Genomic DNA, 57,671 nt, shown 5'->3' with positions numbered 1-57,671 from the left:
AGCGATCCGTCGCACATCCCCGGATGCAATGTGGGGGTGCTGGTCGGGTGCAGCACCAACCTCGCGTCGTGGCAGGGCGGCGTGTTCGGATTCCCGAACCCGTTCATCGGACTGATGGCGTGGCCCGTGGTCATTACCATCGCCGTCGCCATCCTCGCCGGTGCGACGTTCGCACGCTGGTTCTGGGCGGCGTTCAACGTCGGTGTCGCCGGCGCGCTGGTGTTCGTCGGCTGGCTCATCTACCAGAGCATCTACGTGCTCGACGTGCTCTGCCCCTGGTGCATGCTCACCTGGGCGGTCACGATCCCCACCTTCTGGGCGCTGACGCTGTACAACCTCCGCGAGGGGCATATTCCCGCATCGGCACGTGTCCGCCGCATCGCGGGCGCCTGGTTCGGGTGGGTGCCGCTCATCACGATCGTCTGCTACGTCGTGGTCGTGCTGCTCGCACAGGCGCAGATGGACGCGATCCCGCGCGTGGTCCTCGACCTGAGGAACGCCTTCAGCTGAGACACGGATGTCGCGGCGCCCGGGTGACCCGGGCGCCGCGACATCCGTTCAGCGCTGCGAAGCGATTCGCCTCGTCGACGTGCGAAGCCTCAGAACCAGAGGGCGAGCTCGCGCTCGGCCGACTCGACCGAGTCGGAACCGTGCACGAGGTTCTGCTGCACCTTCAGGCCCCAGTCGCGGCCGAAGTCGCCGCGGATCGTGCCGGGTGCCGCCGTCGTGGGGTCGGTGGTGCCCGCGAGGACGCGGAAGCCCTCGATCACGCGGTTGCCGGCGACGCGCATGGCGACGATCGCGCCCGACTCCATGAACTCGATGAGCGGCTCGTAGAAGGGCTTGCCCTCGTGCTCGGCGTAGTGGCGGGCGAGCAGCTCGCGGTCGGGCTGCACGAGGCGGATGTCGACGAGCGAGTACCCCTTGGCCTCGATGCGGCGGAGGATCTCGCCGGTGAGGTTGCGTGCGACGCCGTCGGGCTTGACGAGCACGAGAGTCTCTTCGATGGGGGTGGTCATTGCTGTTCCTTCCATTGCGCGGCCGCGGCCGCTCGTTCTCGGTCGATTCGTGCGCCGGTCACCATGCAGTACCACCACATGCCACCGAAGAGCGCACCCACGACGAACATCGCGGGGTTGAGGAAGCCCGACGCGAGGATGAGCACCTGGATGACCCAGCCGAGCGTGTACGCCCAGCTGTATCGCAGGAGCCCGATCGTCACGATCAGGGCGAGGATGATGACACCGCCGGCCGCGAGGGCGACCCACGACGGCAGGGAGCCCTCGACGCCGCCCTGCGCGAGTCCCCAGATGACGAGGGCGGCGAGGAACACGACGATGACCTCGAAGCCGAGCACGATGGCGCCGAGGCTCTGCCGGATGGAGCGCAGGGGCGCGACGGGCGCGTCAGCCGCGGTCGCGCCGGATGCCGCGGCCGCGGTGTCGTCGGGTTCGGGCATGGACGTCGAGTCGCTCACGAGCGTCCCCATTCACGGTCTGCGGCGATGGCGATGGCCTCGCCCACGAGCACGATCGAACCCGTCACGACGACGGCGCGCTTCGGCGCCTCTGCCGCCCACTTCCGCGCGTCGTCGAGTGCGTCGAGGAGGTCGTCGTACTGGAACACCTTGTCTTCGTTGCTCCAGCCGACGGCGGCGAGGGCGAGCTCGTCGACGGGGATCGAGCGCTCCGACGACGAGGTCGTGATGTTGAACCGCTCGACGGCGCCGTCGAGCGCCGTGATGATGCCCTTCGCATCCTTGTCGCGCAGCACGCCGACGACCGCAACGACCTCGTCGAAGTCGAAGTACTCGTCGAGGGCCGCGACGAGCGCGCGCGCTCCGTGCGGGTTGTGTGCGGCGTCGACGAGCACGGGCGGCTCGGTGCCCACCATCTGCAGGCGCCCGGGCGAGGTCACCGCGCCGAGGCCATGCTGCAGCACCTCGTCGGCCATGCGCATCGTGCCGGCGCCGAGGAAGGACTCGACCGCGGCGATGGCAACGGCGGCGTTCTCGGCCTGATGCCGCCCGAAGAGCGGCAGCGCGAGATCGCGGTACTCCCCCGCGAGTCCCTTCACCGAGATGAGCTGGCCTCCGACGGCGACGCGCGAGTCGAGCACGGCGAAGGCGCCGCCCTCGACGGCGAAGGTGCCGCCCTGCTCGGTCGCGGCGTCGCGCAGCACCGTCAGCGCCTCGGGCGACTGGAACGCCGTGACGACGGCCGCCTCGGGCTTGATGATGCCGGCCTTCGTGCGCGCGATCTCTTCGATCGTGGTACCGAGGGCCGACTCGTGATCGAGGTCGATCGGCGTGAACACGGCGACCTGACCGTCGGCCACGTTCGTCGAGTCCCACTCCCCGCCCATGCCGACCTCGAGCACGACGACGTCGACCGGGGCGTCGGCGAAGCACGCGAACGCGAGCGCCGTGAGCGTCTCGAAGAAGGTCAGCCGGGGCGTGCCTGCCGCGTCGAGCTCGGCGTCGACGATGGCGATGAACGGCTCGATCTCCTCCCAGTTGCGGGCGACCGCCTCGTCGGAGACGGGCACGCCGTCGATGAGGATGCGTTCGGTGAACCGCTCGAGGTGCGGGCTCGTCATGAGGCCCGTACGCAGGCCCCCGGCGCGCAGGATCGACTCGATCATGCGGCTCGTCGAGGTCTTGCCGTTCGTGCCGGTGATGTGGATCACGGGCGCGGCGCGGTGCGGGTCGCCGAGGATCTCCACGGCGCGTCGCGTCGCGTCGAGCCGCCGTTCGGGGGCGGCTTCGCCGACCCGTTCGAGCAGGCTCCGGTACACGGCGTCGGCCGCGTCGGCGTAGTCGAGTTCGTCGGTCATGCCTTCGCCACCTCCACGGTCAGTCGCGAGGATTCGCCGACGGCCTTCGCCTCGTCGCCGGGGTCCGTCGCGATCACGGTCAGTTCGGTCGCGAGCGTCTCGCCCGCGATGAGCTCGCGATGCCGCTCGGCCGCCGCCGCTCCGGCCTCGTCGAGCGCCAGCGTCAGCCGGATGCGGTCGCCGACCTCGAGGCCGGCCGCCTTGCGCGACTCCTGCACGGCGCGCACGACGTCTCGCGCGAGGCCCTCGGCCTCGAGCTCGGGAGTCGTCGCCGTGTCGAGGATCACGAATCCGCCGTCGGCGAGCAGCGCGAGGGCGCTCGCCCCGTCGCCCGAGCCGCCGGCCTCGAGCACGAGGTCGTACTCCCCGGTCTCGAGCGCGATGCCGCCGGCGACGACCGAGTCGCCGTCGACGCTCCAGTCGCCCGAACGGGCGGCCTGGATCGCCTGCTGCACGGTCTTGCCGAGGCGGGGGCCCGCGGCCCGCGCGTTGACGGTGAGGCGCTTCGTGACCCCGAACCGCTCTGCGCTCGAGGCGTCGAGCGTCACGAGGTCGACGGCCTTGACGTTGAGCTCGTCGCGCAGGATCGCCTCGAACGGCGCGAGCGCTGCGGCATCCGTCGCGACGACCGTGAGGCGAGCGAGCGGGAGCCGCACACGCCGACCCGACTGCTTGCGCAGCGAGAGCGCGGCGGAGCTGATCTCGCGCACCGAGTCCATCGCGGCGACGAGGTCGTGGTCGACCGGGAAGGCCGCCGCATCGGGCCAGTCGGCCAGGTGCACGCTGCGACCGCCGGTGAGGCCGCGCCAGATCTGCTCGGAGACGAGCGGCAGCAGCGGAGCCGAGAGTCGCGTGAGGGTCTCGAGCACCGTGTACAGCGTGTCGAACGCCTCGCTGCCGGAGCCGTCTTCGCCGACGCCCGCCCAGAAGCGGTCGCGCGAGCGGCGCACGTACCAGTTCGTCAGCACGTCGCCGAAGTCGCGCAGCTTCGCGGCGGCGAGCGGCGAGTCGAACGCCTCGAAGTCGGCGGTCACCTCGGTGACGAGCTCGCCGAGCTTGGCGAGCAGGTAGCGGTCGAGCACGTCCGTCGAGTCGGTGCGAGCGGATGCCTCGTAGCCGCCTTCGCACGCTGAGTTGGCGTAGAGCGAGAAGAAGTACCAGGTGCTCCAGAGCGGCAGCATGAACTGCCGCACGCCCTCGCGGATGCCCTCCTCGGTGACGATCAGATTGCCGCCGCGCAGCACCGAGCTCGACATCAGGAACCAGCGCATCGCGTCGGACCCGTCGCGTTCGAACACCTCGGAGACGTCGGGGTAGTTGCGCAGCGACTTCGACATCTTCTGGCCGTCGCTGCCGAGCACGATGCCGTGGCTCACGACGTTCGAGAACGCGCGACGGTCGAACAGCGCGGTCGAGAGCACGTGCATCACGTAGAACCAGCCGCGCGTCTGGCCGATGTACTCGACGATGAAGTCGGCGGGGTTGTGGCTGTCGAACCACTCCTGGTTCTCGAACGGGTAGTGCACCTGCGCGAAGGGCATCGAGCCCGAGTCGAACCACACGTCGAAGATGTCGGGGATGCGGCGCATCGTCGAGCGGCCGGTGGGGTCGTCGGGGTTCGGCCGCACGAGGTCGTCGATGTACGGGCGGTGCAGGTCGGGCTCGCCGTCGGGGTTCACCGGCAGGCGGCCGAAGTCGCGCTGCAGCTCCTCGAGCGAGCCGTACACGTCGATGCGCGGGTACTCGGGGTCGTCGCTCTTCCACACCGGGATCGGCGAGCCCCAGTAGCGGTTGCGGCTGATCGACCAGTCACGGGCGCCCGCGACCCACTTGCCGAACTGGCCGTCCTTCACGTTGTCGGGCACCCAGTTGATGTCTTGATTGAGGTCGCCCATGCGGTCGCGGAACTCGGGCACGCGGATGAACCAGCTCGAGACTGCCTTGTAGATGAGGGGGTTCCGGCAGCGCCAGCAGTGCGGGTACGAGTGCTCGTAGCTCGCCTGGCGGAGCAGGCGCCCCTCGGCCTTCAGCAGCTGGGTGAGCGGCTTGTTCGCATCGCTCCACAGCAGCCCCGCGACATCCGTCACCGCCGGCAGGAACCGGCCGCCCTCGTCGAGCGAGATGATCACCGGGATGCCGGCGGCCTCGGAGATCTTCTGGTCCTCTTCACCGTAGGCGGGGGCCTGGTGCACGATGCCGGTGCCGTCCTCGGTCGTGACGTAGTCGGCGACGAGGATGCGCCAGGCGTTCTGCAGGCCGTACTCCTCGACGTCGGCATAGTAGTCGAACAGCCGGTCGTAGGCCACGCCCTCGAGCTCGCGGCCGCGAACGGTGCGCGAGACGGCGGCCCGCGCGTCGTCGGCCGAGTCGTAGCCGAGCTCCTTGGCGTAGTTGCCGACGAGGTCGATCGCGAGCAGGTACTCGCCGCCGAGCACCTCGGTGTCGGATGGCACGGCGCCGGTCTCGGCTGTGCCGACCTCTTCGCGCAGCACGGTCGCGTCGGGCGTGCCGTTCGGGCCGGCGGGCACGACGGCGTACTCGATGTCGGGTCCGACCGCGAGGGCGAAGTTCGTCGGGAGGGTCCACGGCGTCGTCGTCCAGGCGAGGGCGCGCACGGCCGTGAGCCCGAGCGACTCGGCCTTCGCGCCGACGAGCGGGAACGTGACCGTGACGGTCTGGTCCTGACGCATCTTGTAGACGTCGTCGTCCATGCGCAGCTCGTGGTTCGAGAGCGGCGTCTGGTCGCGCCAGCAGTACGGCAGCACGCGGTAGCCCTCGTAGGCGAGGCCCTTCTCGTGCAGCGTCTTGAACGCCCAGATGACGCTCTCCATGAAGGTCACGTCGAGCGTCTTGTAGTCGTGCTCGAAGTCGACCCAGCGCGCCTGGCGGGTGACGTACTCCTGCCACTCCTTGGTGTAGCGGAGCACGGCGTCGCGAGCGGCCTGGTTGAAGGCCGCGATGCCCATCTCCTCGATCTCGCTCTTGTCGGTGATGCCGAGCTGGCGCTCGGCCTCGAGTTCAGCAGGCAGTCCGTGGGTGTCCCAGCCGAAGCGGCGGTGCACCTGCTTGCCGCGCATGGTCTGGAACCGCGGGAACAGGTCCTTCGCGTAGCCGGTCAGGAGGTGCCCGTAGTGCGGCAGGCCGTTGGCGAACGGCGGGCCGTCGTAGAAGACCCACTCGGGAGCGCCCTCGCGCTGGTCGATCGAGGCCTGGAACGTGTCGTCGGCCTTCCAGAAGGCCAGCACGTCGCGCTCGACGGCGGGGAACTCGGGTGAGGGGGCGACACCGTGGTCGTCTGGGGTACGGGGGTACACGCTCGCTCCTTGCGGGGACGGATGCTCTCACGAGGACGCCGGTGCTCGATCGAGCGCCGCCGCGGTACCACCTCGCTTGCGAGTCGCGCCTTGCGACCGACTCGCCCCTCATTGCCGGCGGTGACGGGCCGAACCGTTCGGTTCTACTGCCGAGCGGATGCCGCGTGGCGCCCGCCCGGGTTCTTCCGAAGACTCCCCGGTGATGGCCGGATCGACGTCGAACTGCTTCACGATTGCAGCGCCGACCACCGGCCGGCTCAACATCGTTGCCGTCAAGACTACCGCGTCGGCATGGGCCGGAGCACGCCCGAGGCCCGGGGCGCCGAGCGGTACGCCTCGCTGATGAGCGCCAGCAGTGCGGCCTCGGGCAGTTCGTGGTTCTTCGCCTCGTCGACGAGGTCGTACACGGCGCCCGCGAGCGCGGCATGCCCGCCGATGCGCACGGCGACGACCGCTCCCCGGCCGCGGTGCAGCTCGATGAGGCGCTCGTCGCGCAGCCGGTGGTAGGCGCGCAGCACCGTGTGCACGTTGACGCCGAGCGATTCTGCCAGCTCGCGCGCGGCCGGCAGGCGTTCGCCGCCCGAGAGCCGCCCGTCGATGATCGAGGCGCGCAGGCCCGATGCGAGCTGCTCGAAGAGCGGTGCGTCGAGGGTCTGGTCGAGCCGGATCAGCATGCTCAAAGTCTATTGTTCTATTTGAATGCGAACAACTTGCTTGTCGGGGCCGCATGCCGATGTCAGGATGAGTTCGGGCCACGCCGATGCGAGCCCGCCCAGCTCCCCACCACAAGGACCTCGATGCGTGCTGCACCCGTGACCACCTCCCCGAACGTGCGCAGGCTCGGCATCGCCGGCATCGCCGTCGTCTCGACGATCGCACTCGCCGGCTGCCAGGCAGCCGCGCCCGAGGCATCCGGCGAACCGGTGTCGGGCGGCACGCTCAGCTACGCCAGCGGCGACGCCGAACCGACCTGCCTCGACCCGCACGTCGGCGGCAACTACCCGCAGGCCCTGCTCGCCGGCCAGTTCCTCGAATCGCTCGTCTCGCGCGACGACTCGGGCGAGATCATCCCCTGGCTCGCGGAATCGTGGACGGCCGCCGACGACGGCCTCACTTGGGAGTTCACCCTTCGCGACGACGTCGCCTTCACTGACGGGACGCCGCTCGACGCCGAAGCGGTGAAGGTCAACGTCGAGCACCTGAAGGACCCGGCGACCCAGTCGTCGACGGGCTACCTCGCGCTCGGCAAGGTCGACCGCGTCGACGTCGTCAGCGACCAGGTCGCCCGGTTCGTGATGAGCTCGCCCGACAGCGCCCTGCTCGAGTCCCTCAGCCAGCCGTGGCTCGCCATCGAATCGCCCGCAGGTCTCGCCCGCGGCATGGACGAGAACTGCCAGGCGCCCATCGGCACCGGCCCCTTCGTCGTCGACGAGTGGGTCAAGCAGGATCGCGTGTCGCTCGTACGCAACGACGACTACACCTCCCCGCCCGCCGATGCGGCGCACGAGGGGCCGGCATACCTCGACGCGATCGACTGGCGCTTCGTCCCCGACGCCGCATCGCGGTACGCGGCACTGCAGGGCGGCCAGGTCGACGTCATCGACAACCCCCAGCCCGACACCATCGCGGCCGCGAAGTCGAACGACGCACTCACCTGGCTCGACGCACCGCGCCCCGGCGCCGCGAACCGCATCGAGCTCAACTCGGGCCAGGCCCCGTTCGACGACGAGCGCGTGCGCGAGGCGTTCATCCGTGCGGTCGAGGTCGACGACGGCATCGATTCGCTCTTCTTCGGCACGGCGGAGCGGTCGTACTCGCCCCTTTCCTCGGTCGAAGCCGTCGCATACTCCGACGACGCGCTGTTCGAGCACGACCTCGATCGGGCGAATGCGCTCCTCGATGAAGCCGGATGGACGGAGCGCGACGCCGACGGCTATCGCGTGAAGGACGGCGTGCGGTTGACGCTGCGCTTCCCGGTGAGCACGAACCAGTCGATCCCTGCCGAGCAGTCGCTCTTCGAGCAGGTCCAGGCGACGGCCGGGGAAGCCGGCTTCGACGTCGTGATCGAGCTCCTCGACCTCTCGAGCTGGTACGGCGCGCTCGCGGCGCACGAGTACGAGATCGTGAGCGCCCCGTATACCAAGGTCGGCCCCGACGTCCTGCGCATCCTGTACCACTCCGACAGCATCACGCCGGCGCCGAGCGGATACTTCGCGAACCTCGCCCAGCTCGACGACCCCGAGGTCGACTCGCTCCTCACCGACGCCGCGTCGACGAGCGACGCCGACTCCCGCGCCGAGCTCTACGAGCGCGCGCAGCAGTTGATCCTCGGCGGGTACTATCTGCTGCCGCTGTACGACCAGCAGAACAGCTTCCTGCTCAGCACGTCCGTACAGGGGGCCCGCGCGATGCCGACCGTCTCGACGCCGACGTTCTATGACGCCTGGCTCGCCGACTGAGCAGCGCCGCTCCTTCGGCGGTGCGACCCTTCGCCGCGCCGGCCTGCTCGTGGCCGGCGCGGTGTTCGTGCTGTGGGCGGTGGCAACGCTGACCTTCTTCGCGATCCGGCTGATCCCCGGCGATCCGGCGCAGGCGATCCTCGGCGGCCCCGGGTCGCAGGCGTCCCAGGAGGCGCTCGATCAGGTCCGGAGCGACTACGGGCTCGACCAGCCGCTCATCGTGCAGTACTTCGCGATGCTCGGTCGTCTGCTCACGGGCGATCTCGGAGTGTCGTACGCCCTCAAGCTCCCCGTCGCCGACCTGCTCGCGGCCCAGCTCGGCGGCACACTGCTCCTCTCCGCCCTCTCCCTGGTGCTCGCATGGGTGCTGGCGCTCGGTCTCGCGATCTGGTCGACCGGACGGGGCAGGATCGCGAGCGCCGTCGGCGAGGGCATCGAGATCACGACCGCTGCGCTGCCGCACTTCTGGCTCGCCGCCGTGCTCATCGCGGTCTTCAGCGTGGCGCTGGACTGGCTGCCGCCGGTCGCCACCGGTACTCCCGCCGGGTTCGTGCTGCCCGTCGTGACGCTCGCGATCCCGCTCGCGGGATTCCTGGCCCAGGTCATGCGCGACAGTCTCCTCGACGCGATGCAGCAGCCCTTCGTCGTGTCCGCGCGTGCCCGCGGCGAGAGTGCCGTCGGCCTGCGTGTGCGCCACACGATCCGGCACGCATCCCTCCCGGCCATCAGCCTGTCGGGCTGGGCGCTCGGCTGGCTGCTCTCGGGGGCGGTCGTCGTCGAGACGATCTTCGCGATGCCCGGGCTCGGTCGCACCCTGCTGCAGGCGGTGACGCTCCGGGACATCCCGGTCGTCACGGGAGTGGTGCTGCTGGTCGCGCTCGTCTACGTGCTCATGACCGTTCTGACCGATCTCGCCGCGCGCATCGCCGACCCTCGGTTGCGTCAGGAGTCGGGCCGATGAGCGATCTCGAACTCCAGCAGGCCACAGCGGTCTCGGCTGCGGCGCATGCCCCCGCCCGGCGCAGAGGTCGGATGCCGCGGACCGGCACCCTGGTCGCGGGGGCGTTCGTGCTCTTCCTCCTCGCGGCGACCGTCGCGCCCGAACTCGTCGCGACACAGGATCCCAACGCGATCTCCCCCGTCGACGCGTTCCAGTCGCCGTCGCCCGCGCATTGGTTCGGCACCGACGAATCGGGTCGCGACATCTACAGCCGCGTCGTCGCGGGCACCGCCACCTCACTCCTCATCGGGATCTCTGCGACCGCGATCGGCCTCGCGCTCGGGCTCGTGCTCGGCGTGCTGGCGAGCTTCGGCGGGCGGATCGTCGACTTCGGCGTCAACCGGCTCGTCGAGGTGCTCTTCGCCTTCCCCGGGCTCCTCCTCGCACTGCTCGTCATCGTCGTGTACGGTCCCGGCCCCGTCACCGCAACGGTCGCGGTCGGCCTCTCCACAGCACCGGGCTACGCCCGGATCATCCGTGGCCAGCTCGTCGCGATCCGCTCATCCCAGTACGTCGAAGCGGCACGGGTGCTCGGCCGCTCCCCCGCACGCATCCTCTCTCGGCACGTGCTGCCGAACGCGCTCATCCCGATCTTCGTGCTCGCGACACTCGGCATCGGGCAGGCGATCGTCTGGGCCGCCGCCCTCAGCTATCTCGGGCTCGGCGCCCAGCCCCCGGCCGCGGAGTGGGGTGCGATGCTCGCCGCCGGCCGCACCTACCTCGCGACCGCATGGTGGATGACGGTGTTCCCCGGGCTCATGATCGTCGGCACGACCATCGCCACGACGGTGCTCGGCCGCGCACTCACCCGTCGCGGACGGGGCGAGCGATGACGAACACGCCCGCGCCCGCGCTCGAGGTCGCCCAGCTGCGCGTCGGTTTCGGCGGTACCGACGTCGTGCACGGCATCGACCTCACGATCATGCCCGGCGAGTGCGTCGCCATCGTCGGCGAATCCGGCTCGGGCAAGTCGGTGACGGCTCGCGCACTGCTCGGCATGGCGGGCGCCGATTCACGGACTTCAGCGGAGCACCTGCGCATCGACGGCCTCGATCTGGGCGCGGCGAGCGAACGCGAGTGGCGACGTGAGCGAGGGCGTCGGGCGGGACTCATCCTGCAGGATGCCCTCGGCTCGCTCGATCCGCTCCGCACTGTGGGTCGCGAGATCGAGGACCCGCTCCGGATCCATCTGCGGCTTCCCGCGTCCGAGCGTCGGGCCCGAGTACTGCGACTCCTCGCCGACGTCGGCATGCCCGACCCGGTGAGTGCCGTTCGTCGGCGTTCCGGCGAGCTCTCGGGCGGGCTTCGCCAGCGAGCGCTCATCGCCGCGGCCATCGCGCTCGATCCGCCGCTCCTCATCGCCGACGAGCCGACCACTGCGCTCGACGTCACCGTGCAGGCGCGGATCCTCGCTCTGCTCGATGAGATCCGCGAACGCGGCACGGGAGTGCTCCTCATCAGCCACGACCTGGCCGTCGTGTCGCGCATGGCCGACCGCATCCTCGTCATGCGCGAGGGACGGATCATCGAGCAGGGCTCGACCGGCGAAGTGCTGGAGGCGCCGCGGGAGGACTACACGAGATCGCTCATCGCGGCGGTGCCGGCCGAGGTCCCTCGCGGAGTGCGACTGTCCGCAACGCCGATGCGGCCGGCGACGCAGTCGGGTGCGCTGCCGACGATCTCATCGCCGCTGCGTCCATCACACGATCCCGCCATCCGCACGACCCCGCTGCTCGAACTCTCCCACCTGACGAAGACCTTCGCCGTGCCGGGCGGACGCTTCACCGCGGTCGACGACGTCTCGCTCTCGCTGCATCGAGGCGAGACGCTCGGCCTCGTCGGCGAATCCGGCTCGGGCAAGACGACGGTCGCCCGCCTCGCCCTCGCCCTCACGACGCCCGACAGCGGCTCGGTGCGCTTCGACGGCGAGGAGTGGTCGGCGCTGGACGAGCGGCAGCGGCGCCCGACGCGCCATCGGATCGGCGCGATCTACCAGGACCCGCTCGGCTCCTTCGACCCGCGATGGAACGTCGGACGCCTGCTCGCCGATGCGGTGCGCGGTGCGCGGGAAGCGGGCACGAGCGACGTGTCCGCCGGCCCCACCGCTCCCGTCGTCGCCGTACTCCTCGACCAGGTCGGGCTTGCGGCATCCGTCGCAGATAGGAAGCCCATGACGCTGTCGGGTGGCCAGCGGCAACGAGTGGCGATCGCCCGAGCCCTCGCCGGGTCGCCCGAGCTCCTGATCTGCGACGAGCCCGTCTCCGCGCTCGACGTCACGATCCAGGCGCAGATCCTCGACCTGCTCGACGACATCCAGCGTGAACGCGGACTCGCCCTCCTGTTCATCTCCCATGACCTCGGCGTCGTGCACCACATGGCCGACCATGTCGCGGTCATGCGGGCCGGCCGGATCGTCGAGTCCGGCGATGCCGGGCGGGTGTTCACGCAGCCGGGGCATCCGTACACGGCGCAGCTCGTCGCGGATTCGCCGCGCCTCGCGACCTGAAACGGCGCGCGGCGCGCGGCGGCGCCGTCCAGCAGGGCACCCGGCCCGTCCTCCGGTAGGCTGGATCGTCGCACATTCAGGCACCTCACCACCGACACGGTGCCGCCGATATCGAACCGGAGCATCATGACCGACACCGCGCGCATTCCCGACAAGCCCGCTCTCGAAGGCCTCGAATCGGTCTGGGGAGGCGCCTGGGAGCGCGAGGGCACGTACCGGTTCGACCGGAAGACGGCGACGCGCGAGTGCATCTACTCGATCGACACCCCGCCGCCGACGGCCTCGGGTTCGCTCCACATCGGCCACGTCTTCTCGTACACGCACACCGACGTCGTGGCGCGCTTCCAGCGCATGCGCGGCAAGAGCGTCTTCTACCCGATGGGCTGGGACGACAACGGCCTGCCCACCGAGCGTCGCGTGCAGAACTACTACGGCGTGCGCTGCGACCCCACCCTCGCCTACATCGAGGGTTTCGTGCCGCCGTTCGAGGGCGGCGACGGCAAGTCCACGAAGGCCGCCGACCAGGTGCCGATCAGCCGCCGCAACTTCATCGAGCTGTGCGAGCGACTGACCGTCGAAGACGAGCAGCAGTTCGAGGCGCTCTGGCGCCAGCTCGGCCTCTCGGTCGACTGGACCCAGACGTACCGCACCATCGGCGACGAGTCGCTCTTCGCCTCGCAGCTCGCCTTCGTGCGCAACGTCGAGCGCGGCGAGGCCTACCAGGCGCTCGCGCCGACCCTCTGGGACGTCACGTTCCGCACCGCGGTCGCCCAAGCCGAGCTCGAGGACCGCGAGCAGCCGGGCCACTACCACCGCGTCTCGTTCCACCGCCCCGACGGCGGCGTCATCGAGATCGAGACGAGCCGTCCCGAGCTCATCCCCGCGTGCGTCGCCCTCGTCGCCCACCCCGACGACGAGCGCTACCAGCCGCTCTTCGGCACCACGGTGACGACGCCCGTCTTCGGTGTCGAGGTGCCGGTGCTCGCGCACCACCTCGCCCAGAAGGACAAGGGCACGGGCATCGCGATGATCTGCACGTTCGGCGACATCACCGACGTCGTGTGGTGGCGCGAGCTCGACCTGCCGAACCGCGCGATCATCGGCTTCGACGGCCGTGTCATCGCCGAGGCGCCCGACGTCATCACCTCCGAGGCGGGCAAGGCGGCGTTCGCCGAGCTGGCCGGCAAGACCACCTTCTCGGCGAAGCAGGCCGTGGTGCAGCAGCTCCGCGACTCGGGCGACCTCCTCGCCGACCCGAAGTCGATCACCCACCCGGTCAAGTTCTTCGAGAAGGGCGACAAGCCGCTCGAGATCGTCTCGACTCGCCAGTGGTACATCCGCAACGGCGCTCGCGACGAGGCACTCCGCGAGCGACTGCTCTCGCACGGCCGCGAGATCGACTGGCACCCCGACTTCATGCGCGTGCGCTACGAGAACTGGGTCGGCGGCCTGTCTGGCGACTGGCTCGTGTCGCGTCAGCGCTTCTTCGGCGTGCCGATCCCCGTCTGGTATCCGCTCGACGCCGCCGGCGACCCGAAGTTCGACGAGCCGATCGTCGCGACCCGCGAGATGCTGCCGGTCGACCCGTCGTCGGCGGCTGCGCCCGGCTTCGAGGAGTCGCAGCGCGGCGAGGCCGGCGGCTTCATCGGCGAGCACGACGTCATGGACACCTGGGCGACCTCGTCGCTGACCCCGCAGCTCGCGGGCGGCTGGGAGCGCGACCCCGAGCTCTTCGACCTCGTCTTCCCGTACTCGCTGCGCCCGCAGGGTCAGGACATCATCCGCACCTGGCTGTTCTCGACGACGCTCCGCGCCGAGCTCGAGCACGGCGTGGCGCCGTGGGCGAACGCCTCCATCTCGGGCTTCATCGTCGACCCCGACCGCAAGAAGATGTCGAAGTCGAAGGGCAACGTCGTGACGCCCGCCGGGCTCCTCGACCAGCACGGCTCCGACGCGGTGCGCTACTGGGCGGCATCCTCGCGCCTCGGCACCGACGCGGCCTTCGACCCGCAGAACCCGACGCAGGTCAAGATCGGCCGTCGCCTCGCCATCAAGGTGCTGAACGCGGCGAAGTTCATCCTCGGCTTCGACGGCAGCGCGGATGCCCCGGTGACCGTGCCGGTCGACCGCAGCATGCTCGCCGAGCTCGCCGGGGTCGTCGAGCGGGCGACCCGCTCGCTCGAGGCCTACGACCACGCACGAGCCCTCGAGCTCGCCGAGACGTTCTTCTGGACGTTCTGCGACGACTACCTCGAGCTCGTGAAGGAGCGCGCCTACGGCGAGCCCAGCCCTGAGCAGGCCTCGGCTGTCGCGGCGCTGAAGACGGCACTCGACGTGCTGCTCCGTCTCTTCGCACCCGTCATCCCGTTCGCGACCGAAGAGGCGTGGCGCTGGTCGCACGAGGGCTCGGTGCACGTGGCATCGTGGCCGAACGTCGACGAGCTCGCCGCCCGTGGCGAAGCCGGTGTCGAGCTCCTCGAGCTCGCGGGCCTCGCGCTCACCGGCATCCGACGGGCCAAGACCGATGCGAAGGCGTCGCAGAAGACGCCAGTCGCGAGTGCCGTGATCGCAGCGCCCGCAGCGACGATCTCGCTGCTGGAATCGGTCGCATCAGATCTGCGTGCGGTGGGGCGCATCGCCGAGCTCGGCTTCGTCGAAGCCGAGTCGTTCGAAGTCCGCGACGTCGTCTTCGAGGCGCCGTCGGAATAGGGGGAACCATGAACTACGAGATCCGATCGGCCGGTGACGACGACTTCTTCGGATGGCTGCCGCTGTTCGAGGCGTACTGCCGCTTCTACGAGACCGAGCTCGACGACGCCAAGGCGCTCATCGTCTGGAACTGGATCCGTGACGAGTCCGAGCCGTTGCAGGCCGCACTCGCCGTCGACGAAGAGGGGCGCCCGGTCGGGCTCGCCCACTACCGGGCGGTGCCGAACTCGCTGACGGCGACCCGGGGCATGTACCTCGACGACCTGTACGTCGACGAGAGTGCACGAGGGTCCGGAATCGGACGATCGCTCATCGAGTTCGTGCACGCACGGGCGGCCGAGATCGGCCAGGGCGGGGTCAGCTGGATCACCGCAGACGACAACGCACCGGCGCAGCAGGTCTACGACCAGCTCGCCAAGCGCACCAGCTGGGTCACCTACGAGATGGACGCCTGATGCGACTCGGCACGCGGTGGGCGTTCGGCTCCGAGCCGCCGGTCAGCGTGCCGAGCGAGCTGCGCGAGCGCATCGCGGCAGCAGAGACGGCGTTCGCCGGTGACGGGGCGAACCGTCATTGGACCCTCACCTGGCTCGAGGGACGGCCGATCGCCGAGCTCGACGACGGCACGGTCGTTCGCGACACGATCGTCGACGCGCACGACGCCGACGAGGACTGGTAGGCCGGGCTCGGTCGCACAAGCGTCTGACGCTCGGTGCCCGGTGCCCGGTGCCCGGAGCTCGGCGCCGGCGCTAGACCCGCGCGATGATCTCGCCGTGCGGCATGAGCAGCCAGCCGTCGTCGTCGGCCGCCCAGGCCCGCCAGGCATCGGCGATGCCGCGGAGCTCGTCGACGTCGGCATGACCCGACTCGATCGCGTGGGCGGCGAACTGCGACTCGGTGGCGCGCTCGGCCCACGCCCCGCCCCACCATTCGCGTTCGAGTGCGGTGGAGAAGACCCAGACGGCGCCGGTGGCGGCGATGTCGGCGAACCCGGCCTCGCGCGCCCAGCTCTTCAGGTGCCGCCCGGCGTCGGGCTCGCCGCCGTTCCATTCGTGCACGGCGCGGTACAGCTCCAGCCACCGGGCGAGGCCCGGAGAGGCGGGGTTCCAGATCACGCCGCCGTAGTCGACGTCGCGGGCGGCGACGACTCCGCCGGGCTTCGTGACGCGGCGCAGCTCCCGCAGCGCGTCGACGGGCCGCGCGAGGTGCTGCAGCACCTGGTGGGCGTGCACGACGTCGAAGGTGTCGTCGTCGAAGTCGAGCGCGTAGGCGTCGCCGACGGCGAACTCGACGTTCGCCACCCCTTCGCTCTCGGCAAGTCCGGTCGCCGCGGCGACCACATCGGCCGAGGCGTCGATGCCGAGCACCGTTCCGGGGCGCACGCGCCGGGCGAGGTCGATCGTGATGGTGCCCGGGCCGCTGCCCACATCGAGGATGCGGGCTCCTTCGTGCAGATACGGCACGAGGTAGGAGGCCGAGTTCTCGACCGTGCGCCAGGAGTGCGTGCGCAGCACGCTCGCATGATGGCCGTGCGTATAGGCGTCTCGGAGACCGTGTTCGGTGCGTTCGGTGCTCATGTTCCGAGCCTAGGCTCATGCCGACTCGTGTGACAGCGAACTACGGTGGACGGATGACCGAGCATTCCAATCCGTTCCTCGAGCCGAGCCCGCTGCCCTACCGGCTTCCGCTCTTCGCCCTCATTCGTCCGGAGCACTATCGGGAGGCGATCGAGACGGGAATGCGCGAGCAGCGTCGGGCGATCGAGGCGATCGCGACGGATGCCGCGGCGCCGACGTTCGAGAACACCGTCGTCGCCCTCGAACGCTCGAGCGAGCTGCTCCGCCGAGTGCTCCCCGTGTTCGAGAACACGAGCTCGGCCGACAGCGACGCCGCGATCGATGCCCTCGAGGTGGAGTTCGCGCCGCTGCTTTCGGCCCACCACGACGCGATCCGCCTCGATCCCCGCCTCTACGCACGCCTCGCCGAACTGCAGGGCGCACTCGACGAGCTCGGGCTCGATGCCGAGTCGGCCGAGCTGCTCGACAAGTACCACCGCACGGCGACGCTCGCCGGAGCCGCCCTGGACGAGACGCAGCGCTCCGAACTGACGGCGCTCAACACCCGCCTCTCCGAGCTCACGACAGCGTTCCAGCAGCACCTGCTCGCCGACGCCAACGATCTCGCGCTCCATCTGACCGATCCCGACGACCTCTCGGGCCTCGACGAGGGCCGGCGCTCTGCGGCGCGAGAGGCCGCGATCGCGCGCGACCTCGACGGCTGGCTCATCACCCTCGTGCTGCCGACCGGACAGCCGCCGCTCGCCTCGCTCGAGCGCGACGCAGTGCGCGACCGCCTGCTCGCCGCATCACGGTCGCGCGGTTGCCGCGGCGGTGACCACGACACCCGCTCGACGCTCCTCGAGATCGTGCGGCTCCGCGCCCGGCGCGCAGCACTCCTCGGATTCGACAACCACGCCGCCGCGGTCACGGTCGACGAGACGGCCGGCACGCCCGAGGCGGTCTCCGAGCTGCTCGACCGGCTCGTGCCCGCCGCGACGGCGAACGCCCGACGCGAAGCCCTCGCCCTCGCCGACCAGGCGGTCGCCGAGGGCCGACGCCCGATCGAGGCATCCGACTGGGCGCTGCTGAGCGAGGCCGTGCGGCGCGAGCGCTACGCGGTCGACCTCGACGAGATGCGCCCGTACCTCGAGTTCGACCGGGTGCTCACCCGCGGCGTCTTCCGCGCCGCGGAGTTGCTCTACGGACTGACGATCGTCGAGCGCACCGACCTCGTCGGCTATCACCCCGAGACCCGCGTGTTCGAGGTGTCCGAGGAGGACGGCACGCCGGTCGGCCTGTACCTGCTCGACCTGTACACCCGCGATTCGAAGCGCGGCGGCGCGTGGATGAGCTCGCTCGTCGAGCAGTCCACGCTCGAGGGCACGCTCCCGGTCGTCGTGAACAACATGAACGTCGCCCGACCGGCGGCGGGCGAGCCGACCCTGCTCACGCTCGACGAGACCGAGACCCTGTTCCACGAGTTCGGCCATGCGCTGCACGGCCTGCTGTCCGACGTCGTCCACCCCTCGATGTCGGGCACGAACGTGTACCGCGACTTCGTCGAGCTGCCGAGCCAGGTCAACGAGCTCTGGGTGCTGCGACCCGAGGTGCTCGGCGAGTACGCCGTGCATCACGAGACGGGCGAGCGGATGCCGCAACAGCTCGTCGACCGCCTGCTGGCCTCGCGCACGTTCAACGAGGGCTTCTCGACCACCGAGTACCTCGCGGCTGCCGTGCTCGACCAGGCGTGGCACCGCCTCTCCCCCGCCGAGGCCGACGCCGTCACCGATGTCGCCGACTTCGAGCACCGGGCCCTCGCCGCGGCCGGACTCAACGACCCGCTCGTGCCGCCGCGGTACTCGAGCACCTACTTCGCGCACGTCTTCGCGGGCGGGTACGACGCCGGGTACTACTCGTACATCTGGAGCGAGGTGCCGGGCGCCGACCTCATGGCCTGGTTCGAGGCGAACGGCGGCGCCACTCGCGAGAACGGCGCGCGATACCGCGCGGAGATCCTCGCTCCGGGCGGCTCGCGCGATCCGCGGGAGTCGATCCGGCGCCTGCTCGGCCGCGAGCCCGACATCGCGGCGCTCCTCGAGCGCCGCGGTCTCGCCTGAGACGACGGATGCCCCGTGCAGCGTGCTGCACGGGGCATCCGTCGTTCGAGCGAGCGGCTCGGCTCGCGACGACTCAGATCGCGAAGCCCAGGGCTCGCATCATGTCGCGGCCGTCGTCGGTGATGCGCTCGGGGCCCCACGGCGGCATCCACACCCAGTTGATGCGGAACGCGTCGACCGTGCCGTCGAGTGCTTCGGCGGTCTGCTCCTCGATGACGTCGGTGAGGGGGCATCCCGCGCTCGTGAGCGTCATGTGGATGACCAAGGCATCGTTCTCGTCGTCCCAACCGAGGTCGTAGATGAGGCCGAGGTCGACGATGTTGACCCCGAGCTCGGGGTCCATGACGTCTTTCAGCGCTTCTTCGACCTGGTCGTAGCGCTCGGGTGCGAGGGAGGTGACCATGCTTCGATCCTACTCTCGGCCTATTCGGCCGGCACGGCTTCGGCCGCGGACTCCGCGACCTGGTAGCGGTCGTAGCCCTCTTCCTCGAGACGGTCGGCCAGTTCGGCGCCGCCCTGCTCGGCGATCCTGCCCGCGACGAAGACGTGCACGAAGTCGGGCTTGATGTAGCGGAGGATGCGCGTGTAGTGCGTGATGAGCAGCACGCCGAGGCCCGTGTTCGCGTGAGCGCGGTTGACGCCCTCGGAGACGATCTTCAGCGCGTCGACGTCGAGGCCGGAGTCGGTCTCGTCGAGCACGGCGAACTTCGGCTTCAGCAGCTCGAGCTGGAGGATCTCGTTGCGCTTCTTCTCGCCGCCCGAGAAGCCCTCGTTGACGTTGCGCTCGGCGAACGCCGAGTCCATCTTGAGGTTGCTCATCGACTCGCGGACGTCCTTGATCCAGCCGCGGATCGCGGGCGCCTCGCCGTCGATCGCCGTCTTGGCGGTGCGGAGGAAGTTCGTGACGGTCACGCCGGGGATCTCGACGGGGTACTGCATCGCGAGGAAGACCCCGGCGCGCGCACGCTCGTCGACCGACATCTCGAGCACGTTCTCGCCGTCGAGGAGGATCTCGCCCTCGACGACCTGGTACTTGGGGTGGCCGGCGATCGTGTACGCGAGCGTCGACTTGCCCGAGCCGTTGGGGCCCATGATCGCGTGGATCTCGCCCTCGTTGATGACGAGGTCGACGCCGCGCAGGATCTCGCGCGTGCCCTGCTCGGTCTCGACGTTGACGTGGAGGTTCTTGATCTCGAGAACGGACATGTTCGTAATGATCTCTTTCGGTTGCCGGCCGTTCCGGGCCGGAGAAGGTGTGTCAGACGGTCAGGGTGACCGCGGGATCGATGTGGACGTCGCCGTCCTTGAGCTCGACCTGGTAGACCGGGACGGGCTCGTACGCGGGCAGCGTGAGCGGCTTGCCCGTCTTGAGGGAGAACATGGAGCCGTGCGCCCAGCACTCGAGGGTGTCGTCTTCGACGAAGCCCTCGGCGAGCGAGATGTCGCCATGGGTGCAGGTGTCCCCGATGGCGAAGACATCACCCGCGGCATCCTTCACGACGGCGATCGGGACGCCCTCGAGCACGAAGCGCGAGGCTTCGTTGACCGCGAGATCGTCGATGGCGCACACACGCACGGATGTCACGTCAGCGACCTTCCAGTTCAGCCTCGATCGCCGCGGTGAGGCGGGCTTCGAGGTCGGCCGAGCCGATCTTCTGCACGATGTCGGTGAGGAAGCCGCGCACGACGAGTCGTCGTGCCTCGTCTTCGCGGATGCCGCGTGCCATGAGGTAGAACAACTGCTCGTCGTCGAAGCGGCCGGTGGCACTCGCGTGCCCGGCGCCTTCGATGTCGCCGGTCTCGATCTCGAGGTTCGGCACGGAGTCGGCACGGGTGCCCTCGGTGAGTACGAGGTTGCGGTTCTGCTCGTAGCTGTCGGTGCCGACTGCGGCGTTGCCGATGAGCACGTCGCCGATCCAGACGGTGCGCGCGCCTGCGCCCTGCAGTGCGCCCTTGTAGGTCACGCGGCTCTTGGTGTGCGGCGCGTCGTGGTGCACGTAGACCTGCTGCTCGAGGTGCTGACCTGCGTCGGCGAAGTACAGGCCGAGGGCCTCGATGTCGGCGCCCTGCTCGGCGAGGTGGGTCGAGGGGTTCACCCGCACGACCTTTCCGCCCAGCGAGACGACGATGTGCTTCAGGAACGAGTCGCGGCCGAGGCGGGCGAACTGGCTCGAGAGGTGCACGGCCTCGTCGTCCCACTCCTGCAGCGAGACGACGGTGAGGGATGCCCCGGCGCCGACGATGATCTCGACGTTCTCGCTGAGGCGGGCGGCGCCGGTGCCGGCGAGCACCACGAAGCCGCGGCTGTTCGGCGCGGCCTCGATGACGGTGTGCGCGGCGCGCGGCGTGTCGCCGAGCCCCGTGCGGGTCACGAACGCGATCTTCTCGTCTTCGCCGGTGACGGAGACGAGGAGCGCCTCGTCGAACGTCGACCACGCGTTGGCGCTCGCGCGCTCTTCGGGCGTGCCCGCCGTGCCGATGCGGGCGTCATCGCGCGGGATGTACGAGAACGAGATGCCCGAGGCATCCGTCGTCTCGATCGCGAGGCGCGAGCCGTCGAGCTCGCCGCCGGTCAGGTCGGCGAACGCCGCGACCGGAGAGAGCTTCCACTCGTGCTCGCGGCCGGTGATGGGCGCGAAGTCCTCGACGTTCACCGAGCGGAACCGCTCGGAGCGGGTCTGCACGGGCACGAAGGCGCCGTCGGAGTGCGCGACGAGGCCGTGCTGGCCGGCAGTAGGCATAGCTGTGCTGGTCATCTGATCGGTCATTCCTAGCCGACGCTGCCTTCCATGCCCATCTCGATGAGCTTGTTGAGTTCCATCGCGTATTCCATCGGGAGCTCGCGCGCGATCGGCTCGATGAAGCCGCGCACGATCATCGACATGGCCTCGGTCTCGTCGATGCCGCGGCTCATCAGGTAGAAGAGCTGCTCTTCGCTGACCTTCGAGACCGTGGCCTCGTGGCCGAGCTTCACGTCGTCGACGCGGATGTCGATCGACGGGTAGGTGTCGGAACGCGAGATCGTGTCGACGAGCAGTGCATCGCAGACGACGCTGTTCGCCGAGTGGTGGGCGTTCGCGTCGATGCGCACCTCGCCGCGGTAGCCGGCGCGGCCGCCGCCACGGGCGATCGACTTCGAGACGATCGACGACTGCGTGTACGGCGCCATGTGGATCATCTTCGCGCCGGCATCCTGGTGCTGGCCGGGGCCTGCGAACGCGACCGACAGGGTCTCGCCCTTGGCGTGCTCGCCCATGAGGAAGATCGACGGGTACTTCATCGTGACCTTCGAGCCGATGTTGCCGTCGACCCACTCCATGGTGGCGCCTTCAGCGGCCGTGGCGCGCTTGGTGACGAGGTTGTAGACGTTGTTCGACCAGTTCTGGATCGTCGTGTAGCGCACGCGTGCGTCTTTCTTGACGATGATCTCGACGACGGCCGAGTGCAGGGAGTCGCTCTTGTAGATCGGCGCCGTGCAGCCCTCGATGTAGTGCACGTAGCTGCCCTCGTCGGCGATGATCAGCGTGCGCTCGAACTGGCCCATGTTCTCGGTGTTGATGCGGAAGTAGGCCTGCAGCGGAATCTCGACGTGCACGCCCTTCGGCACGTAGACGAACGAACCGCCCGACCACACCGCCGTGTTGAGCGCCGCGAACTTGTTGTCGCCGGCGGGGATCACGGTGCCGAAGTACTCCTCGAAGAACTCGGGGTGCTCCTTCAGCGCGGTGTCGGTGTCCATGAAGATGACGCCCTGGCGCTCGAGCTCTTCATTGATCTGGTGGTAGACCACTTCGGACTCGTACTGGGCTGCGACACCTGCCACGAGGCGCTGGCGTTCGGCCTCGGGGATGCCGAGCTTCTCGTACGTGTTCTTGATGTCGTCGGGCAGGTCTTCCCAGGTCTGGGCCTGCTTCTCGGTCGAGCGCACGAAGTACTTGATGTTGTCGAAGTCGATCTCCGACAGGTCGGCGCCCCACGTGGGCATCGGCTTGCGCTCGAAGAGCTGCAGGGCGCGCTGGCGACGCTGGAGCATCCATTCCGGCTCCGATTTCAGCGCGGAGATGTCGGCGACGACCTCCGGCGAGATGCCGCGTCGGGCGGATGCCCCCGCGGCGTCGGAGTCGGCCCAGCCGAACTCATAGGTACCGAGTCCTTCGAGTTCCGGTCGGTCGATCAGTACGTCCGTCATGCTCTCCCTCTTCTCCTCCCGTGCAAACCGGCTATCAGGCCGGCTCATTCCCCTCGTGAGTCGAGGTGCTCGTTGAGTGGGTGATGATGTGCCCGGTGGCGCTAGTGCCAACCTAAGATGGTATGCGGCCCGTGGCGCGCGATCTCGCGCGGTCGGCGGGCCTACCAACCCCTCAAGTCTATAGGGTCGCGGCAGGCGCCGGGCAGGACTCCCAGTGCCGTCACAGCGCGATCCGGATCAGGAACGACCCGCGTGACCCGCACTCTCCGTATCTTCGCCTGGGCCTCGTTCGTACTCAACGTGCTGATCATCGCAACCGGTGGCGCAGTGCGCCTCACGGATTCGGGACTCGGCTGCAGCGACTGGCCCGTCTGCGTGCCGGGCTCGCTGATCCCGACGCCCGAACTCGGCGTCCACGGCATCATCGAGTTCGCGAACCGCACGATCAGCGGTCCGCTCCTGCTCGCGGCGGCCGGGGTGCTGATCCTGGTGTGGCGGCACCGTCGCGAACGGCGCGATCTCTTCGTGCTCGCCGTCCTCGTGTTCGTCCTCGTGATCGTGCAGGCGCTCGTCGGCGCCTTCGTGGTCTGGCAGGAGCTCGCCGCGGCACTCGTCGGCTTCCACTACACGGTCTCGGTCGTCATCGTCTGCATCGCAGCGGCCTTCCTGGCCCGGATGTACGAGCCCGGCGGAACGCGCGAACTCGCCGTCCCCAAGCCCTATTCGGTCCTCACCCACATCACGAGCGCCGTCCTCGCGGCGACGGTCCTGGTCGGCGTCTTCACCACCGCCTCGGGTCCGCACTCGGGCGATGAGGATGTCATCCGCACCGGCGTCGACGCGAGCGTGCTCGCACACGTGCACGCCTGGCCCGGCTACGCGCTGCTCGCGCTCACCCTCGTGCTCGTCATCGCGGCGTGGCGGCTGAAGCTGCCGACGCTCCGCTGGTCGATCGCCCTGCTCGCCATCGAGCTCGTGCAGGTCGGTGTCGGGCTCTACCAGGCGCGCACGGGCCTGCCGCCGCTCGCGGTCGGCGTGCACATGGTGCTCGCATCCCTCACGGCGGCCACGATGACGATCGTGGTGCTGCGGCTGAAGCGCCCGGTGCCGGCGGAGGTCGCGTCCGCAGAGGGCTCGCCCGTCGAGGCATCCGCTCGCTGAAGCCCGACAGCCGCTGCAGCGCCGCAGCTTCGGAGTTCCGCACCTCATCGGACCGCAACCGCCGATCTGCTCCGCAACTGCGCAGATCTCCGAGATCATGCCGATCGCAGGTGCAGCCTCTGACCCACCGCGCGCACGATGACGTCCTGCACGCTCGGCCAGTCATCGATCACCTGTCGGTATCCGACGCGGATGACGCGGTAGCCGCGCAGCAGTAACAGTGCATCATGCGCATTGTCGTCGATCCGCTGCGCGTCGACGTGGTGCCCGCCGTCGATCTGCAGCACGAGTCGATCACCGAGCAGGAAGTCGACGCGATGCCCCTCGATCCAGGCCTGCGGCACGATACGAATGTCGAGCCAACGGAGGCGGGGCAGGACGATCGACTCGAGTCCGGAATCGGCGAACGGGTTCGCTGCGACCAGGAGTTCGCGCGTCTGCCCCTTCAGCGGAAGGCGAGCGAGTCCGTCGAGGTCGACGAGCTGTTTTCGCAGGGCGGACTCCCAAACGGCGAGTGCCGCCTCGAACGGCCGACACGCGGCGACGACCGCGAGCACGTTCTCGACCGGATCGACCAGCGAATCGGGATGCCGCGGCAGCAGCGGTTGCGCCCAATGCACGGTGCCACGGATGGCAGGCACCGGTGCGTGCGGGTTGGCGGCGACGTGCAGGTGAGGGTGCGCGAGCACCCAGAGCCCGAGACGCCGAGCCTGGGTGATGCAGGAGAGCACCACTCCCGCCCTCGCTGCGGCGACGAGCTCGTGATCGGCGCCCGGCAGGGCGAGCCTGGAGGCGGCGTCGTCCACACCGTGGGATCGGAGATCTGCACGTGCCCGGACGAGTACCGCCGAATCGACCCGATCCGAGGGCGAACTCCGATTCAGCGGCGGGAAGGGCGGGGCCGGCGGGCAGGAGACCGCGACGCCGGGGCGCCGGTCAGAACGGCAGCAGCGGGTCGATGCCGACCGCGAGGAACAGCAGCGACAGGTACGCGATCGAGCCGTGGAAGACGCGCATCGGCGAGACCTGTTCGTGGCGGATCGCGAGATTGTACAGACGGTGGGTCTCGTAGATGAACCAGACGCCTGTGACCACCGCGACCGTCGAGTAGACGAGGCCCATGTCGGCGATCGGGATGAGCAGCAGCGAGCACGCCACGGTCGCCCACGCGTAGAGGATGACCTGCAGCCCGACCTGCGCCCGGCCGCGCACCACCGCGAGCATCGGCACGCCGGCGGCGGCGTAGTCGTCTTTGTACTTCATGGAGAGCGGCCAGTAGTGCGGCGGCGTCCAGAGGAAGATGATGAGGAACAGGATGACCGGAGGCCAGCTGAGGTCGCCGGTGACCGCGGCCCATCCGATGAGCACGGGCATGCAGCCCGCGACGCCGCCCCAGACGATGTTCTGGGCCGTGCGGCGCTTCAGGATCAGGCTGTAGAAGACGACGTAGAGCAGGATCGCACCGAGCGAGAGGGCCGCGGCGAGCCAGTTGGTGAAGACGCCGAGCCAGACGATCGACGCGATGCCGAGGCCGTAGGCGAAGACGAGCGCCTCGCGATCGGTCAGCTCGCCGGTCACGAGCGGGCGCCCCTGCGTGCGCTTCATGACCCGGTCGATGTCGCGGTCGATGTAGCAGTTGAACGCACCGGCCGAGCCCGCGCTCATGGCGCCGCCGATGAGCGTGGCGATGAGCAGCCAGAGACTCGGCAACCCCTGCTGGGCGAGGATCATGGTCGGCGCGGTGACGACGAGCAGCAGCTCGATCACTCGCGGCTTGGTGAGGGCCAGATAGGCCGAGAGCTTGCGCCGGACGGTCATCGCCGGGCGGTGGTCTCTGGTCTCTACGGCTGCCTGCATCGTTCCTCTTCCGGGCGCGGGCACGTAAAACACGGCCACGCTCGCTGTCGATTCTATGACAACATGTGTCGCCCGTCCTCCGGCACGGTTCGCCGGCGCTTCGGCCTCACCACCGAGCGTCGTGCGCGTGAGCTCCGCGTCACCGTCATGAAACGTGAGGAGTCCATATACTTGGCAGTGCGCGCCCGACGGCGCGGTTTTCGAATTGCCGTCCGGTGCAACGACCAGAGGTCGTCCGCCGGACGATTCGCGCCGAAGCGATTCCAGGGGTGCTCGGGGCCATCGGTTCCCGTCACCGTCCAGCGACCGGAAGGAACAGCACAATCGTGGCAACTCTGCAGTGGGATTCTCTCGATGACCAAGCGATCGACACGGCCCGTGTGCTCGCGGCCGATGCCGTCGAGAAGGTCGGAAACGGGCATCCCGGCACCGCGATGAGCCTCGCGCCCGCCGCGTACCTCCTGTTCCAGAAGGTCATGCGCCGCGACCCGTCCGACCACGCATGGCTCGGCCGCGACCGCTTCATCCTCTCCGCGGGCCACTCCTCGCTGACGCAGTACGTGCAGCTCTTCCTCGCGGGCGACGGCCTCGAGCTCTCCGACCTCGAGTCGCTGCGCACGTGGGGTTCGAAGACCCCGGGCCACCCCGAGTACGGTCACACCGCAGGCGTCGAGATCACGACCGGCCCGCTCGGACAGGGCCTGGCCTCCGCCGTCGGTTTCGCCTACGCCGCCCGCTACGAGCGCGGCCTCTTCGACCCCGACGCCGCGGCCGGCGCGAGCCCGTTCGACCACTTCGTCTACGTCGTCGCCGGTGACGGCGACCTGCAGGAGGGCATCACGAGCGAAGCGTCCTCGCTCGCCGGCCACCAGCAGCTCGGCAACCTCGTCGTGATCTACGACTCCAACCAGATCTCCATCGAGGACGACACCAACATCGCCTTCACCGAAGACGTCGCGAAGCGCTACGAGTCCTACGGATGGCACGTGCAGACCGTCGACTGGAAGAAGACGGGCCAGTACGTCGAAGACGTGGCCGAGCTGCATGCCGCGATCGAGGCGGCCAAGGGCGAGTCGACGAAGCCGTCGATCATCATCCTGAAGACGATCATCGGCTGGCCGTCGCCCGGCAAGCAGAACTCCGGCAAGATCCACGGTTCCGCGCTCGGAGCTGCCGAACTCGCTGCGACGAAGGAGGTGCTCGGCTTCGACCCCGAGCAGAGCTTCGTCGTCGCCGAAGAGGTCCTCTCCCACACGCGCGGCGCCGTCGAGCGCGGCGCGGCACAGCACGCGGAATGGCAGCTCGCCTTCGACGAGTGGGCCGCAGCGAACCCCGAGCGCAAGGCGCTCCTCGACCGGCTCGAGGCCGGCGAGCTCCCGGCCGACGTCGAATCGGTGCTCCCGGTCTTCGAGGGCGGCACCGAGGTGTCGACCCGCGCCGCATCGGGCAAGGTCATCAACGCCCTCGCCGGCGTGCTGCCCGAGCTGTGGGGCGGCTCGGCCGACCTCGCCGAGTCGAACCTGACCACGATCAACGGGGCGGCCTCGTTCATCCCGACCGAGTGGTCGACGCACGAGTTCTCGGGCAACCCCTACGGCCGGGTGCTGCACTTCGGCATCCGCGAGCACGCCATGGGCGCGATCGTCAACGGCATCGTGCTGCATGGCAAGACCCGCGCCTTCGGCGGCACCTTCCTCATCTTCAGCGACTACATGCGGCCCGCAGTGCGCCTGGCCGCGCTCATGCAGGTGCCGTCGATCTTCGTCTGGACCCACGACTCCGTCGCCCTCGGCGAAGACGGTCCGACCCACCAGCCCATCGAGCAGCTCGCGACCCTCCGGGCGATCCCGGGCCTCACGGTCGTGCGCCCCGCCGACGCCAACGAGGTCGCGCACGCCTGGCTCGAGATCCTGAAGCGCACGGATGCCCCGGCGGGCATCGCCCTCACCCGTCAGAACATCCCCGTGTTCGAGCGCGGCGATGCCGAGGCATCCGGTGACACCCTCGCTGCCGCTTCGAATGTGGCGAAGGGCGCGTACGTGCTCGCCGAGGCCGCGTCGGGCACGCCCGACGTGATCCTCATCGCCACCGGCTCAGAGGTGCAGCTGGCACTCGCTGCCCGTGAGACGCTCGCGGAAGAGGGCATCGGCGCACGCGTCGTCTCGGCCCCGTCGCTCGAGTGGTTCGAGGAGCAGCCGGCCGAGTACCGCGAGCAGGTGCTGCCCTCGAGCGTCACGGCCCGCGTCTCGGTCGAAGCCGGGCTCGCGCTCTCGTGGCACCGCTACCTCGGGTCGCGCGGCCGCTCGGTGTCGATCGAGCACTTCGGCGCGTCCGCCGACTACAAGACCCTGTTCCGCGAGTTCGGCATCACGGCCGAGGCCGTCGTCGCCGCCGCGAAGGAATCGCTCGCGTCGGCCTGACGCGCGCCAGAAGAGGAGACACTCCCATGACCAGCTCCCCCACCGCAGCACTCTCGGAGGCGGGCGTCAGCATCTGGCTCGACGACCTCTCTCGTGAACGCATCGCCTCGGGCGACCTCGCCCGACTCATCGCCGAGCGCGACGTCGTCGGCGTCACCACCAACCCGACGATCTTCGCCGGCGCCCTCGCCAAGGGCGACGGCTACGCCGAACAGCTGCACACCCTCGCTGCGGCCGGCGCCGACGTCGACACGGCGGTCTTCGAGATCACGACCGACGACGTGCGCGCCGCCGCCGACGTCTTCCGCCCCGTCTACGACCGCTCGAACGGCTTCGACGGCCGCGTCTCGATCGAGGTCTCCCCCGGTCTGGCCCGCGACACCGCCGGCACGATCGCCGAGGCGAAGTCGCTCTGGGCCAAGGTCGACCGCCCGAACGCCATGATCAAGATCCCCGCGACCGCTGAGGGCCTCGACGCGATCACCGAGGCGATCGGCTCCGGCATCAGCGTCAACGTCACGTTGATCTTCAGCCTCGACCGCTACCGCGAAGTGATCGCGGCGTACCTCGCGGGACTCGAGCAGGCCAAGGCCGCCGGCATCGACCTGTCGACCATCCACTCGGTCGCCTCGTTCTTCGTCTCGCGCGTCGACACCGAGATCGACAAGCGACTCGTCGCGATCGGAACCGATGAGGCTGTCGCGCTGAAGAGCAAGGCCGGACTCGCCAACGCGCGTCTCGCCTACGAGCTCTTCGAGCAGGAGTTCGGCGGCGAGCGTGCCGCAGCGCTCCTCGCGTCCGGCGCGAACCGCCAGCGCCCGCTCTGGGCGTCGACCGGCGTGAAGGACCCCGCACTGCCCGACACCCTCTACGTGACCGAGCTCGTCGCCCAGGGCGTCGTGAACACGATGCCCGAGAAGACGCTCGAGGCCACGTTCGACCACGGCGTCATCGCGGGCGACACCGTCACCGGCGCCTACGTGCAGGCCGGCGAGGTGCTCGATGCGCTCGCGCGCGTCGGCGTCGACTACGACGACGTGACCCTGCTGCTCGAGAACGAGGGCGTCGACAAGTTCATCGTCTCGTGGAACGAGTTGCTCGACACCGTTCGCGGCGCGCTGGAGGCCGCACGATGAGCTTCCGCATCTCCGTGAGCGGAGCCGCAGCCGATGCCGTGCGCAGCACGGTGCCGACACTCGTCGCCGACCTCGTGGCCAGCGGCATCACCGCGCAGGACGCATCCCTCTGGGGTGCCGACGCCGAGACAGAGGCTGCGAAGCGCCTCGGCTGGACCGAGGCCGTCGCGATCTCCCGCCCGCTCGTCCCCGAGATCGAGGCTCTGCGCGAGGAACTCGAAGCCGCAGGCGTCGACCACATCGTGCTCGCCGGCATGGGCGGCTCCTCCCTCGCTCCCGAGGTCATCACGCGCACGACGAACGTCGACCTCACCGTGCTCGACTCGACCGAGCCCGGGCAGGTCCGTTCCGCCCTCGCCGACCGACTCGCGTCATCGGCGCTCGTCGTCTCGTCGAAGTCGGGTTCGACCGTCGAGACCGACAGCCAGCGCCGCGTCTACGAGCAGGCCTTCCGCGACGCCGGCATCGACCCGGCGACGCGCATCATCGTCGTGACCGACCCCGGCTCGCCGCTCGACGAGTCGGCGCGCGCCGCGGGCTACCGCGTCTTCAACGCCGACCCCGACGTCGGCGGCCGCTACTCGGCCCTCACCGCCTTCGGCCTCGTGCCCTCCGGTCTCGCCGGCGTCGACATCTCCGAGGTGCTCGACGAGGCCGAGACGATCGAGCTCTCGCTCGCCATCGACAGCCCCGAGAACCCGGGCCTCGTGCTCGGCGCGGCGATCGCGGCGACGGCGCCCCTCCGCGACAAGCTCGGCCTCATCGCCGACGGCACCCACATCGTCGGGCTCCCCGACTGGGCCGAACAGCTGATCGCGGAGTCCACCGGCAAGAACGGCACCGGGCTCCTCCCCGTCGTGCTCGACGTCGACGCGCCCGAGCTCGGCGAGGACCTCGCCGACCTGCAGATCGTGCGCATCGTCGACGACGCGGGCGACGAGATCTTCGGCCGCGACGACTCCGGTGAGATCCGCGTGTCGGGCACGCTCGGCGCCCAGCTCCTCGTCTGGGAGTACGCGACCGCCGTCGCGGGCCGCATCCTCGGCATCAACCCCTTCGACCAGCCCGACGTGGAATCGGCGAAGATCGCCGCGCGCGGACTCCTCGACGCCCGACCCGAGCCCACGCCGGCCGCCTTCGTCGAACAGGGCATCGAGGTGCGCGGCACCGCCGAGGTGATCGGCGCCTCGAGCGACCTCGCCTCGGCCATCGACGTGCTCCTCGAAGAGCTGCCCGCCGACGGCTACCTCTCGATCCAGGCCTACGTCGACCGCGTCGCCCACCCCGAGCTCGAGCGGCTCAGGGGCCTGCTCGCCGCCCGCGCCGGCCGACCGGTGACCTTCGGCTGGGGGCCGCGCTTCCTCCACTCGACCGGGCAGTTCCACAAGGGCGGCCCTGCGGTCGGCGCGTTCCTGCAGATCACGCAGACGCCTGCCGAAGACCTCGCGATCCCCGATCGCCCGTTCACCTTCGGTCAGCTGATCGCAGCCCAGGCCTCCGGCGACGCGAGCGTGCTCGCCGAGCACGGTCGACCGGTGCTCACGCTCACGCTCACCGACCCCTCGGCCAATACGGCGACGCTGTTCGACGTCGTCGCCTGATATCCCGGAGGAACGATGCAACCGGCCGCGATCACCGCGCAGCACAATCCGCTCCGATCCCCCAAGGACTACCGGCTGAACCGCATCGCGGGTCCGTCGAGCCTCATCATCTTCGGCGTCACGGGTGACCTGTCGCGCAAGAAGCTGATGCCGGCGGTCTACGACCTCGCGAACCGGGGGCTCCTGCCACCCGGATTCGCCCTCGTCGGCTTCGCTCGTCGCGAGTGGGCCGACCAGGACTTCGAGCAGGTCGTGCACGACTCCGTCAAGAAGTACGCGCGCACCGAGTTCCGTGAGGACGTCTGGAAGCAGCTGGCCCGAGGCATCCGCTTCGTGCCCGGCGACTTCGACGACGACGCGGCCTTCGACCGGCTCCGCCAGGTCGTCCAGGACCTCGATCGCGAACGCGGCACGATGGGCAACCACGCGTTCTACCTGTCGATCCCGCCGAAGTCGTTCCCGATCGTCACCGAGCAGCTGAAGCGCTCGGGGCTGACCGAGCAGCGCGGCGACCAGTGGCGGCGCGTCGTCATCGAGAAGCCGTTCGGCAGCGACCTGAAGACGGCCCGCGAGCTGAACGACGTCGTCGCGTCGGTGTTCCCGCCCGACTCGGTGTTCCGCATCGACCACTACCTCGGCAAGGAGACCGTCCAGAACATCCTGGCGCTCCGGTTCGCGAACCAGCTCTACGAGCCGATCTGGAACGCGAACTACGTCGACCACGTGCAGATCACGATGGCGGAAGACATCGGCGTCGGCGGTCGAGCCGGGTACTACGACGGCATCGGCGCTGCGCGTGACGTCATCCAGAACCACCTGCTGCAGCTGCTCGCCCTCACCGCGATGGAGGAGCCGATCTCGTTCGAGGCCGGCGACCTGCGTGCCGAGAAGGAGAAGATCCTCGCGGCGGTCCGCCTTCCCGACGACCTCGCGACGGGCACCGCCCGCGGCCAGTACGCCGGAGGCTGGCAGGGCGGCGAGAAGGTCATCGGATTCCTCGACGAAGACGGCATGAACCCCGAATCGACGACCGAGACCTACGCGGCCATGAAGCTCACCATCGGCACACGCCGCTGGGCGGGCGTGCCGTTCTACCTGCGGGCGGGCAAGCGCCTCGGCCGACGTGTCACCGAGATCGCGGTCGTCTTCAAGCGCGCACCGCAGCAGGTGTTCGCCGACAGCCAGACCTCGCAGCTCGGCCAGAACGCGCTCGTCATCCGCGTGCAGCCCGATGAAGGCGTCACGATCCGCTTCGGCTCGAAGGTGCCGGGAGCCGGCATGCAGGTTCGCGACGTCACGATGGACTTCGGGTACGGCCACGCCTTCACCGAAGCGAGCCCCGAGGCCTACGAGCGGCTGATCCTCGATGTGCTGCTCGGCGACCCGCCGCTCTTCCCCCGGCAGGAGGAGGTCGAGCTCTCCTGGAAGATCCTCGACCCGATCGAGGAGTTCTGGGCGACGCAGGGCCAGCCCGAGCAGTACCGACCCGGCACCTGGGGCCCGGCCTCCGCCGATGAACTCCTCGAACGCGACGGACGAAGCTGGAGACGCCCATGATCGTCGATCTGCCCGACACGACGACCAGTCAGGTCTCGAAGGCCCTCGTGAAGATCCGCGAGGAGGGCGGCGTCGTCGCACTCGGCCGCGTGCTCACCCTCGTGATCGCCACCACTCCCGGCGTCGAAGAAGAGGCGATCGAGGCCGCGAACGACGCCTCGCGCGAGCACCCGATGCGCGTGATCGTCGTCTCGACCGAGCCGGGCACCGAGACATCGGCGGTTGCGCCGCGACTCGACGCCGAGATCCGCGTCGGCGGCGACGCCGGCGCGAGCGAGGTCATCGTGCTCCGCGCCTGCGGCGACGCAGCTCGCGACGAGGAGAGCCTCATCATGGCCCTCCTCCTGCCCGATGCGCCGGTCGTCACCTGGTGGCCCGGCGCAGCACCCGAGGTGCCGGGGCGCTCGCCGCTCGGGCGCATCGCGCACCGGAGGATCACGGATGCCTCGGCGCAGCCCGACCCGCAGGAGGCGTTGCGCGCCCTCGCCGGCAACTACACGCCGGGCGACGCCGACTTCGCGTGGACGAGGCTGACGCTCTGGCGCGCGCAGCTCGCCGCAGTGCTCGACCAGCCCCCCTACGAACCCGTGACGCGAGTGCGCGTCAGCGGCGCAGTCGACTCGCCGTCGACCACCCTGCTGGCGGCGTGGCTGCGCCTGCAGCTCAACGCGCCGACGGAGTACGAACTCGCCGGACCCGAGGCCGGGTACCACGGCATCCACGGCGTGAGCCTCGAGCGCGAGGGCGGTTCGATCGAACTGATCCGCGACGTCCCCGGCATCGCGACGCTCCGCCAGCCGGGCCAGCCTCGGCACGATCTCGCGTTGCCGCGTCGCAACCTCCGCGACTGTCTGGCCGACGAGCTCCGCCGCCTCGACCCCGACGAGTTGTACGGTGAGGTCATCACCCGCGGGCTCGAACTCCTCGATGCCCGCGGCCAGGGAGGCACTGAATGACCAACGAACGACGCGTGCTCGTGCACCCCGACAAGGCATCGCTCGCGGGCTCCGTCGCAGCGCGCTTCATCACGAAGCTCCTCGACATCCTCGACACCCAGGCCGTGGCGCACGTCGTGCTCACCGGCGGATCGATGGGAGGCACCGTGCTCCAGTCGATCGGCTCCTCGCCCGCGCACACCTCGATCGACTGGTCGCGCGTGCATTTCTGGTGGGGCGACGAGCGCTGGCTGCCCGCCGGCGACGCCGAGCGCAACGACGAGCAGGCCCGGGTCGCATTCCTCGGCGGGCTCGAACTGCCGGCCGAGAACCTGCACCCGTTCCCCGCCTCCGACTCGGGGATCGACCTCGACACGGCGGCCGAGGTCTACGCCGCAGAACTCTCGGCGCACGGCGTCGACGGCCTGTCGCATCCGATCTTCGACATCACCTTCCTCGGCGTGGGCCCCGACGGGCACATCGCCTCGCTCTTCCCGCACCGCTCCGGCATCCAGGTGACCGACCGCACCGTCATCGCCGTGCGCAACTCGCCGAAGCCGCCGCCCGAGCGCCTCAGCCTCACCCGGCCGGTCATCAACGCATCGCAGCGCGTGTGGATGGTGCTCGCAGGCGCCGACAAGGCATCGGCACTCGGTCTCGCACTGGCCGGCGCCAGCCGCGACGAGGTGCCGGTCGCGGGCATCAAGGGCCGCCGGCGCACGGTGTTCTTCGTCGATGCCGACGCGGCATCCGAAGTGCCCGAGTCGCTCATCGCACGCGACTACTGACGCGGTCGACACCGCGCGGAAGCACGAAGAAGGGGGCGGCCATCAGGCCGCCCCCTTCTCACGTCGCGCGTCGTGCGTCAGTCCTTGGGGCCCTGACCGCGACGCGTGCGCAGCTGGGTGAGTGCGTCGTCGAGCAGGGCCGCAGCCTCTTCATCGGTGCGGCGCTCCTTCACGTACGCGAGGTGCGTCTTGTACGGCTCGAGCTTCGACACCGACGGCGGGTTCTCGCGGTCGCGGCCGGCCGGCAGGCCGGTCGACGGGCTGTCGATGGTCTCGGGGATCTCCTCGTCGGGGAGCGTCGCCGAGAAGTAGCGCACGGTCTCGTTGCCGTGTGCGTCCCAGTAGCTGATGGCGACACGATCGGCGTGGAAGCCGCGATCCTGTTCGCCCATGGGACCCGCTCCGACGCGCGACCCGCGGATTGCGCTGTTTCCTGATGCCATGGTGTTCCCGTCAGATTCCGGAGTCGAACTTGGTGATGAGACCCAGCACGACGATGCACGTGATCCAGATCAGCGCCAGGATGACTGTGATCCGGTTGAGGTTTCGCTCCGCGACCCCCGATGCGCCGAGGCTGGAGGTGACACCGCCGCCGAACATGTCGGACAGACCGCCGCCACGACCCTTGTGCAGCAGGATGAGCAACGTCAGCAGCAGGCTCGTGAGACCGAGCAGCACCTGCAGGACGACCTGGAGAATCTCCACGGGGTGAACCTTTCCGGGCACGACAGATGGGTCGATGCCGACATTCGAGTATAGCCGGAAGCATGACCGTACCCGGGAGCGCACGCGCTCCCGGGTACGGAAATATCAGGCTCCGACGTGCTTCTTGAACCGCACGATGCTCGCGAACTCGGGGATGTCGAGGCTCGCGCCGCCGACGAGGGCCCCGTCGACGTTCGGTTCACGCAGGAACGAGGCGATGTTCGCCGCCTTCACCGAACCGCCGTAGAGCACCCGGGTCGACTGGGCGACCTCTTCGCCGAGGAGCTCGACGAGGAGCGCACGCAGTGCCGCCGCGACCTGCTCAGCCTGGGCGGGCGTCGCCGCCTGGCCCGAGCCGATCGCCCAGACGGGCTCGTAGGCGACGACGAGGCCCTTCGAGCCGTCGACGCCGTCGAGGGCCGCGCGCAGCTGCGCGACCGGAACGGCACTCGGGCCGTGGGCCTCGAGGTCTTCCGCGGTCTCGCCGACGCAGATGACCGGCACGAGGCCGTGACGGTGCGCGGCCTTGACCTTCGCGTTGACCTCGGCGTCGGACTCCGCGTGCAGCGTGCGCCGCTCGGAGTGACCGATGATCACGTACCGGCAGTCGAGCTGCTTGAGGAACGCGCCGGAGATCTCACCGGTGTAGGCACCGGAGTCGTGCGCCGAGACATCCTGCGCACCGTAGCCGATGGGCAGGGAGTCGGCCGCCACGAGCGTCTGCACCGAACGCAGGTCGGTGAACGGCGGGAAGACCGCGACCTCCGCGTCGGCGAAGTCGTGCTTCGCGTCGGCGAGGGCCCATGCGAGCTTCTGCACGAACGCGATCGACTGCAGGTGGTCGAGGTTCATCTTCCAGTTGCCTGCGATGAACGGGGTGCGCTTCACTGCCATCCGAGGACCTCCAGTCCGGGAAGTTTCTTACCTTCGAGGAACTCGAGGCTCGCGCCTCCGCCGGTCGAGATGTGACCGAACTGAGCGTCATCGAAGCCGAGTTGACGTACTGCGGCGGCGGAATCGCCGCCGCCGACGACACTGAGGCCGTCGACCTGTGTCAGTGCCGCTGCGACCACGCGGGTGCCCGCAGCGAACGGCTCGAGCTCGAACACGCCCATCGGGCCGTTCCAGAACACCGTCTTGGAGCCGCGGATGCGGTTCGCGAATTCGGACGCGGTGTCGGGCCCGATGTCGAGTCCCAGACCGGATGCCCCGAACGGCGTCTGCTCGATCGCGTCGGCGGGTGCGACGACATGCTCGGCGTCAGCCGAGAACGACGCAGCGACGACCACATCGGTCGGCAGCACGATGTCGACACCGCGCTCGGCTGCCTCGGCGAGGTAGCCCTTCACGGTCTCGATCTGGTCGGCTTCGAGCAGGCTCGAGCCGACCTTGTGCCCCTGGGCGGCGAGGAAGGTGAACAGCATGCCGCCACCGATGAGCAGCGCGTCCACGCGCGGCAGCAGGTGCGCGATGACGCCGAGCTTGTCGGAGACCTTCGAGCCGCCGAGCACGACCGTGTACGGGCGCTCGGGGTTCTCGGTCAGCCGGTCGAGCACGTCGAGCTCGGCCGCGATGAGCAGGCCTGCAGCGCTCGGACGGAGCTGCTCGAGCTCGTAGACGCTCGCCTGCTTGCGGTGCACGACGCCGAAGCCGTCGGAGACGACCGCGTCGGCGAATTCGGCGAGCTCGCCGGCGAAGGCGGTGCGCTCGGCCTCGTTCTTCGAGGTCTCCCCCGCATTGAACCGCAGGTTCTCGAGCACGAGCACCTCGCCGTCGGCGAGAGCCGCGACCTTCGCCGCGGCATCCGCGCCGACCGTGTCGGTTGCGAATGCAACCGGGGCGTCGAGCAGCTCGCCGAGGCGGGCCGCGACGGGCGCGAGGCTGTACTTGGGGTCGGGTGCGCCGTCGGGGCGACCGAGGTGGGAGACCACGATCACGCGGGCGCCCTGGGCGACGAGCGCCGCCAGGGTGGGGACCGATGCCCGCACGCGGCCGTCGTCCGTGATGACCCCGTCCCGAAGGGGGACGTTCAGGTCACAACGGACGACGACGCGCTTGCCGGCGAGCGGACCGAGGGAATCGATCGTTCGCAGGGTCACAGGAGCTCGATTCAGAGTCGTTCGGCGACGTACTCGGTGAGGTCGACGAGACGGTTGGAGTAGCCCCACTCGTTGTCGTACCAGCTCGAGAGCTTGACCTGGTCGCCCAGGACGCGCAGGAGGCCGGCGTCGAAGATCGACGAGTGCGGGTCGGAGACGATGTCGCTCGAGACGATCTCGTCTTCCGTGTACTTGAGGATGCCCTTCATGGGGCCTTCGGCGGCGGCCTTGTAGGCGGCCTTGACCTCGTCGACGGTCACGGGGCGCGACGAGGTGACGGTGAGGTCCGTGATGGAGCCGGTGGGAACCGGAACGCGCAGCGCGAAGCCGTCGAGCTTGCCGACGAGCTCGGGGAGCACGAGGCCGATGGCCTTCGCCGCGCCGGTCGAGGTCGGAACGATGTTGATCGCAGCCGCACGCGCACGACGGAGGTCCTTGTGCGGGCCGTCCTGCAGGTTCTGGTCGGCGGTGTAGGCGTGCACCGTGGTCATGAGGCCGCGCTCGATGCCGAAGGCGTCGTTGAAGACCTTCGCGAGGGGGGCCAGGCAGTTCGTCGTGCACGACGCGTTCGAGATGATGTTGTGCTTCTCGGGGTCGTACTCGTGCTCGTTGACGCCCATGACGAACGTCGCGTCTTCGTCGGTCGCGGGGGCCGAGATGAGGACCTTCTTCGCGCCGGCCTCGATGTGCTTGCGGGCGTCGGCGGCCTTGGTGAAGAACCCGGTCGACTCGATGACGATGTCGACGCCGAGCTCGCCCCAGGGCAGGTTCGCGGGGTCGCGCTCGGAGAAGGCCTTGATGGGCTTGCCGTCGACGATGATGTTGTTCTCGTCGTAGTCGACCGTCGCGTCCAGGCGACCCGTGATGGAGTCGTACTTCAGGAGGTGTGCGAGCGTCTTGTTGTCGGTGAGGTCGTTCACGGCGACGATCTCGAGGTCGGCGCCCTGTGCGAGGGCGGCACGGAGGTAGTTGCGGCCGATACGGCCGAAGCCGTTGATGCCGATCTTTACAGACACAGATGTCTCCTGTTTGACGATGGCGCGAACGCGCATTTCACGGGTGAACTGGTCGGACGACGGTGTCCCCGGACAGGTCCGAGGACACCATCCGTTTACGACAGTAGCAGCAGCCCTGAGGTCTTCTCACCAGCTGCGGTGTACCGCTTCTGGACGTTCTCCCAGTTCGCGATGCTCCAGAACGCCTTGACGTAATCGGCCCGGACGTTCTGGTAGTCGAGGTAGTACGCGTGCTCCCAGACATCGAGCATCAGCAGCGGCACGATACCGGCGGGCAGGTTGCCCTGCTGGTCGAAGAACTGCACGATGATCAGGCGTTGGCCGAGTGAATCCCACGCGAGGACTGCCCATCCGGAGCCCTGCACACCGAGCGCCGTGGCGGTGAAGTGCGCCTGGAACTTGTCGAAGGAGCCGAACTGGTCGTCGATCGCCGCGGCGAGCTCGCCGGTCGGCTTGTCGCCGCCCTCGGGCGAGAGGTTGGTCCAGAAGATCGAGTGGTTGACGTGGCCGCCGAGGTTGAAGGCGAGGTCCTTCTCGAGCTTGTTGACGTTCGAGAGGTTGCCCGAGTCACGCGCCTCGGCGAGCTGGGCGAGCGCGGTGTTCGCACCCGTCACGTACGCCTGGTGATGCTTCGAGTGGTGCAGCTCCATGATCCTGCCGCTGATCGCCGGCTCGAGCGCCGAGTAGTCGTAGGGCAGGTCGGGGAGGGTGTAGTCGGCCATTGCTTCTCCTTGTCAGATGCGCCGGATCCCCGAGCGTCTCCCCGGGATTCCGCGGCTGCCCCTCGAGTCTATGCCCGACGCTGCTTCGGCACCCGTGGTGCGCAGTGGGCTTGACACCCGTGCGACGGATGCCCCGGAGATCTGCCTGGCCGAACGTGCATGCTCCGAGCGGCACGGCCGACGGAGCATCCGCTCAGACCTCGTCGAGGTCGGCGGGAAGGCTCGCCTCGGTGCCGGGCACGCCGAGGTCGGCGGCCTTCTTGTCGGCCATCGCGAGGAGGCGACGGATGCGACCGGCGACGGCGTCCTTCGTCATGGGCGGGTCGGCGTAGTGGCCGAGCTCGTCGAGGCTCGCCTCACGGTGCGCCAGACGGAGCTCGCCGGCGTACTTGAGGTGGTCGGGGATGCCCTCGCCGAGAAGCTCCATGGCGCGCTCGACTCGAGCGCACGCGGCGACGGCGGCCTGGGCCGAACGACGGAGGTTCGCGTCATCGAAGTTCACGAGGCGATTGGCCGTGGCGCGCACCTCGCGCCGCTGACGCAGTTCCTCCCAGTTGCGCACGGTCTCGGTGGCGCCCATCACCGCGAGCATCGCACTGATCGCCTCGCCGTCGCGGATGACGACGCGGTGCACGCCGCGCACCTCTCGAGCCTTCGCCGAGATGCCGAGCCGGCCGGCGGCCCCGACGAGGGCCATGGCGGTCTCGTTGCCCGGGCACGTCACCTCGAGGGCTGCGGAACGACCGGGGTCGGTCAGGCTGCCCTTCGCGAGGAACGCTCCGCGCCAGATCGCCGCGACCTCGTCGCGCGACCCCGTGGTGAGCTTGTTCGGCAGGCCGCGCACCGGGCGGCGGCGGGCATCGAGCAGCCCGGTCTGTCGCGCGAGCGTCTCCCCGCCCTCGAGCACGCGCACGAGGTACTGGTTCGAACGGCGCATCCCGGTCGGCGAGATCACCGAGACGTCGGGACGCACCCCGTAGATCTCCCCCAGGTCGCGCGTCACGCGGCGCGCGAGCGTCGGGGAGTCCAGTTCGGCCTCGATCGCGATGCGGTTCGAGATGATGTGCAGGCCACCGGCGAACCGCAGGATCGACGCCAGTTCAGCGACCCTGACCCCGGTCTTCGACACCTCGACGCGCGCCAGTTCTTCTTTCACGTCAGCGGTCAGTGCCACTTGTCGTCCCATCTCTCATGTGTTGCAGGGCCGGCGATCACTCGCGGCCGAGATCCCGATCTTTCACGCTCACCGCGACGCCGGGCAGCGCGGAGACGCGCTTCGCCAGCTCGCGCACCAGGGCGACCGAGCGGTGCTTGCCGCCGGTGCATCCGATCGCGATCGTCGCGTGCCGCTTGTTCTCGCGCTGGTAGCCGGCGAGCACCGGCTCGAGTGCCTTCACGTACGCCTCGACGAACTCCATCGCACCGGGCTGGCTCAGCACGTATTCCGAGACGACGGCATCGTCGCCCGTGAGGTGGCGGAGCTCGGGGATCCAGAACGGGTTCGGCAGGAAACGCGCATCGGCGACGAGATCGGCGTCGGAGGGCACTCCGTACTTGAACCCGAAGCTCTGCATCGTGATGCGAAGACCGGCGTGGCCGGCTTCGGCGAAAGTCTCGGTGATGAGCGTCGCCAGCTGGTGGATGTTCAGGTCGGAGGTGTCGACGACGATGTCGCTGGCCTCGCGCAGTTCTGCGAGGCGGGCGCGCTCGGCGCCGATGCCGTCGAGCAGCGTGCCGTTGCCCTGCAGCGGGTGCGGCCGACGCACCGACTCGAAGCGGCGCACGAGCACGGAGTCGGTCGCGTCGAGGAAGACGACGCGCACGTTCACGCCGGTGCGGAGGGCCTGGATGATCTCGCGGAGCTCGGAGAAGAAGTCGCGGCCGCGGATGTCGACGATCGCCGCGATGCGCGGCAGCGACGTGCCGGCCCGCTCGACGAGCTCGACGAGGGGGCGCAGCATCTGCGGAGGGAGGTTGTCGACGACGTACCAGCCGAGGTCTTCGAGCGCGTTGCCGACGGTCGAGCGCCCTGCGCCGGACATGCCGGTGACGATCAGCATCTCCTGCTGCTCGGAATCTGCGGTCATCGTGTCGAGGCCCCCTTCCGCGTGTCGACACCCAAGCCTATCTGGGTGCGGGGGCGCCGTCGGCGTGCAGGGCGCGGTGCACGGTCGCCGCGAGAGCGGGACCGATGCCCTTCACCTCGGCGATGTCGGTCTCGGATGCCGCGCGCAGACGTTTCACCGAGCCGAAGTGCCGCAGCAGCTCCTTCACGCGCGACGGCCCGAGGCCTCGGATCTCGGAGAGGACGCTCCCCATGTCGCGCTTGCGACGCTGCCGCTGGTGGGTGATCGCGAAGCGGTGCGCCTCGTCGCGCACCCGCTGGAAGAGGAAGAGCGCGTCGCTGTTGCGCGGCAGGATCACGGGATAGTCGCCGTCGGGCGTCCAGATCTCCTCGAGCCGCTTCGCGATGCCGCAGAGGTAGATGCCCTCGACGCCCGACTCCTCGAGGGCGCGTGCCGCAGCGGCCACCTGCGGTTGGCCGCCGTCGACGATCAGCAGGTTGGGCCGGTATGCGAACTTCTTGCGGCGTTCGGATGCCGCGGCATCCGTCTCGCCTTCCGGGATGTCGGCACCGTCGCCGGTGTTCGCGGCGGGTGCCGCGGTGCTCGCTGTCTCGACCTCGATCGGCGAGCCGATCGAATCGGGGGCCTTCAGGTACGCGAGGCGGCGGGTGAGCACCTGGTGCAGCGAGTCGGTGTCGTCGGTCGAGTTCGGAATCGTGAAGCGTCGGTACTCGTCTTTGCGGGGCAGCCCGTCTTCGAAGACGACCATGGAGGCGACGATGTTGGTGCCGCTGAGGTGCGAGACGTCGTAGCACTCGATGCGAAGCGGCGCGTCGGCCATGCCGAGCGCCTCCTGGATGTCTTCGAGCGCACGCGAGCGGGTCGTGAAGTCGGCGCTGCGCCGAGTCTTGTAGAGCATGAGCGTCTGCTTGGCGTTCTGCGTGGCGGTGGCCAGCAGCGCGGCCTTGTCGCCGCGTTGGGCGGCCCGCAGGCGCACCTTGCGCGCGGCGATCGTGCCGAGCCAGGTCTCGAGCGCCTCGGCATCGTCGGGCAACTCGGGCACGACCACCTCCGCCGGGGGAACCTCGCCATCGCCGTAGGCGTTCTGCACCACCGAGTCGACGAGCTCGCCGAGCGGTACGTCGAGCTCCTTGTCGACGGTCCACGAGCGCACACCGCGGATGCGGCCGCCGCGCACGATGAAGAGCTGCACCGCGGCGGCGAGCTCGTCGTGATCGATGCCGAAGACGTCGATGTCGACCTTCTCGCCGAGCACCACCGCGCTCTTCTCGAAGAACGAGGTGGCCGCCTGCAGGCGATCGCGGAAGCGGGCGGCCGATTCGTAGTCCTGCACCGCCGCAGCCGAGCGCATGCGCTGCGTGAGCTCGCCGAGGATGCGGCGGTCCTGGTTCTGCATGAACGAGACGAACCGGTCGACGCTCTCGCGGTGCTCCTCGATCGTCACCACCCCCGAGCACGGCCCGAAGCAGCGGCCGATCTGGCCGGCGAAGCAGGGCTTGCCGCTGGCCATCGCGCGGCGGTAGTCGGAGTCCTTGCAGGTGCGGATCGGGAAGAGCTTCAGCAGGATCTCGAGCGTCTCGTTGACGGCCCACACCTTGGGGTACGGCCCGAAGTACCTGGCGCCGCGGATGTTGCGGTTGCGCGTGACGACGGCACGGGGCGCCTCATCAGCGAGGGTGACCGCGAGATAGGGGTACGACTTGTCGTCCTTGAACTGCACGTTGAAGGGCGGGTCGAACTCGTTGATCCACGTGAACTCGAGCTGCAGCGCCTCGACCTCGTTCGCGACGACCGTCCACTCCACCGAAGCGGCCGTCGTGACCATCCGCCTCGTGCGCTCGTGCAGGGTTCGGAGCGGCGCGAAGTAGTTCGAGAGCCGCGCCCGGAGGTTCTTCGCCTTGCCCACGTAGAGCACGCGCCGATCGGCGTCGCGGAACCGGTAGACCCCGGGGCTCGTGGGGATCTCGCCCTTCTTCGGGCGGTACGGAACGCCCTCGGTGCCGGGCAGCACGGTGCTCATCGCCTCAGCTGGCGACCGCGGCACGCACCGACGCCGCGTCGAGGATCTCGCGCAGGAAGTAGCCGGTGTGGCTCTCGGGCACCGCCGCGACCTGTTCGGGAGTGCCGGTCGCCACGATCTGGCCACCGCCCGAGCCGCCCTCTGGGCCGAGGTCGATGATCCAGTCGGCCGACTTGATCACGTCGAGGCTGTGCTCGATCACGATGACGGTGTTGCCCTTGTCGACGAGCTTGCCGAGCACCTTCAGGAGCTTCTGCACGTCTTCGAAGTGCAGGCCCGTCGTGGGCTCGTCGAGCACGTACACGCTGCGGCCGTTGGAGCGCCGCTGCAGTTCGGTGGCGAGCTTCACGCGCTGCGCCTCGCCGCCCGAGAGCGTCGTGGCGCTCTGCCCGAGCTGCACGTAGCCGAGCCCCACGTCGACGAGGGTCTTCAGGTAGCGGTGGATCGCCGAGATCGGCTCGAAGAAGTCGGCCGCTTCGCTGATCGGCATCTCGAGCACCTCGGCGATGTTCTTGCCCTTGTAGTGCACCTGCAGGGTCTCGCGGTTGTAGCGCTTGCCGCCGCAGACTTCGCACGCGACGTAGACGTCGGGCAGGAAGTTCATCTCGATCTTGATCGTGCCGTCGCCCGAGCACGCCTCGCAGCGCCCACCCTTGACATTGAAGCTGAATCGGCCCGGCAGGTAGCCGCGCGCCTTCGCCTCGGTCGTCTCGGAGAAGAGCGTGCGGATGCGGTCGAAGACGCCGGTGTAGGTGGCGGGGTTCGAGCGCGGCGTGCGCCCGATCGGCGCCTGGTCGACGTGCACGACCTTGTCGAGCTGGTCGAGGCCCGTGACCCGCCGGTGCTTGCCGGGCACCTTGCGGGCGCCGTTCAGGCGGTTCGCGAGCACCCGGTAGAGGATGTCGTTGACGAGCGAGGACTTGCCCGACCCGCTCACACCGGTCACCGCCGTGAGCACGCCGAGTGGGAACTCGACGTCGACGCCGCGCAGGTTGTTCGCCTCGGCACCCTGCACGGCGATCTTGCGCTCGGCATCGATCTCTCGGCGCTGCTCGGGGATCGGGATCTCTTTGCGACCCGAGAGGTAGTCGCCGGTCAGCGATCGCGTGTTCTTCACGAGGTCGGCGTAGCTGCCCGAGTGCACCACGGTGCCGCCGTTGACACCGGCCCCGGGGCCGATGTCGACGATCCAGTCCGCGGTCCGGATGGTGTCTTCGTCGTGCTCGACGACGATCAGCGTGTTGCCGAGGTCGCGCAACGCGATGAGGGTGTCGATGAGGCGACGATTGTCGCGCTGGTGCAGGCCGATGCTCGGCTCGTCGAGCACGTAGAGCACGCCGGTGAGGCCGGAGCCGATCTGGGTCGCGAGCCTGATGCGCTGCGCTTCGCCGCCGGAGAGCGTGGCGGCCGCGCGGGACAGGTCGAGGTAGCTGAGCCCGACGCGGATCAGGAAGTCGAGGCGCAGCTTGATCTCGCGAAGCACCTGGGCGGCGATCGTCTGCTCGCGGTCGGTGAGTGCGAGGCGATCCATGAAGCCGCGAGCATCGGTGAGGCTCAGCAGCCCCACGTCGGCGATGCTGTGATCGTGGATGAGCACCGAGAGCACCTCGGGCTTCAGCCGCTTGCCATCGCACACCGGGCACGGCACCTCGCGCAGGTACTCGGACCACCGGGCGCGCTGCACGTCGGTCTCGGCCTGCAGGTACTGGCGCTCGATGTAGGGCACGACGCCCTCGAAGCCCGAGGTGTAGCTCATCTCGCGGCCGTAGCGGTTGCGCCACTTCACCTTGACCTCGAAGTTGTCGCCGCGCAGCACCGCCTGGCGGGCGCCCTCGTCGAGCTCCTCCCAGGGGGTGTCGAGCGAGAAGTCGAGGTCGCGGGCGAGCCCGCCGAGCAGCTTCTCGTAGTAGTTGTAGAGGCTCTTGCCCTGCGAGGTCCACGGCAGGATGACGCCCTCGGCGATGCTGAGGCTCTGGTCGCCGAGCAGCAGCGCGTCGTCGACCGACATGCGCGTGCCGAGGCCCGAGCACTCGGGGCAGGCGCCGAACGGCGCGTTGAACGAGAAGGTGCGCGGCTCGATCTCGGTGAGCTGGATGGGGTGCTGATTGGGGCACGACAGCTTCTCGGAGAAGGTCGCCCATGCTTCGGGCCCGGTCTCGTCGACATAGTTGACCTGCACAAGCCCGTCGGTCAGCCGCAGCGCGGTCTCGAGCGAGTCGGTGAGGCGCCCGAGCAGCTCGGGTCCGGCGACGAGCCGGTCGATGACGACGGAGATGTCGTGCTTGATCTGCTTCTTGAGCTTCGGCGGGTCATCGAGCCGGATGACATCGCCGTCGACGACGGCCCGCGAGTAGCCCTGCGCAGCGAGATCGCGGAAGAGGTCGACGAACTCGCCCTTCTTCTTCGAGACGACCGGGCTGACCACCTGGTACCGGGTGCCCTCGGGCAGCTCCATGAGCTGATCGGCGATCTGCTGCACGGTCTGGCGCTGGATGCGCTCACCGCACACGGGGCAGTGCGGCACGCCGATGCGCGCCCAGAGCAGACGCATGTAGTCGTAGATCTCGGTGATCGTGCCGACGGTGGAGCGCGGGTTGCGGTTGGTCGACTTCTGGTCGATCGACACCGCGGGGCTGAGGCCCTCGATGAAGTCGACGTCGGGCCGGTCGACCTGCCCGAGGAACTGGCGGGCGTACGCCGACAGCGACTCGACGTAGCGCCGCTGCCCCTCGGCGAAGATCGTGTCGAACGCGAGCGACGACTTGCCGGAGCCCGAGAGCCCGGTGAAGACCACCATCGCATCGCGAGGAATCTCGACGTCGACGTTCTGCAGGTTGTGCACGCGAGCACCGCGGACACTCAGGTGCGAATGGGCATCGAGACGTGAAACTGGCACCCTACGAGTCTAAAGAGACCCACCGACACGGATGCCTCGAGCACACGCGCTCTCAGCGAACATACGTTCGAATCACGGTGGCCGGCCGCTCCGATCAGCCGAGGTGTCCGGCCTTCTCCATCTGGCGGAGCTCGCGCTTGAGGTCGGAGACCTCGTCGCGCAGGCGCGCTGCGAGCTCGAACTTCAGCTCCCCCGCGGCGACCAGCATCTGGTCGTTGAGGTCGCGGATGATGTCTTCGAGGTCGTTGGCGCCGGCGGCCGCGATGCCCTCGCGGCGCAGGTTCGGCACCGACGTCTTCTTCTTCGCGTCGCGACCGGCGAGGAGTGCCGCCGTGTCGGCCTCCTCTCGCGCGAGCACGTCGGTGATGTCGGCGATGCGCTTGCGCAGCGGCTGCGGGTCGATGCCGTTGACCCGGTTGTACTCGAGCTGCATGTCGCGTCGCCGAGTGGTCTCGTCGATGGCTGACTTCATCGAGTCGGTGAGCACGTCGGCGTACATGTGCACCTCGCCCGAGACGTTTCGAGCGGCACGACCGATGGTCTGGATGAGCGACGTCGACGAACGGAGGAAGCCCTCTTTGTCGGCGTCGAGGATCGCCACGAGCGAGACCTCGGGCAGGTCGAGGCCCTCACGGAGGAGGTTGATGCCCACGAGCACGTCGTAGACGCCGGCCCGGAGCTCGGTGAGCAGCTCGACGCGGCGCAGGGTGTCGACGTCGGAGTGGAGGTACCGCACCCGCACGCCCGCCTCGGTGAGGAAGTCGGTGAGCTCTTCGGCCATCTTCTTCGTGAGTGTCGTGACGAGCACGCGCTCGTCGCGACCGGCACGGGTGCGGATCTCTTCGAGGAGATCGTCGATCTGGCCCTTCGAGGGCTTCACCACGATCTGCGGGTCGACGAGCCCCGTGGGGCGGATGATCTGCTGCACGACGCCGTCGGCGATGCCCATCTCGTATCGCCCGGGCGTTGCGGAGAGGTACACGGTCTGGCCGACGCGCGCCTTGAACTCGTCCCACTTCAACGGACGGTTGTCGAGCGCGCTCGGCAGGCGGAACCCGTGCTCGACGAGGGTGCGCTTGCGCGAGGAGTCGCCCTCGTACATCGCACCGATCTGCGGCACCGTGACGTGGGACTCGTCGATGACGACGAGGAAGTCGTCGGCGAAGTAGTCGAGGAGGCAGTGCGGAGCCTCACCGGCCTGGCGGCCGTCGATGTGCCGCGAGTAGTTCTCGATGCCCGAGCAGAATCCGATCTGCTCCATCATCTCGAGGTCGAACGTGGTGCGCATGCGCAGCCGCTGCGCCTCGAGCAGCTTGCCCTCGCGCTCGAGCTCGGCCAGTCGCTCTTCGAGTTCGATGCGGATCGTGCCGATCGCACGCTGCATCACCTCGGTGCTCGCGACGTAGTGCGAGCCCGGGAAGACCGGCACGGAGTCGAGCTTCGCGACGACCTGACCGGTCAGCGGATGCAGGCTGTAGAGCGCCTCGATCTCGTCGCCGAACATCTCGATGCGGATCGCGAGCTCTTCGTAGATCGGGATGATCTCGATGGTGTCGCCGCGCACGCGGAAGTTGCCGCGCGAGAAGTCGACGTCGTTGCGCTGGTACTGCATCGAGACGAACTTGCGGATGAGCCAGTCGCGATCGACCTGCTGGCCGACCTGCAACGGCATCATGGCGCCGAGGTACTCTTCGGGCGTGCCGAGGCCGTAGATGCACGAGACCGACGACACGACCACGACATCGCGACGGCTCAGCAGCGAGTTCGTCGTCGAGTGCCGCAGCCGCTCGACCTCGGCGTTGATCGAGCTGTCTTTCTCGATGAAGGTGTCGGTCTGCGGAACGTACGCCTCGGGCTGGTAGTAGTCGTAGTACGAGACGAAGTACTCGACGGCGTTGTTCGGCAGGAGCTCGCGGAACTCGTTGGCGAGCTGCGCCGCGAGCGTCTTGTTGTGCGCGAGCACGAGCGTCGGCCGCTGCACCTGCTCGATGAGCCATGCCGTCGTCGCGGACTTGCCGGTGCCGGTCGCGCCGAGCAGCACGACGTCGGTCTCACCGGCGTTGATGCGTGCCGCGAGCTCGGCGATCGCCGCCGGCTGATCGCCGCTCGGCGTGTACTCGCTGATGACCTCGAACGGCCGAACTGAACGTGTGGCCTGCATGCCCTCCAGTCTAGGAGCGCCCGCCGACACTCCCCCTGTGAGCCGGCTGTCAGCCCGACGAGGCGGCGATCAGGCCCTGGCGCGACGCTCTTCGACGATGCGGTGCCACAGTTCGTCGGTCTGGCTCATCGTGTGCGCCAGCGAGCCGTCGGTGTCGATGACGACATCGGCGACCGCGAGACGTGCGGTGTTGTCGACCTGGGCGTCGACCCGGGCCTCCGCCTGGCCGCGCTCGAGTCCGCGGACCTCGACGAGCCGCTCGACCTGGGCGCGGCGCGGCGCATTGGTCACGACGATGAGGTCGAACGGATGATCGACGGATGCCTCGACGAGCAGTGGCACGTCGTAGACCACGACGGCATCGGGGTCCTCCTGCTCGGCCTTCGCGATCAAGCGGCCCGAGAGCTCCCGCACCGCGGGATGCACGATCGCGTTGAGCTTCGCGAGCTGCTCTGCATCGCCGAACACGCGCTCACCGAGCTTCGCCCGGTCGAGCGTGCCGTCGCGGTGCAGCACGTCGGCACCGAACTCCTCGACGATCGCGGCCAGCGCGGGCGTACCCGGCTCGACGACACGTCGCGCGAGCTGGTCGGCGTCGATGTGCACGGCGCCGTGTTCGTAGAGTCGACGCGCGACCGTGGACTTGCCTGAGGCGATGCCGCCCGTGAGACCGATCAGATACACGCTCCCCACTCTAATCGTGCGACCCACGACGCGACGCCTCAGGAGGCGAAGCTGCTCGAACTGTCGACCTCCCCCTGGAACGCCGGAAAGGCCGGCCCCCGAGGGGACCGGCCTTCCGTATCGCGGACCGCGACGTGTCGCGGTTCGTGACTAGTTGTTGCTCGAGAGCTTCTCGCGCAGCGCCGCGAGCGACGCGTCGTCGGCGAGGGTGCCCGCGCCGGCCGAGTCGCTCGAGTACGAAGCACCAGCCGAAGCGAACGAGTCGTCGGCCACAGCAGCAGCGTTCGCCGCGGCGACCTGCTTCTTGTGAGCCTCCCAGCGAGCCTGGGCTGCAGCGTAGTCCTGCTCCCACTTCTCGCGCTGGGCCTCGAAGCCCTCGCGCCACTCGTTGGTCTCGGGGTCGAAGCCCTCGGGGTACTTGTAGTTGCCCTGCTCGTCGTACTCGGTGAGCATGCCGTAGAGCGCCGGGTCGAACTCGGTGCCCTCGGGGTCGACGCCCTCGTTCGCCTGCTTCAGCGAGAGCGAGATGCGGCGACGCTCGAGGTCGATGTCGATGACCTTGACGAAGACCTCTTCGCCGACCGACACGACCTGCTCTGCGAGCTCGACGTGCTTGCCCGACAGCTCGGAGATGTGGACGAGGCCCTCGATGCCGTCTGCGACGCGAACGAACGCGCCGAACGGAACGAGCTTCGTGACCTTACCCGGAGCGACCTGACCGATCGCGTGGGTACGGGCGAAGACCTGCCACGGGTCCTCCTGCGTCGCCTTGAGCGACAGCGAGACGCGCTCGCGGTCGAGCTCGACGGAGAGCACCTCGACGGTGACTTCCTGACCGACCTCGACAACCTCGGAGGCGTGCTCGATGTGCTTCCACGAGAGCTCGGAGACGTGGACGAGACCGTCGACGCCGCCCAGGTCGACGAACGCACCGAAGTTGACGATCGACGAGATGACACCCTTGCGGATCTGTCCCGGGTGGAGGTTCGCGAGGAACGTCGAGCGCGACTCGGACTGCGTCTGCTCGAGGAGCGCGCGGCGCGAGAGCACGACGTTGTTGCGGTTCTTGTCGAGCTCGAGGATCTTCGCCTCGATCTCCTGGCCGAGGTACGGCGTGAGGTCGCGCACGCGGCGGAGCTCGATGAGCGACGCCGGGAGGAAGCCACGGAGGCCGATGTCGACGATCAGGCCGCCCTTGACGACCTCGATGACCGAACCGGTCACGACGCCATCGGCTTCCTTGATCTTCTCCACGTCGCCCCATGCACGCTCGTACTGAGCGCGCTTCTTCGACAGGATGAGTCGGCCTTCTTTGTCTTCCTTCTGGAGGACGAGGGCCTCGACGGTGTCGCCGACGCCGACGACCTCGCTGGGGTCGACATCGTGCTTGATCGAAAGCTCACGCGAGGGGATGACACCCTCGGTCTTGTAACCGACGTCGAGGAGAACCTCGTCGCGGTCGATCTTCACGACGGTACCCTCGATGAGGTCGCCGTCGTTGAAGAACTTCAAAGTCTTCTCGACCGCGGCGAGGAAATCGTCAGCAGATCCGATGTCGTTGATCGCGACCTGCTTGGGCGCCTTGGTCGTTGCGGTTGTCATGTAGTGAATGCTCCGTAAAGGACAAAATCGAGCCCATCGCGTGGGAGAGCGATATGTTGGTTCCGCGATGGGCATGCGGACAGGGATGTCACACGAGTGACGCTCAATCCTAACGGAACCGCTCCCCCATTGGCAAACGGCCGGGTCACTCCCCCGTGATCGGCGCCCCGACGGGCTCGGCACGCACGGATCCGGGCTTCAGGATGCTGCGGAGCGCCGGCTCGAGGTCGGGATACGCGAACTCGTATCCTGCGTCGAGGAGGCGCTCGGGAACGACCCAGCGGCTCTTCAGCACCAGCTCGGTCTCGGTGCGGATCACGGCGGATCCGGGCTCGAGCATCCACCGCCACGCCGGGACACCGAACGGCATGCCGAGGAGTCGACGGACGATGCGCATCAGCGTGCGGTTGTCACTGGGGTTCGGGGCGCTGACGTTGACGACGCCATCGAGATCAGGCCTCGCCACGAGGAAGTCGATGATGCCGGCGACGTCGTCGATGTGCACCCAGCTGAATCGCTGCCGCCCGCCGCGCGCCCGGAACTCGTGGTGCGTGCCCGCGGCCCTGCGCGCGCGGGTCGCCGGCCATCGCCCGTCGAGCTGCGGGCCGCCGAGGCCGAATCGGGCGAGCCGGGCGAGCGGCCGCATCACGCTGCCGTCGCCGAGCACGATCGCGATCCGGAGCGCGATCCGCCGCGTCGAGGGCAACGCACCTTCGAAGAACTCCGACTCCCAGGCCTTCGCGACGTCGACCGAGAAGCCGCTCCCGAGCTCGCCGTCGCGCTCGGTCATCGGGCGGTCTTCGGCATGGCGGTAGATCGTCGCCGTCGAGGAGTTGAACCACACCCGCGGCGGCACGGCGGCGGACTCGACGGCCGCACGCAGGGCTGCGGTCGTCTCGACCCGCGACCGAATGATCTCGGCGCGGTTGCCCGGGGTGTACCGGCAGTTCACGCTCCTGCCCGCGAGGTTCACGAGCACGTCGCATCCGTCGACGACGCGGGCGATGGCCGCCGGGTCGTGCCACGAGGCGTCCGCCGACGCGCCGCGACCGATCGTGCGCACCTCGAGGCCGGCAGCGCGGTACCGCGCGACGAGGTACCCGCCGATGAAGCCGGATGCCCCGGCGATGACCACGCGCGTCATGCCGGCGTCTCCTGTTCGATCTCGTAGACGAAGGAACCCTCGTACTCGTAGATCCGCCCGAGCAGCGGAGCATCGAGCGTGAACCGTACGCGCTGCCGGCCGGTCGCCTCGTCGAACCGCTCCACCACCCGCGCTCGCGGCGCCACGGCAGCTGGGATCCGCAGCCGCACCCGGCCGGCTCGAAGCCCGACCGACGTCGAGCTGAGCGCGAGCGCCCCCTGTCGCACGGTCGCATCGAATGCCACGCGCAACCGCCCGCCGACGCCGAGCACATCGACCACGCGACCGTTTCGGAAATGCACCGCGTCGGTCATCTCGCGCGGACCGGAACGGAATTCGAACCGGCGCACGGCATGGAGCACGCCCGTCGCCGACCGCCGGTTCTCCACCGCGAACGGCACATCGACCTCGTGCGCGGGGAACAGTACGCCCCACCGGGCCAGCACCGCGAGCAGCGGCCAGAGCCAGCGGCGCGGGGTGCCGACGACCTCGAACGTGCCGCGTCCGCGCCCGACCGCGCCGTCGGGCACCTCCGAGAAGTAACGCTGCAACCCCGGATGGAGCTCGGCGACGGCCCCGCCGAGCGCCTGCGCGTACGGCGAGAGCGTCGGCGCGGCATCCGTCGACGGGGCAGACAATGCGCCCTGCTGCGTCGACACCGGCGCGATCAGCCGAGCAGCGCGGAACGCAGGGTGTCGAGTCCGACGCCGCCGAGCGCGAGCGCGTTGCGGTGGAAGTCGCGGATGTCGAACGACGCGCCCTCGCGGCGGGCGACCTCGTCGCGCAGCTGCTCCCAGATGCGCTGGCCGACCTTGTACGACGGCGCCTGGCCCGGCCAGCCGAGGTACCGGTTGACCTCGAAGCGCACGAAGCCCTCGTTCATGTTGACGTTCTGGCCGAGGAACTCGAAGGCGTACTCGCCGGTCCAGACGCCCTGGCCGTCGGGCCGCTGCTTGCCGAGGTGCACGCCGATGTCGAGCACGACGCGAGCGGCGCGCATGCGCTGGCCGTCGAGCATGCCGAGTCGATCGGCAGGGTCGTCGAGGTAGCCGAGGCCCTGCATGAGCCGCTCGGCGTAGAGCGCCCAGCCCTCCGCGTGACCGGAGGTGCCGGCGAGCTGCCGCCGCCAGGTGTTCAGCTGCCCGCGGTTCACGACGGCCTGGCCGATCTGCAGGTGGTGACCCGGAACGCCCTCGTGGTACACGGTCGTGAGCTCGCGCCAGGTGTCGAACTCGGTGACGCCCTCGGGCACCGACCACCACATGCGACCCGGGCGCGTGAAGTCGTCGCTCGGACCGGTGTAGTAAATGCCGCCCTCCTGCGTCGGCGCGATCATGCACTCGAGCGTGCGGATCTCGGCGGGGATGTCGAACTGCGTGCCGGCGAGTTCGTTGACGGCGCGATCGCTCGTCTCCTGCATCCAGCGCTGCAGCGCCTCGGTGCCGTGGAGCTTGCGCGACGGGTCGTTGTCGAGGAAGGCGATCGCCTCGTGAACGGATGCCCCGGGCAGGATCTCGTTCGCGATCGACTCCTGCTCGGCGACCATGCGGGCGAGCTCCTCGATGCCCCACTCGTAGGTCTCGTCGAGGTCGATCGCCGCCCCGAGGAACCGGCGTGACTGCAGGGCGTAGATCTCACGGCCGACTCCGTCTTGCTCCCCGGCGACCGCGAGCAGTTCGTGCTCGAGGAACGCCGCGAGTCGGGCGTACGCGGCGCCTGCCTGCGCAGCGCCGCCGGCGAGATCCGTGCGGAGGCTGCCGGGCAGGTCCGCCTCGGCACCCTGCACGAGTTCGGCGAAGAACCCGTCGTTGCGCTCGAGCTTGTGCGCCTGTGCGGCCACCTCGCGCACCTGGCGCCTCGCGGGCACGACGCCGCGCTCGATGCCGAGGCGGAGCGTCTCGATGTAGCCGTCGACCGCAGCCGGCAGCGCATGGAGACGGGTCGAGATCGTGGCCCAGTCGTCGACGCTGTCCGTCGACATCAGGTCGAAGGCTTCGCGGATCTCCTGGGCGGGGCTCGCGATCACGTTGAGGTCGCGGAGCGGCAGCCCCGCCTCGTGCGCCTCGATCGACAGGGCGAGCTCGCTGCGCAGGTCGGCGATGGTGATGGCGTCGATCTCGTCGACCGCCGTCGCCGCGTCGAGCGCGGCGACCGTGCGGCGCTCGGCCTCGACCGCTCGCTCGAGGCCCTCGGGCGAGTAGTCGCCGAACCGCGAGTCGGCGTCCTTCCGTCCGATGTACGTGCCGAGTGCGGGGTTCAATTCGACGACGGTGTCGACCCACTCCTCTGCGATGCGATCGACGTCGGTCGGGGTGCGCTCACTCGAAGTCATGAACCCGAGCCTATGACGGACCGCACCCGTTCGAGGCCAGCGGCTCGACGTTGTGGATGGATGCCTCGCCCGGCGCGCCGATCAGTGCGCCGCGTCCTCCCAATTGGCCCCGCGCCCGATCTGCACGTCGAGCGGCACGAGCAGCTCAGCGGCATTCGCCATGCGGTCGCGCACGAGCGCCTCGAGCGTCTCGGACTCCCCCGCCGCCACCTCGAAGATGAGCTCGTCGTGCACGGTGAGCAGCATGCGACTCGCCATGCCCTGCGCCACGAGGTCGTTCTCGACGCGGGACATCGCGATCTTGATGATGTCGGCCGCCGAACCCTGGATCGGCGAGTTCAGTGCGGCGCGCTCGGCGTTCTCGCGAAGCACCCGGTTCGGGCTGTTCAGGTCGGGGAACGGGCGGCGCCGGCCGAAGATCGTCTCGGTGTAGCCGTCGATCTTCGCCTGCTCGACGACCATGCGCAGGTAGTCGCGCACGGCGCCGAAGCGCTCGAAGTACTCCTTCATGAGCTGCGTCGCCTCTGCGCGGTCGATGCGGAGCTGCTTCGACAGGCCGAACGCGCTGAGACCGTAGGCGAGGCCGTACGACATCGCCTTCACCTTGGTGCGCATCACCGGGGTGACGTCGGCGGGGTCGACCCCGAACACCCGTGCGCCGACGAAGCGGTGCAGGTCTTCGCCGGCGTTGAACGCCTCGATGAGCCCGGGGTCGCCCGAGAGGTGCGCCATAATGCGCATCTCGATCTGCGAGTAGTCGGCGGTGAGCAGCTCGGTGTACTCGGGGCCGTGGCGGAACGCCTTGCGGATTCGCCGGCCGTCTTCGGTGCGGATCGGGATGTTCTGCAGGTTCGGGTCGTTCGACGACATACGGCCGGTCGCGGCGCCGATCTGGCCGTAGCTCGTGTGGATGCGCCCGTCGGCGGCGATCGACTTGTCGAGCGACTCGACGATCTGCCGCAGCTTCGTGGCGTCGCGGTGCTCGAGCAGGTAGCCGAGGAACGGGTGCGGGTTCGACTCCTGCAGGTCGGCCAGCGCACTCGCGTCGGTCGTGTAGCCGGTCTTCGTCGCCCGCGTCTTCGGCATGCCCAGCTGGTCGAAGAGCACCTCCTGCAGCTGCTTCGGCGAACCCAGGTTGACCTCGCGGCCGATCTCGGCGAACGCGGCCTCGGCGAGGCCCGCCGCGCGTGCGCCGAGTTCGGCGGAGAGCGAGGTGAGCTCGTCGTGATCGACGGTGACGCCGCGCACCTCCATCGCCGCGAGCACCGGCACGAGCGGCATCTCGACATCGGCGAGCAGCTGCCGGGAGCTCTCGGGCAGGGCCCGGAGCACGACGGGAGCAACGCGCAGCGAGTACCAGGCGTACTCGGGAGCACCGGCGTCGGTGCCCTCTTCGGGCACGAGCTGGGCGGGGTCGGCCTGCGGCACGGTCTCGCCGAGGTAGCGGTCGACGAGGTCGGCGAGCGTCTTCTCTGCGAGGATCGGCCGTACGAGCCATCCGGCGACGAGGGTGTCGACGACGAGCCCGTCGAAGGCGAGGCCCGAGCGCATGAGCGCCTTCAACTGGGGCTTCGCGTCGGTCATGATCTTCGGCGCATCGCTCGCGAGCCACGCCTCGAACGGCGCGTAGTCGCTGCGCCCCTGCTGCCATGGCAGGTGCACGGACTCGGCGGCCGTCGCGATGCCGGCGCCGATGACGGCGCCGTCGAGCACCTCGATGCTGAGGCCGAGGCCCGCGGGCTCCGCGACGACGGCGCGCTCGATCCAGGCGGCCAGCTCCTCGTCGAGCAGACGGCGCGGGGTGGGCGCTGCAGGGGCCGCAGGGGCATCCGCTGCCGGGGTCGCGGGCGCTGCGGGTGCCGCAGCCGCGCGCTTGCCGTTGCCGTTGCCGTTGCCGTTGCCGGCCACGATCTTCTTCATGCGTTCGAACAGCGTGCGGAACTCGAGCCGTTCGAAGAGCGGCTGCACGGCGTCGATGTCGATCGGCTTCGCCTCGAGCTCGTCGAGAGCGACGTCGAGCTCGACGTCGGTGACGAGCCGGTTGAGGCGCCGGTTGCGGATCGCGTTCTCTTTCTCGTCGCGCAGGTTCTGCCCGACGACGCCCTTGATCTCTTCGGCGTGCTCGAGGATGCCGTCGAGCGAGCCGTAGAGGCCGAGCCACTTGACGGCCGTCTTCTCGCCGACCTTCGTGATGCCGATGAGGTTGTCGCTCGACTCGCCCACGAGCGCGGCGACGTCGGGGTACTGCTCGGGCCGGATGCCGTAGCGCTCGACGACCGCATCGGTGTCGTAGCGCTTCAGCTGCGAGACGCCCTGGGTGTTCGGGTAGAGCAGCGTGACGTCGTCGTTGACGAGCTGGATGGTGTCGCGGTCGCCCGAGACGAGGAGCACCCGGTAGCCCTCGGCACGCCCGCGCGCGGCGAGCGTCGCGAGGATGTCGTCGGCCTCGTAGTCCTCTTTCTCGAGGGTGCGAACGCCCATCGCCTTCAGCGCGTCCTGCAGCAGCGGCACCTGCCCCTTGAACTCGACCGGGGTCTCACCTCGGGTGCCCTTGTACTCGGGGTACTCGCGCGTGCGGAACGATGCGCGCGAGATGTCGAAGGCGACGGCGATGTGCGTCGGCTTCTCGTTCTGCAGCAGCAGGAGCAGCATCGACAGGAAGCCGTGGATGGCGTTCGTGTGCTGACCGTCGCGGGTGGTGAAGCTGTCGACTGGGAGGGCGTAGAAGGCCCGGAAGGCCAACGAGTGGCCGTCGACGACGAGGAGGGTAGGCTTTTCTGCGTCCGACACCCCCCAAGACTACAAGCGGCCGACGACACTGCCCGACGGCCCATCTCGAAGGCGAGCATGACCCAGACGAGCGATCCGATCGACTCCCTCCACACCCGCGGAACCGGCGCCCTTGCCGAGAAGATGGGCATCGAGTTCCTCGAGTTCTCGGTCGATCGATCGGTCGCGAGAATGCCGGTCGAAGGCAACACCCAGCCGGCGATGCTGCTGCACGGGGGCGCCTACGTGGTGCTGGGCGAATCGCTCGGCTCCATGGCCGCGAACCTCTGGGCGGGCGCCGGCCGGCTCGCCGTCGGCATCGAGATCAACGCGACCCACACGCGCTCGGCGACGAGCGGATGGGTCACCGGGGTCTGCACGCCGATCCACCTCGGCCGCACCCTCACGACGCACGAGATCGCCGTCACCGACGATCAGGGCCGTCGATGCTCCACGATCCGCATCACGAACCTCATCAAGGACCGCCCCGCGGCCTGAGGCGGAACGAGAACAGCGGATGCCGCGGCGACTGGTGTCCCGCGGCATCCGCTGTGTGGAGATCTTCGGTGTTACTTCTTGGCCGCGAGCTGCTCGATGATGGCCTGCGAGACGTCCTTCATCGTGAGGCGGCGGTCCATCGAGGCCTTCTGGATCCAACGGAACGCCTCAGGCTCCGAGAGTCCCATCTTCTCGTTGAGCAGGCCCTTGGCCCGATCGACGAGCTTGCGGGTCTCGAAGCGCTCGACGAGGTCGCCGACCTCGGCCTCGAGCGCGATGATCTGCGCGTAGCGGGCCAGGGCGATCTCGATCGCGGGCAGGAGGTCGTTGGGCGTGAACGGCTTCACCACGTAGGCAAGGGCGCCGGCCTCGCTGGCGCGCTCCACGAGCTCCTTGTGGCTGAACGCCGTGAGGAGCACGACCGGGGCGATGTGCCCCTTCGAGAGCCGCTCTGCGGCGGAGATGCCGTCGAGCTGGGGCATCTTGACGTCCATGATGACGAGATCGGGCCGCAGCTCGGTGGCGAGTGCCACTGCGGTCTCGCCGTCACCGGCCTCGCCGACGACCTCGAAGCCGTTGTCGCGCAGGATCTCGACGATGTCGAGGCGGATGAGCGACTCATCTTCCGCCACGACCACGCGGCGCGGTGCCGACTGAGTTGATTCGGTGTCTGTCACGGAGGAAAGCCTACGGTATTCTGAGCGAGGCCTTTGGCCGGTGTGGCGGAATGGCAGACGCGGAGCACTCAAAATGCTTTGCCCGAAAGGGCGTGTGGGTTCGACCCCCACCACCG

At 69.2% G+C, this 57,671-nt stretch carries 48 protein-coding genes and 1 tRNA gene (2 of these 49 running past the window's edge); 18 read left to right on the top strand and 31 right to left on the bottom strand.

Translation table 11 applies throughout. The features are described 5' to 3' along the window. Window positions 1–510, top strand: partial view of a vitamin K epoxide reductase family protein gene (locus BUR99_RS03835; protein ID WP_074258989.1) — the 3' portion only. The gene continues 117 nt to the left of window position 1, outside the view; only the last 510 of its 627 coding nucleotides appear in the window; the start codon falls outside the window, past its left edge; its stop codon occupies window positions 508–510. 89 nt (window positions 511–599) lie between these two features. Here BUR99_RS03835 and ndk read toward each other — a convergent pair whose 3' ends face one another. From ndk to BUR99_RS03810, 5 genes are all read right to left on the bottom strand, one after another. Beyond that, window positions 600–1,019: a nucleoside-diphosphate kinase gene (gene ndk, locus BUR99_RS03830; RefSeq protein ID WP_074258988.1), complete on the bottom strand. Its 420-nt coding sequence runs from the start codon at window positions 1,017–1,019 to the stop codon at window positions 600–602. Beyond that, window positions 1,016–1,477, bottom strand: coding sequence for a DUF4233 domain-containing protein (locus BUR99_RS03825; RefSeq protein WP_234980723.1), 462 nt, complete (start codon window positions 1,475–1,477; stop codon window positions 1,016–1,018). Before BUR99_RS03825 ends, ndk begins: the two co-directional genes overlap by 4 nt. Continuing rightward, complete coding sequence (locus tag BUR99_RS03820) at window positions 1,474–2,835, bottom strand: bifunctional folylpolyglutamate synthase/dihydrofolate synthase (protein WP_074258987.1); 1,362 nt, start codon at window positions 2,833–2,835, stop codon at window positions 1,474–1,476. The genes BUR99_RS03825 and BUR99_RS03820 overlap by 4 nt, the downstream gene beginning before the upstream one ends. Continuing rightward, window positions 2,832–6,149, bottom strand: a complete 3,318-nt coding sequence (gene ileS / locus BUR99_RS03815) for an isoleucine--tRNA ligase (RefSeq protein WP_074258986.1) — start codon at window positions 6,147–6,149, stop codon at window positions 2,832–2,834. Before ileS ends, BUR99_RS03820 begins: the two co-directional genes overlap by 4 nt. Before the next feature lie 278 nt (window positions 6,150–6,427). Continuing rightward, window positions 6,428–6,823, bottom strand: coding sequence for a GntR family transcriptional regulator (locus tag BUR99_RS03810; RefSeq protein ID WP_074258985.1), 396 nt, complete (start codon window positions 6,821–6,823; stop codon window positions 6,428–6,430). Between the two features lie 123 nt (window positions 6,824–6,946). Between BUR99_RS03810 and BUR99_RS03805 the strand changes: the two genes are divergently transcribed. The 7 genes from BUR99_RS03805 to BUR99_RS03775 all read left to right on the top strand — a co-directional run bounded on the left by BUR99_RS03805 (window position 6,947) and on the right by BUR99_RS03775 (window position 15,502). Next, window positions 6,947–8,608 carry an ABC transporter substrate-binding protein gene (locus BUR99_RS03805; RefSeq protein ID WP_084183560.1) on the top strand — a complete coding sequence of 554 codons (1,662 nt, stop codon included), beginning with the start codon at window positions 6,947–6,949 and terminating at the stop codon, window positions 8,606–8,608. Next, window positions 8,586–9,569, top strand: coding sequence for an ABC transporter permease (locus tag BUR99_RS03800; RefSeq protein ID WP_074258983.1), 984 nt, complete (start codon window positions 8,586–8,588; stop codon window positions 9,567–9,569). The genes BUR99_RS03805 and BUR99_RS03800 overlap by 23 nt, the downstream gene beginning before the upstream one ends. Continuing rightward, window positions 9,566–10,441: an ABC transporter permease gene (locus BUR99_RS03795; RefSeq protein WP_074258982.1), complete on the top strand. Its 876-nt coding sequence runs from the start codon at window positions 9,566–9,568 to the stop codon at window positions 10,439–10,441. Before BUR99_RS03800 ends, BUR99_RS03795 begins: the two co-directional genes overlap by 4 nt. After that, window positions 10,438–12,114, top strand: coding sequence for a dipeptide ABC transporter ATP-binding protein (locus BUR99_RS03790; protein ID WP_074258981.1), 1,677 nt, complete (start codon window positions 10,438–10,440; stop codon window positions 12,112–12,114). Before BUR99_RS03795 ends, BUR99_RS03790 begins: the two co-directional genes overlap by 4 nt. 126 nt (window positions 12,115–12,240) lie before the next feature. Continuing rightward, window positions 12,241–14,823: a valine--tRNA ligase gene (gene valS, locus BUR99_RS03785; protein ID WP_074258980.1), complete on the top strand. Its 2,583-nt coding sequence runs from the start codon at window positions 12,241–12,243 to the stop codon at window positions 14,821–14,823. A gap of 8 nt (window positions 14,824–14,831) precedes the next feature. Next, entirely contained in the window at window positions 14,832–15,278 is a 447-nt protein-coding gene (locus tag BUR99_RS03780) for a GNAT family N-acetyltransferase (protein ID WP_074258979.1), read from the top strand. Further along, window positions 15,278–15,502 (top strand): hypothetical protein, encoded by a 225-nt coding sequence (locus BUR99_RS03775; RefSeq protein WP_074258978.1) that lies wholly within the window; start codon window positions 15,278–15,280, stop codon window positions 15,500–15,502. The genes BUR99_RS03780 and BUR99_RS03775 overlap by 1 nt, the downstream gene beginning before the upstream one ends. A 70-nt stretch (window positions 15,503–15,572) precedes the next feature. Here the strand turns inward: BUR99_RS03775 and BUR99_RS03770 are convergent, their stop codons facing one another. Next, entirely contained in the window at window positions 15,573–16,400 is an 828-nt protein-coding gene (locus tag BUR99_RS03770; RefSeq protein ID WP_074258977.1) for a methyltransferase domain-containing protein, read from the bottom strand. Between the two features lie 53 nt (window positions 16,401–16,453). Here BUR99_RS03770 and BUR99_RS03765 point away from each other — a divergent pair, with 53 nt between their 5' ends. After that, complete coding sequence (locus tag BUR99_RS03765) at window positions 16,454–18,499, top strand: M3 family metallopeptidase (protein ID WP_074258976.1); 2,046 nt, start codon at window positions 16,454–16,456, stop codon at window positions 18,497–18,499. Window positions 18,500–18,572: 73 nt separating this feature from the next. On the opposite strand, the gene BUR99_RS03760 is transcribed toward BUR99_RS03765, so the two are convergent. Genes BUR99_RS03760 through sufB form a run of 5 tightly spaced genes read right to left on the bottom strand, consistent with a single transcriptional unit; the run spans window position 18,573 to window position 22,688 of the window. Further along, window positions 18,573–18,902 carry a metal-sulfur cluster assembly factor gene (locus tag BUR99_RS03760; RefSeq protein WP_074258975.1) on the bottom strand — a complete coding sequence of 110 codons (330 nt, stop codon included), beginning with the start codon at window positions 18,900–18,902 and terminating at the stop codon, window positions 18,573–18,575. 20 nt (window positions 18,903–18,922) lie between these two features. Beyond that, window positions 18,923–19,705, bottom strand: a complete 783-nt coding sequence (gene sufC, locus BUR99_RS03755; protein WP_056650582.1) for a Fe-S cluster assembly ATPase SufC — start codon at window positions 19,703–19,705, stop codon at window positions 18,923–18,925. Window positions 19,706–19,757: 52 nt separating this feature from the next. Then, window positions 19,758–20,084 (bottom strand): non-heme iron oxygenase ferredoxin subunit, encoded by a 327-nt coding sequence (locus BUR99_RS03750; protein WP_056650583.1) that lies wholly within the window; start codon window positions 20,082–20,084, stop codon window positions 19,758–19,760. A 1-nt stretch (window position 20,085) separates the two neighbouring features. Further along, window positions 20,086–21,255: a Fe-S cluster assembly protein SufD gene (sufD, locus tag BUR99_RS03745; protein WP_234980722.1), complete on the bottom strand. Its 1,170-nt coding sequence runs from the start codon at window positions 21,253–21,255 to the stop codon at window positions 20,086–20,088. Window positions 21,256–21,269: 14 nt separating this feature from the next. Further along, window positions 21,270–22,688 (bottom strand): Fe-S cluster assembly protein SufB, encoded by a 1,419-nt coding sequence (sufB, locus tag BUR99_RS03740; protein ID WP_074258973.1) that lies wholly within the window; start codon window positions 22,686–22,688, stop codon window positions 21,270–21,272. 252 nt (window positions 22,689–22,940) lie between these two features. Between sufB and BUR99_RS03735 the strand changes: the two genes are divergently transcribed. Further along, complete coding sequence (locus BUR99_RS03735) at window positions 22,941–23,849, top strand: COX15/CtaA family protein (protein WP_234980721.1); 909 nt, start codon at window positions 22,941–22,943, stop codon at window positions 23,847–23,849. A 95-nt stretch (window positions 23,850–23,944) separates the two neighbouring features. On the opposite strand, the gene BUR99_RS03730 is transcribed toward BUR99_RS03735, so the two are convergent. After that, on the bottom strand, window positions 23,945–24,655 hold the full coding sequence (locus BUR99_RS03730; RefSeq protein WP_234980720.1) for an endonuclease domain-containing protein: 711 nt from the start codon (window positions 24,653–24,655) through the stop codon (window positions 23,945–23,947). 130 nt (window positions 24,656–24,785) lie between these two features. Beyond that, window positions 24,786–25,706: a heme o synthase gene (locus BUR99_RS03725; RefSeq protein ID WP_074258972.1), complete on the bottom strand. Its 921-nt coding sequence runs from the start codon at window positions 25,704–25,706 to the stop codon at window positions 24,786–24,788. Window positions 25,707–26,032: 326 nt separating this feature from the next. Here BUR99_RS03725 and tkt point away from each other — a divergent pair, with 326 nt between their 5' ends. From tkt to pgl, 6 genes are read left to right on the top strand one after another with little or no spacing between them, the layout of a single operon-like run. Continuing rightward, window positions 26,033–28,126 (top strand): transketolase, encoded by a 2,094-nt coding sequence (gene tkt / locus BUR99_RS03720; protein ID WP_074258971.1) that lies wholly within the window; start codon window positions 26,033–26,035, stop codon window positions 28,124–28,126. A gap of 26 nt (window positions 28,127–28,152) precedes the next feature. After that, entirely contained in the window at window positions 28,153–29,262 is a 1,110-nt protein-coding gene (gene tal, locus BUR99_RS03715; RefSeq protein WP_074258970.1) for a transaldolase, read from the top strand. Further along, entirely contained in the window at window positions 29,259–30,863 is a 1,605-nt protein-coding gene (locus BUR99_RS03710) for a hypothetical protein (RefSeq protein WP_074258969.1), read from the top strand. Before tal ends, BUR99_RS03710 begins: the two co-directional genes overlap by 4 nt. 15 nt (window positions 30,864–30,878) lie before the next feature. Further along, a complete protein-coding gene (gene zwf / locus BUR99_RS03705) occupies window positions 30,879–32,420 on the top strand; it encodes a glucose-6-phosphate dehydrogenase (protein WP_074258968.1) in 1,542 nt (513 codons plus the stop codon). Beyond that, a complete protein-coding gene (locus BUR99_RS03700) occupies window positions 32,417–33,376 on the top strand; it encodes a glucose-6-phosphate dehydrogenase assembly protein OpcA (RefSeq protein WP_074258967.1) in 960 nt (319 codons plus the stop codon). Before zwf ends, BUR99_RS03700 begins: the two co-directional genes overlap by 4 nt. Further along, window positions 33,373–34,143, top strand: coding sequence for a 6-phosphogluconolactonase (gene pgl, locus BUR99_RS03695; RefSeq protein ID WP_074258966.1), 771 nt, complete (start codon window positions 33,373–33,375; stop codon window positions 34,141–34,143). Before BUR99_RS03700 ends, pgl begins: the two co-directional genes overlap by 4 nt. 77 nt (window positions 34,144–34,220) lie before the next feature. On the opposite strand, the gene BUR99_RS03690 is transcribed toward pgl, so the two are convergent. The 17 genes from BUR99_RS03690 to polA form a co-directional block, all read right to left on the bottom strand. Then, window positions 34,221–34,586, bottom strand: coding sequence for an RNA polymerase-binding protein RbpA (locus BUR99_RS03690; RefSeq protein ID WP_074258965.1), 366 nt, complete (start codon window positions 34,584–34,586; stop codon window positions 34,221–34,223). Window positions 34,587–34,596: 10 nt separating this feature from the next. Then, complete coding sequence (gene secG / locus BUR99_RS03685) at window positions 34,597–34,848, bottom strand: preprotein translocase subunit SecG (protein ID WP_074258964.1); 252 nt, start codon at window positions 34,846–34,848, stop codon at window positions 34,597–34,599. Window positions 34,849–34,953: 105 nt separating this feature from the next. Further along, window positions 34,954–35,742 carry a triose-phosphate isomerase gene (tpiA, locus tag BUR99_RS03680; RefSeq protein WP_074258963.1) on the bottom strand — a complete coding sequence of 263 codons (789 nt, stop codon included), beginning with the start codon at window positions 35,740–35,742 and terminating at the stop codon, window positions 34,954–34,956. Further along, window positions 35,733–36,947 carry a phosphoglycerate kinase gene (locus tag BUR99_RS03675; RefSeq protein WP_074258962.1) on the bottom strand — a complete coding sequence of 405 codons (1,215 nt, stop codon included), beginning with the start codon at window positions 36,945–36,947 and terminating at the stop codon, window positions 35,733–35,735. The genes tpiA and BUR99_RS03675 overlap by 10 nt, the downstream gene beginning before the upstream one ends. A gap of 11 nt (window positions 36,948–36,958) precedes the next feature. Then, complete coding sequence (gene gap / locus BUR99_RS03670; RefSeq protein WP_074259461.1) at window positions 36,959–37,963, bottom strand: type I glyceraldehyde-3-phosphate dehydrogenase; 1,005 nt, start codon at window positions 37,961–37,963, stop codon at window positions 36,959–36,961. Window positions 37,964–38,058: 95 nt separating this feature from the next. Beyond that, window positions 38,059–38,685, bottom strand: coding sequence for a superoxide dismutase (locus BUR99_RS03665; RefSeq protein ID WP_074258961.1), 627 nt, complete (start codon window positions 38,683–38,685; stop codon window positions 38,059–38,061). A 193-nt stretch (window positions 38,686–38,878) separates the two neighbouring features. Next, the gene (gene whiA, locus BUR99_RS03660) at window positions 38,879–39,859 is read right to left on the bottom strand and encodes a DNA-binding protein WhiA (RefSeq protein WP_074258960.1); all 981 of its coding nucleotides are present in this window, start codon (window positions 39,857–39,859) and stop codon (window positions 38,879–38,881) included. Between the two features lie 37 nt (window positions 39,860–39,896). Next, window positions 39,897–40,772, bottom strand: a complete 876-nt coding sequence (rapZ, locus tag BUR99_RS03655) for an RNase adapter RapZ (RefSeq protein WP_074258959.1) — start codon at window positions 40,770–40,772, stop codon at window positions 39,897–39,899. A 37-nt stretch (window positions 40,773–40,809) separates the two neighbouring features. Continuing rightward, window positions 40,810–42,792 (bottom strand): excinuclease ABC subunit UvrC, encoded by a 1,983-nt coding sequence (uvrC, locus tag BUR99_RS03650; protein ID WP_074259460.1) that lies wholly within the window; start codon window positions 42,790–42,792, stop codon window positions 40,810–40,812. 4 nt (window positions 42,793–42,796) lie between these two features. Continuing rightward, on the bottom strand, window positions 42,797–45,688 hold the full coding sequence (gene uvrA, locus BUR99_RS03645) for an excinuclease ABC subunit UvrA (protein ID WP_074258958.1): 2,892 nt from the start codon (window positions 45,686–45,688) through the stop codon (window positions 42,797–42,799). A gap of 94 nt (window positions 45,689–45,782) precedes the next feature. Further along, window positions 45,783–47,849 carry an excinuclease ABC subunit UvrB gene (gene uvrB, locus BUR99_RS03640; RefSeq protein ID WP_074258957.1) on the bottom strand — a complete coding sequence of 689 codons (2,067 nt, stop codon included), beginning with the start codon at window positions 47,847–47,849 and terminating at the stop codon, window positions 45,783–45,785. A gap of 69 nt (window positions 47,850–47,918) precedes the next feature. Beyond that, on the bottom strand, window positions 47,919–48,533 hold the full coding sequence (coaE, locus tag BUR99_RS03635; RefSeq protein WP_074258956.1) for a dephospho-CoA kinase: 615 nt from the start codon (window positions 48,531–48,533) through the stop codon (window positions 47,919–47,921). Between the two features lie 150 nt (window positions 48,534–48,683). After that, window positions 48,684–50,135 carry a 30S ribosomal protein S1 gene (gene rpsA / locus BUR99_RS03630; RefSeq protein ID WP_074258955.1) on the bottom strand — a complete coding sequence of 484 codons (1,452 nt, stop codon included), beginning with the start codon at window positions 50,133–50,135 and terminating at the stop codon, window positions 48,684–48,686. Window positions 50,136–50,280: 145 nt separating this feature from the next. Further along, window positions 50,281–51,279, bottom strand: coding sequence for an epimerase (locus BUR99_RS03625; protein ID WP_074258954.1), 999 nt, complete (start codon window positions 51,277–51,279; stop codon window positions 50,281–50,283). Further along, window positions 51,276–51,938 (bottom strand): DUF4166 domain-containing protein, encoded by a 663-nt coding sequence (locus tag BUR99_RS03620; RefSeq protein ID WP_234980719.1) that lies wholly within the window; start codon window positions 51,936–51,938, stop codon window positions 51,276–51,278. The genes BUR99_RS03625 and BUR99_RS03620 overlap by 4 nt, the downstream gene beginning before the upstream one ends. 8 nt (window positions 51,939–51,946) lie before the next feature. Further along, the gene (locus BUR99_RS03615) at window positions 51,947–53,611 is read right to left on the bottom strand and encodes a DUF885 domain-containing protein (RefSeq protein WP_074258953.1); all 1,665 of its coding nucleotides are present in this window, start codon (window positions 53,609–53,611) and stop codon (window positions 51,947–51,949) included. Window positions 53,612–53,692: 81 nt separating this feature from the next. Beyond that, window positions 53,693–56,401 (bottom strand): DNA polymerase I, encoded by a 2,709-nt coding sequence (polA, locus tag BUR99_RS03610; RefSeq protein WP_074258952.1) that lies wholly within the window; start codon window positions 56,399–56,401, stop codon window positions 53,693–53,695. 57 nt (window positions 56,402–56,458) lie between these two features. Here polA and BUR99_RS03605 point away from each other — a divergent pair, with 57 nt between their 5' ends. Continuing rightward, a complete protein-coding gene (locus BUR99_RS03605) occupies window positions 56,459–56,878 on the top strand; it encodes a hotdog fold thioesterase (protein ID WP_074258951.1) in 420 nt (139 codons plus the stop codon). 71 nt (window positions 56,879–56,949) lie between these two features. On the opposite strand, the gene BUR99_RS03600 is transcribed toward BUR99_RS03605, so the two are convergent. Beyond that, on the bottom strand, window positions 56,950–57,555 hold the full coding sequence (locus BUR99_RS03600; RefSeq protein ID WP_074258950.1) for an ANTAR domain-containing response regulator: 606 nt from the start codon (window positions 57,553–57,555) through the stop codon (window positions 56,950–56,952). 36 nt (window positions 57,556–57,591) lie between these two features. Here BUR99_RS03600 and BUR99_RS03595 point away from each other — a divergent pair. Further along, a tRNA-Leu gene (locus tag BUR99_RS03595) sits at window positions 57,592–57,671 on the top strand (it continues 3 nt past the right edge of the window).

This window comes from Agromyces cerinus subsp. cerinus, assembly GCF_900142065.1.
GTDB classification, from domain to species: Bacteria; Actinomycetota; Actinomycetes; order Actinomycetales; family Microbacteriaceae; genus Agromyces; species Agromyces cerinus.
This window is presented reverse-complemented; position numbering and strand designations above follow the sequence as displayed.

What these genes read in the sequence shown, in the direction of transcription:
- uvrC (WP_074259460.1), bottom strand. Translation starts at nt 42,792, where the DNA reads ATGAGCACCGTGCTGCCCGGCACCGAGGGCGTTCCGTACCGCCCGAAG.
- BUR99_RS03710 (WP_074258969.1), top strand. Translation starts at nt 29,259, where the DNA reads ATGAGCTTCCGCATCTCCGTGAGCGGAGCCGCAGCCGATGCCGTGCGC.
- BUR99_RS03775 (WP_074258978.1), top strand. Translation starts at nt 15,278, where the DNA reads ATGCGACTCGGCACGCGGTGGGCGTTCGGCTCCGAGCCGCCGGTCAGC.
- BUR99_RS03615 (WP_074258953.1), bottom strand. Translation starts at nt 53,611, where the DNA reads ATGACTTCGAGTGAGCGCACCCCGACCGACGTCGATCGCATCGCAGAG.
- BUR99_RS03770 (WP_074258977.1), bottom strand. Translation starts at nt 16,400, where the DNA reads ATGAGCACCGAACGCACCGAACACGGTCTCCGAGACGCCTATACGCAC.
- sufB (WP_074258973.1), bottom strand. Translation starts at nt 22,688, where the DNA reads ATGACGGACGTACTGATCGACCGACCGGAACTCGAAGGACTCGGTACC.
- rpsA (WP_074258955.1), bottom strand. Translation starts at nt 50,135, where the DNA reads ATGACAACCGCAACGACCAAGGCGCCCAAGCAGGTCGCGATCAACGAC.
- valS (WP_074258980.1), top strand. Translation starts at nt 12,241, where the DNA reads ATGACCGACACCGCGCGCATTCCCGACAAGCCCGCTCTCGAAGGCCTC.
- BUR99_RS03780 (WP_074258979.1), top strand. Translation starts at nt 14,832, where the DNA reads ATGAACTACGAGATCCGATCGGCCGGTGACGACGACTTCTTCGGATGG.
- tpiA (WP_074258963.1), bottom strand. Translation starts at nt 35,742, where the DNA reads ATGGCAGTGAAGCGCACCCCGTTCATCGCAGGCAACTGGAAGATGAAC.
- BUR99_RS03690 (WP_074258965.1), bottom strand. Translation starts at nt 34,586, where the DNA reads ATGGCATCAGGAAACAGCGCAATCCGCGGGTCGCGCGTCGGAGCGGGT.
- tal (WP_074258970.1), top strand. Translation starts at nt 28,153, where the DNA reads ATGACCAGCTCCCCCACCGCAGCACTCTCGGAGGCGGGCGTCAGCATC.
- BUR99_RS03805 (WP_084183560.1), top strand. Translation starts at nt 6,947, where the DNA reads ATGCGTGCTGCACCCGTGACCACCTCCCCGAACGTGCGCAGGCTCGGC.
- BUR99_RS03625 (WP_074258954.1), bottom strand. Translation starts at nt 51,279, where the DNA reads ATGACGCGCGTGGTCATCGCCGGGGCATCCGGCTTCATCGGCGGGTAC.
- BUR99_RS03790 (WP_074258981.1), top strand. Translation starts at nt 10,438, where the DNA reads ATGACGAACACGCCCGCGCCCGCGCTCGAGGTCGCCCAGCTGCGCGTC.
- uvrB (WP_074258957.1), bottom strand. Translation starts at nt 47,849, where the DNA reads ATGCAGGCCACACGTTCAGTTCGGCCGTTCGAGGTCATCAGCGAGTAC.
- rapZ (WP_074258959.1), bottom strand. Translation starts at nt 40,772, where the DNA reads ATGACCGCAGATTCCGAGCAGCAGGAGATGCTGATCGTCACCGGCATG.
- BUR99_RS03605 (WP_074258951.1), top strand. Translation starts at nt 56,459, where the DNA reads ATGACCCAGACGAGCGATCCGATCGACTCCCTCCACACCCGCGGAACC.
- BUR99_RS03665 (WP_074258961.1), bottom strand. Translation starts at nt 38,685, where the DNA reads ATGGCCGACTACACCCTCCCCGACCTGCCCTACGACTACTCGGCGCTC.
- BUR99_RS03810 (WP_074258985.1), bottom strand. Translation starts at nt 6,823, where the DNA reads ATGCTGATCCGGCTCGACCAGACCCTCGACGCACCGCTCTTCGAGCAG.
- ndk (WP_074258988.1), bottom strand. Translation starts at nt 1,019, where the DNA reads ATGACCACCCCCATCGAAGAGACTCTCGTGCTCGTCAAGCCCGACGGC.
- zwf (WP_074258968.1), top strand. Translation starts at nt 30,879, where the DNA reads ATGCAACCGGCCGCGATCACCGCGCAGCACAATCCGCTCCGATCCCCC.
- BUR99_RS03700 (WP_074258967.1), top strand. Translation starts at nt 32,417, where the DNA reads ATGATCGTCGATCTGCCCGACACGACGACCAGTCAGGTCTCGAAGGCC.
- sufD (WP_234980722.1), bottom strand. Translation starts at nt 21,255, where the DNA reads ATGACCAGCACAGCTATGCCTACTGCCGGCCAGCACGGCCTCGTCGCG.
- BUR99_RS03800 (WP_074258983.1), top strand. Translation starts at nt 8,586, where the DNA reads ATGACGCCTGGCTCGCCGACTGAGCAGCGCCGCTCCTTCGGCGGTGCG.
- pgl (WP_074258966.1), top strand. Translation starts at nt 33,373, where the DNA reads ATGACCAACGAACGACGCGTGCTCGTGCACCCCGACAAGGCATCGCTC.
- BUR99_RS03820 (WP_074258987.1), bottom strand. Translation starts at nt 2,835, where the DNA reads ATGACCGACGAACTCGACTACGCCGACGCGGCCGACGCCGTGTACCGG.
- BUR99_RS03725 (WP_074258972.1), bottom strand. Translation starts at nt 25,706, where the DNA reads ATGCAGGCAGCCGTAGAGACCAGAGACCACCGCCCGGCGATGACCGTC.
- BUR99_RS03765 (WP_074258976.1), top strand. Translation starts at nt 16,454, where the DNA reads ATGACCGAGCATTCCAATCCGTTCCTCGAGCCGAGCCCGCTGCCCTAC.
- BUR99_RS03760 (WP_074258975.1), bottom strand. Translation starts at nt 18,902, where the DNA reads ATGGTCACCTCCCTCGCACCCGAGCGCTACGACCAGGTCGAAGAAGCG.
- BUR99_RS03795 (WP_074258982.1), top strand. Translation starts at nt 9,566, where the DNA reads ATGAGCGATCTCGAACTCCAGCAGGCCACAGCGGTCTCGGCTGCGGCG.
- sufC (WP_056650582.1), bottom strand. Translation starts at nt 19,705, where the DNA reads ATGTCCGTTCTCGAGATCAAGAACCTCCACGTCAACGTCGAGACCGAG.